The organism is Streptomyces sparsogenes (assembly GCF_001704635.1).
Lineage (GTDB): Bacteria > Actinomycetota > Actinomycetes > Streptomycetales > Streptomycetaceae > Streptomyces > Streptomyces sparsogenes.
In genome coordinates, this window is the sequence record NZ_MAXF01000056.1 from 1 (window position 1) to 48,293 (window position 48,293).

General features: G+C 72.3%; 40 protein-coding genes and 1 pseudogene. 22 read left to right on the plus strand and 19 right to left on the minus strand.

Going from position 1 to position 48,293, the window contains the following annotated elements; genetic code table 11:
* The 3 genes from BBH68_RS12215 to BBH68_RS12225 form a co-directional block, all read left to right on the plus strand.
* Positions 1–97: cold-shock protein (locus BBH68_RS12215; protein WP_141712988.1), on the plus strand; the 97-nt coding region annotated here is incomplete at its 5' end.
* Between the two features lie 229 nt (positions 98–326).
* A complete protein-coding gene (locus BBH68_RS12220) occupies positions 327–1,817 on the plus strand; it encodes a DEAD/DEAH box helicase (protein WP_174589015.1) in 1,491 nt (496 codons plus the stop codon).
* Positions 1,818–1,978: 161 nt separating this feature from the next.
* On the plus strand, positions 1,979–2,293 hold the full coding sequence (locus BBH68_RS12225; RefSeq protein WP_065961632.1) for an SCO5918 family protein: 315 nt from the start codon (positions 1,979–1,981) through the stop codon (positions 2,291–2,293).
* Between the two features lie 495 nt (positions 2,294–2,788).
* Here the strand turns inward: BBH68_RS12225 and BBH68_RS12230 are convergent, their stop codons facing one another.
* The 3 genes from BBH68_RS12230 to BBH68_RS41915 form a co-directional block, all read right to left on the minus strand.
* The gene (locus BBH68_RS12230; RefSeq protein ID WP_065961634.1) at positions 2,789–4,417 is read right to left on the minus strand and encodes an ABC transporter substrate-binding protein; all 1,629 of its coding nucleotides are present in this window, start codon (positions 4,415–4,417) and stop codon (positions 2,789–2,791) included.
* 5 nt (positions 4,418–4,422) lie between these two features.
* Entirely contained in the window at positions 4,423–6,597 is a 2,175-nt protein-coding gene (locus BBH68_RS12235; protein ID WP_065961694.1) for a hypothetical protein, read from the minus strand.
* A 154-nt stretch (positions 6,598–6,751) separates the two neighbouring features.
* On the minus strand, positions 6,752–6,904 hold the full coding sequence (locus BBH68_RS41915; RefSeq protein ID WP_158080312.1) for a hypothetical protein: 153 nt from the start codon (positions 6,902–6,904) through the stop codon (positions 6,752–6,754).
* 597 nt (positions 6,905–7,501) lie between these two features.
* Here BBH68_RS41915 and BBH68_RS44025 point away from each other — a divergent pair.
* Together BBH68_RS44025 and BBH68_RS12240 are read left to right on the plus strand one after the other, a co-directional pair.
* Positions 7,502–7,630, plus strand: a complete 129-nt coding sequence (locus BBH68_RS44025) for a hypothetical protein (protein ID WP_281182478.1) — start codon at positions 7,502–7,504, stop codon at positions 7,628–7,630.
* Between the two features lie 93 nt (positions 7,631–7,723).
* Entirely contained in the window at positions 7,724–8,689 is a 966-nt protein-coding gene (locus tag BBH68_RS12240) for a hypothetical protein (RefSeq protein ID WP_141712989.1), read from the plus strand.
* Between the two features lie 354 nt (positions 8,690–9,043).
* Here the strand turns inward: BBH68_RS12240 and BBH68_RS44240 are convergent, their stop codons facing one another.
* On the minus strand, positions 9,044–9,310 hold the full coding sequence (locus BBH68_RS44240) for a LysR substrate-binding domain-containing protein (RefSeq protein WP_342673129.1): 267 nt from the start codon (positions 9,308–9,310) through the stop codon (positions 9,044–9,046).
* Between the two features lie 161 nt (positions 9,311–9,471).
* Positions 9,472–10,389, minus strand: coding sequence for a LysR family transcriptional regulator (locus BBH68_RS12255; protein ID WP_065961643.1), 918 nt, complete (start codon positions 10,387–10,389; stop codon positions 9,472–9,474).
* A gap of 316 nt (positions 10,390–10,705) precedes the next feature.
* Here BBH68_RS12255 and BBH68_RS12260 point away from each other — a divergent pair, with 316 nt between their 5' ends.
* Complete coding sequence (locus BBH68_RS12260; protein ID WP_065961644.1) at positions 10,706–11,770, plus strand: LacI family DNA-binding transcriptional regulator; 1,065 nt, start codon at positions 10,706–10,708, stop codon at positions 11,768–11,770.
* Here the strand turns inward: BBH68_RS12260 and BBH68_RS12265 are convergent.
* The 4 genes from BBH68_RS12265 to BBH68_RS12280 all read right to left on the minus strand — a co-directional run bounded on the left by BBH68_RS12265 (position 11,733) and on the right by BBH68_RS12280 (position 16,586).
* Positions 11,733–13,145 carry a GH32 C-terminal domain-containing protein gene (locus BBH68_RS12265; protein WP_065961695.1) on the minus strand — a complete coding sequence of 471 codons (1,413 nt, stop codon included), beginning with the start codon at positions 13,143–13,145 and terminating at the stop codon, positions 11,733–11,735. The two genes, BBH68_RS12260 and BBH68_RS12265, sit on opposite strands and share 38 nt — an antisense overlap.
* Before the next feature lie 128 nt (positions 13,146–13,273).
* Positions 13,274–14,053 (minus strand): carbohydrate ABC transporter permease, encoded by a 780-nt coding sequence (locus BBH68_RS12270; RefSeq protein WP_245738029.1) that lies wholly within the window; start codon positions 14,051–14,053, stop codon positions 13,274–13,276.
* Between the two features lie 170 nt (positions 14,054–14,223).
* Positions 14,224–15,180, minus strand: coding sequence for a carbohydrate ABC transporter permease (locus BBH68_RS12275; RefSeq protein WP_065961648.1), 957 nt, complete (start codon positions 15,178–15,180; stop codon positions 14,224–14,226).
* Entirely contained in the window at positions 15,177–16,586 is a 1,410-nt protein-coding gene (locus tag BBH68_RS12280; protein WP_065961649.1) for an extracellular solute-binding protein, read from the minus strand. Before BBH68_RS12280 ends, BBH68_RS12275 begins: the two co-directional genes overlap by 4 nt.
* A 302-nt stretch (positions 16,587–16,888) precedes the next feature.
* Between BBH68_RS12280 and BBH68_RS12285 the strand changes: the two genes are divergently transcribed.
* The 7 genes from BBH68_RS12285 (at position 16,889) to BBH68_RS12315 (ending at position 24,055) form a co-directional block, all read left to right on the plus strand.
* Positions 16,889–18,343, plus strand: a complete 1,455-nt coding sequence (locus tag BBH68_RS12285) for a glycoside hydrolase family 32 protein (protein ID WP_245738025.1) — start codon at positions 16,889–16,891, stop codon at positions 18,341–18,343.
* A 217-nt stretch (positions 18,344–18,560) separates the two neighbouring features.
* Positions 18,561–20,132, plus strand: coding sequence for an FAD-binding oxidoreductase (locus BBH68_RS12290; RefSeq protein ID WP_245738026.1), 1,572 nt, complete (start codon positions 18,561–18,563; stop codon positions 20,130–20,132).
* A 183-nt stretch (positions 20,133–20,315) separates the two neighbouring features.
* Positions 20,316–20,579: a hypothetical protein gene (locus tag BBH68_RS12295; protein ID WP_065961653.1), complete on the plus strand. Its 264-nt coding sequence runs from the start codon at positions 20,316–20,318 to the stop codon at positions 20,577–20,579.
* On the plus strand, positions 20,557–21,078 hold the full coding sequence (locus tag BBH68_RS12300; protein ID WP_342673130.1) for a DUF6879 family protein: 522 nt from the start codon (positions 20,557–20,559) through the stop codon (positions 21,076–21,078). The genes BBH68_RS12295 and BBH68_RS12300 overlap by 23 nt, the downstream gene beginning before the upstream one ends.
* 13 nt (positions 21,079–21,091) lie before the next feature.
* Positions 21,092–21,940, plus strand: a complete 849-nt coding sequence (locus BBH68_RS12305) for a helix-turn-helix domain-containing protein (RefSeq protein WP_065961655.1) — start codon at positions 21,092–21,094, stop codon at positions 21,938–21,940.
* Positions 21,941–22,259: 319 nt separating this feature from the next.
* Positions 22,260–23,432 carry a protein-L-isoaspartate O-methyltransferase family protein gene (locus tag BBH68_RS12310; RefSeq protein ID WP_065961701.1) on the plus strand — a complete coding sequence of 391 codons (1,173 nt, stop codon included), beginning with the start codon at positions 22,260–22,262 and terminating at the stop codon, positions 23,430–23,432.
* Between the two features lie 107 nt (positions 23,433–23,539).
* Positions 23,540–24,055 carry a DUF6879 family protein gene (locus BBH68_RS12315; protein ID WP_065961657.1) on the plus strand — a complete coding sequence of 172 codons (516 nt, stop codon included), beginning with the start codon at positions 23,540–23,542 and terminating at the stop codon, positions 24,053–24,055.
* 117 nt (positions 24,056–24,172) lie between these two features.
* Here BBH68_RS12315 and BBH68_RS12320 read toward each other — a convergent pair whose 3' ends face one another.
* Both BBH68_RS12320 and BBH68_RS12325 read right to left on the minus strand, forming a co-directional pair.
* Positions 24,173–24,955, minus strand: coding sequence for a GntR family transcriptional regulator (locus tag BBH68_RS12320; protein WP_065961659.1), 783 nt, complete (start codon positions 24,953–24,955; stop codon positions 24,173–24,175).
* Positions 24,952–25,464 (minus strand): GntR family transcriptional regulator, encoded by a 513-nt coding sequence (locus BBH68_RS12325; protein ID WP_425428810.1) that lies wholly within the window; start codon positions 25,462–25,464, stop codon positions 24,952–24,954. Before BBH68_RS12325 ends, BBH68_RS12320 begins: the two co-directional genes overlap by 4 nt.
* Positions 25,465–25,714: 250 nt before the next feature.
* On the opposite strand from BBH68_RS12325, the gene BBH68_RS39250 reads away from it, so the two are divergent.
* The 4 genes from BBH68_RS39250 (at position 25,715) to BBH68_RS12340 (ending at position 26,905) form a co-directional block, all read left to right on the plus strand.
* Positions 25,715–26,005, plus strand: coding sequence for a hypothetical protein (locus tag BBH68_RS39250; RefSeq protein WP_076970939.1), 291 nt, complete (start codon positions 25,715–25,717; stop codon positions 26,003–26,005).
* Complete coding sequence (locus BBH68_RS41920) at positions 26,006–26,164, plus strand: hypothetical protein (protein WP_170066562.1); 159 nt, start codon at positions 26,006–26,008, stop codon at positions 26,162–26,164.
* A gap of 76 nt (positions 26,165–26,240) precedes the next feature.
* The gene (locus BBH68_RS12335; RefSeq protein ID WP_076970940.1) at positions 26,241–26,525 is read left to right on the plus strand and encodes a hypothetical protein; all 285 of its coding nucleotides are present in this window, start codon (positions 26,241–26,243) and stop codon (positions 26,523–26,525) included.
* Positions 26,526–26,614: 89 nt separating this feature from the next.
* The gene (locus tag BBH68_RS12340) at positions 26,615–26,905 is read left to right on the plus strand and encodes a hypothetical protein (RefSeq protein ID WP_065961666.1); all 291 of its coding nucleotides are present in this window, start codon (positions 26,615–26,617) and stop codon (positions 26,903–26,905) included.
* Between the two features lie 41 nt (positions 26,906–26,946).
* On the opposite strand, the gene BBH68_RS12345 is transcribed toward BBH68_RS12340, so the two are convergent.
* Genes BBH68_RS12345 through BBH68_RS12360 form a run of 4 tightly spaced genes read right to left on the minus strand, consistent with a single transcriptional unit; the run spans position 26,947 to position 31,556 of the window.
* A complete protein-coding gene (locus BBH68_RS12345) occupies positions 26,947–28,371 on the minus strand; it encodes a hypothetical protein (RefSeq protein WP_065961668.1) in 1,425 nt (474 codons plus the stop codon).
* A 44-nt stretch (positions 28,372–28,415) separates the two neighbouring features.
* On the minus strand, positions 28,416–30,014 hold the full coding sequence (locus tag BBH68_RS12350; protein WP_065961669.1) for a hypothetical protein: 1,599 nt from the start codon (positions 30,012–30,014) through the stop codon (positions 28,416–28,418).
* Entirely contained in the window at positions 29,992–30,867 is an 876-nt protein-coding gene (locus BBH68_RS12355) for a hypothetical protein (RefSeq protein ID WP_065961671.1), read from the minus strand. The genes BBH68_RS12350 and BBH68_RS12355 overlap by 23 nt, the downstream gene beginning before the upstream one ends.
* On the minus strand, positions 30,864–31,556 hold the full coding sequence (locus BBH68_RS12360; RefSeq protein WP_065961673.1) for a hypothetical protein: 693 nt from the start codon (positions 31,554–31,556) through the stop codon (positions 30,864–30,866). Before BBH68_RS12360 ends, BBH68_RS12355 begins: the two co-directional genes overlap by 4 nt.
* A 306-nt stretch (positions 31,557–31,862) precedes the next feature.
* Here BBH68_RS12360 and BBH68_RS12365 point away from each other — a divergent pair, with 306 nt between their 5' ends.
* Entirely contained in the window at positions 31,863–32,570 is a 708-nt protein-coding gene (locus tag BBH68_RS12365; RefSeq protein ID WP_065961675.1) for a 4Fe-4S single cluster domain-containing protein, read from the plus strand.
* A 655-nt stretch (positions 32,571–33,225) separates the two neighbouring features.
* Here the strand turns inward: BBH68_RS12365 and BBH68_RS12370 are convergent.
* Complete coding sequence (locus tag BBH68_RS12370) at positions 33,226–34,476, minus strand: macro domain-containing protein (RefSeq protein ID WP_245738027.1); 1,251 nt, start codon at positions 34,474–34,476, stop codon at positions 33,226–33,228.
* Positions 34,477–34,668: 192 nt separating this feature from the next.
* Between BBH68_RS12370 and BBH68_RS12375 the strand changes: the two genes are divergently transcribed.
* The 4 genes from BBH68_RS12375 (at position 34,669) to BBH68_RS12390 (ending at position 41,784) form a co-directional block, all read left to right on the plus strand.
* Positions 34,669–37,230, plus strand: coding sequence for a serine/threonine-protein kinase (locus tag BBH68_RS12375; RefSeq protein WP_245738028.1), 2,562 nt, complete (start codon positions 34,669–34,671; stop codon positions 37,228–37,230).
* Positions 37,227–38,927 (plus strand): hypothetical protein, encoded by a 1,701-nt coding sequence (locus tag BBH68_RS12380; RefSeq protein ID WP_065961681.1) that lies wholly within the window; start codon positions 37,227–37,229, stop codon positions 38,925–38,927. Before BBH68_RS12375 ends, BBH68_RS12380 begins: the two co-directional genes overlap by 4 nt.
* Complete coding sequence (locus BBH68_RS12385) at positions 38,924–41,044, plus strand: AAA family ATPase (protein ID WP_065961684.1); 2,121 nt, start codon at positions 38,924–38,926, stop codon at positions 41,042–41,044. Before BBH68_RS12380 ends, BBH68_RS12385 begins: the two co-directional genes overlap by 4 nt.
* Before the next feature lie 311 nt (positions 41,045–41,355).
* A complete protein-coding gene (locus BBH68_RS12390; RefSeq protein WP_065961686.1) occupies positions 41,356–41,784 on the plus strand; it encodes an FHA domain-containing protein in 429 nt (142 codons plus the stop codon).
* A gap of 103 nt (positions 41,785–41,887) precedes the next feature.
* On the opposite strand, the gene BBH68_RS12395 is transcribed toward BBH68_RS12390, so the two are convergent.
* The 3 genes and pseudogenes from BBH68_RS12395 to BBH68_RS12405 all read right to left on the minus strand — a co-directional run.
* Positions 41,888–42,520: an RES family NAD+ phosphorylase gene (locus BBH68_RS12395; RefSeq protein ID WP_076970936.1), complete on the minus strand. Its 633-nt coding sequence runs from the start codon at positions 42,518–42,520 to the stop codon at positions 41,888–41,890.
* A 26-nt stretch (positions 42,521–42,546) separates the two neighbouring features.
* Positions 42,547–43,233, minus strand: coding sequence for a hypothetical protein (locus BBH68_RS12400; protein WP_065961689.1), 687 nt, complete (start codon positions 43,231–43,233; stop codon positions 42,547–42,549).
* Positions 43,230–48,215 (minus strand): annotated as a pseudogene (locus BBH68_RS12405) (CHAT domain-containing protein); the annotation flags it as partial. The gene BBH68_RS12400 and the pseudogene BBH68_RS12405, both read right to left, overlap by 4 nt.
* Between the last annotated feature and the right edge of the window lie 78 nt (positions 48,216–48,293).

Consider the following 48,293-nt stretch of genomic DNA (forward strand, 5'->3'; position numbering starts at 1 on the left):
GCCGCCCAGGCGCGAACTGCTGGAAGGCCAGAAGGTGTCGTTCGACATCGCGCAGGGCCAGAAGGGCCTGACGGCCGAGAACATCGTGCCCGCCTGACACAGGCGCTGACGTACTTCGCAACTGGGGCCCGCACCTCTGGGGTGCGGGCCCCAGCTCGCTGCTTTCAGGGCGCGCGGTGGGAAGGCTCCACCGCATATCCGACCGGTGACACATTCCCCGTCGGTCCGACTCGCCCCACATCGACTTCGACTCGTCTCGAGATTCTCTGCGCCGCTCATCTGCTGCGGGAATTCCTTGATACGTGTCCCATCAAGGAAGGTTCCGCATGAAGCGTGCCCGCACATCCCGAACGTACGACCGCCTGGGAGGAGGCGGCGCCAACCGCTCCGGTGGTCCGCGCCGTTCCAAGGGCTACGGAAACCGACAGGCCGGACGGCCCGTACAGGGCGAGTTCGCACCGCCGAAGACGATCACACCCGCGCTGCCCGTCGCCGAGTCGTTCGCCGATCTCGCCATGCCCGCGCGGCTGTTGGCCACGCTCGGCCACGAAGGCGTGACCGTACCGTTCCCGATCCAGGCGGCGACCCTGCCGAACTCCCTGGCCGGTCGTGACGTACTCGGCCGTGGCCGCACCGGCTCGGGCAAGACCCTCGCCTTCGGCCTCGCCGTACTGGCCCGTACAGCGGGGCGGCGTGCCGAGCCACGGCAGCCGCTCGCCCTCGTCCTCGTCCCCACCCGCGAGCTCGCCCAGCAGGTCACCGACGCGCTCGCTCCGTACGCCCGCTCCGTGAGCCTGCGGCTGGCCACCGTCGTCGGCGGGATGTCCATCGGCAGGCAGGCCGGTGCGCTGCGCGCCGGGGCTGAGGTGGTCGTCGCGACACCCGGGCGGCTCAAGGACCTCATCGACCGGGGCGACTGCCGGCTGGACGATGTCGGCATCACGGTCCTCGACGAGGCCGACCAGATGACCGACATGGGCTTCATGCCCCAGGTCACCGCCCTGCTCGACCAGGTGCGTCCCGATGGGCAGCGGATGCTCTTCTCGGCCACCCTGGACCGCAACGTCGACCTGCTGGTCCGCCGCTACCTGACGGACCCGGTAGTCCACTCCGTCGACCCGTCGGCGGGCGCGGTCACCACGATGGAGCACCACGTACTCCATGTGCACGACGCGGACAAGCATCGGACGACCACCGAGATCGCGGCACGAGACGGTCGAGTGATCATGTTCCTCGACACCAAGCACGCGGTGGACCGGCTGACCAAGCACCTGCTGGGCAACGGTGTCCGCGCCGCGGCCCTGCACGGTGGCAAGTCCCAGCCGCAGCGCACGCGAACCCTGGCCCAGTTCAAGAGCGGGCATGTGACGGTACTGGTGGCGACCAACGTCGCGGCGCGCGGGATCCACGTCGACAACCTCGACCTGGTCGTCAATGTGGATCCGCCCAGTGACCACAAGGATTACCTGCACCGCGGCGGTCGTACGGCCCGCGCCGGCGAGTCCGGCAGCGTCGTCACCCTGGTGACCCCTGATCAGCGGCGCGGTATGAGTCGACTGATGGCTTCCGCAGGCATCACCCCCCGGGTCGCCCAGGTGCGTTCAGGCGAGGCGGAGCTGAGCCGCATCACAGGTGCCCAGGCCCCTTCCGGTGTCCCGGTCGTCATCACCGCGCCGGCCGTGGAACGTCCCCGCGGCGCGTCCTCTTCGTCCCAGGCACGTCGGGGCCGCCGGGGCCGCGCCGGCCAGGGCCGCCCCGTCGGTGAAGCGGCGCGCCGCAGGGCACAGCGGCGGCCCGGCTTCGGCTCGGCTGCCTAGAGCAGTTCTGATCCCAAGCCAATCCCCTTGCACGGGCCTGATCACCCTGGCCCGGATCCGTCTACGGGACGTCCTCGACGGACCGTTCACCTCACCCGGCTCTTGGCCCGACGCCGTCAGGGAGCATGGCCGGCCGTTCTCCTTCTTCTCTGTGAGGCATCATGCGCTGTGTCATCGCCCGGTACCCGTTCGAGCTGACCAAGAGGGGGGTGCTGGCGTCGATGAAGGGCGTCACGCCCGAGCTCGTCACGGGTGAGTCCGTGACCATCGGCCGCCGCCGTTACCCCGTCAAGCAAGTAGGCCAGGTCATCACCCGACAGGACCGCCGCGACTTCACCAGCGGCGAAGTCGTCCGGGCCATGACCCGCCTCGGCTTCACCTGCCACAACCACCCCGAGGCCGTGCCGATGGGTGTCCCCACCCCGCTCCAGACCGCGTCGGAGCTGCTCGGGGGGACCGCCTCCCCGGCGGTGTGAGGAGAGGCGGAAAACCGCCGCCAGAGACCCGGTGAGGGCCCTGCCGACGCGCGTCGGCAGGGCCCTCACCGACGTATCGCCGTCCCGGCGTCCCGCCGCCTCGCCGTCCCGGCGTCCCTGCGTCCCTGCGTCCCTGCGTCGGGCGGTTCCAGCCCCGGTTCGCGTTGATCACATGGGCGCGGGGGTCGGCTCAAGCACGTGGGACTCCGGGATGCGGATGAGTGAAGACGCACACGGTCGGCCCATCCGTCCCGTCGAGTGGGCGCTTGCTCGCCCAACTCCGCGCCTGCTCAGCTTCATTCGCCTCGAGAGCCCCAAGGAACCCATGGCGAGAAACACCAGCGACAGAATGTACCCGGCCACCGCTTCCCTCCTTGGCAGGCAAGTCGGCGGAGTCTAACCGAGAACCACCGTGGTCAGGGGGGTGGCCGGGGCATGTGCGGTGAGGAGGCCGGCCGCCCGGTCAGGTTGCGCGGCGGGTGATGTGCAGGCCTCTCAGGGGGAGCTGCTGGGGATCACGCAGTTCTTCGGCTGTGGCCGGCCGGTGGGCCAGCCGAGGCCGACGAACTTGAGCTTGCCGTCGCCCTCCCGGCCCGGGTCCAGCTCGACGATCGCGGTCGGTTTGTCGTACGCGTTTCCGCCGCTGGTCAGGCATATCAGGCCGCTGGTGCCCGGCACGCGGTGACGGGACTGGAGCAGGGACCACTGCCGGCCGACTTCCTCGCGGTCGGGCACCGCCTCGGCGCCGCCCTTCTGGGCCTGGTGGAGTGCCTTGCCGATGGTGACGAGGCCGTCGTGGACGAGCATGGTCCGGGAGTCCTCCAGGTCGGGGGCGGAGCCGAGCCGTATGCCCTCGCGGCGGGTGGTCTCGATGAGCTTCTTGAGGGTGTCCAGGGCCGCCTTGGGCTCGGTGAGGTACTGGGGGAGTTCCGCCTTGGTGGGTTCGCGGTCGTGGGTTTTGGCCCACTGCCTGGTCCAGGCGGCCAGCTCGGTGTTCCAGGCGTCGGGGTGGGCGGGGGCGGCGTACTGCACCGTCACCTTCGCCTTGCCGTCCTCGCCGCGCAGCTGGTCCCAGTCCTTCCGCGTCATGGACTGGCGCAGCGAGGCGGCGTCGGAGCCGCTGACGATGGTGTAGTGCCGGTCCTTGCAGCCCACCTGGGCGAGCTTGAGGGCGAAGATCCGCAGGTGCAGGGTGCGGCCGGCGAAGTAGACGGTGTCGGCCTCAGAGTCGCAGATGTTGTTGGCCGTCTGGGTGAACTGGTTGCCGGTCGAGCCCGGCTCGTCGATCGCGGGGGACTCGAAGGACATGGCGGCGGGGCCGGGCGGGCCCGTCTCCTCGATGCCGTTGAAGGCCCTGGCCAGCGACTGGTTGTAGCTGTCCGGGCGCCTGTCGTAGACCAGCACCGTCTTGAGGTTCTCCCGGCCCTGTTCGCGCCTGAAGTCGGCCAGCGCCTGGGCCGCGTCGTGGTTGGAGGGGATGATCCGGGCCAGGCCGGGGAAGCGTGGCTTCGCCATTCCGTCCGCCCCGTCCTCGTTGGCGATGTCGTCCCCGCTGGCCCGGGAGGCGAGCACCGGGATCCGGTGTTCGGTCAGCCGCCGGACGGCTTCCTCCGTGGTGTCGAGGGTGAGGTTGAAGCCGGTGACGGCGCGCAACCGGTGCTCAGAGGAGTCGGCCATCCGCAGCAGGGTGTCCACGACCTTGTCCTGGTGTTGGTAGTCCCGCCCGGGGTTGGCCAGCACCAGCCGGATCTTCGGCGGTTCCCCCTCGCCCTCGTTGGCCTGCCGCTGGCCCAGGTACGCGCCCTGGAGGTCGCTGCGCATCTGGCGCCGCAGGGCCGGCCTGGCGGACTGGAGCGGCAGCATCATCGCGACCGTGACGTGCGGCTGGTCGTCGATCCTCTTGTTCTCGTCGGCGATGGCCCGGGCGACGTCCCGGATCTCGGGTGTGCCGAAGTCGTAGCCCGCGCCGTCGACGCCGACGCACTCGCCGTCGATCCGCTCGACCGCCTCGATTCCCTGGGTGCAGGTGTCCGTCTTCCGGATCACCGAGCAGGCGTACATGCCGCCCGCGACGGCCGCCGCCACGGCCAGTAACGCGTAGAGGATCTTCTTCCATCTGGGCATCCCCGCTACCTCCTCCGCCCGAGCTGTCCGGTACAGGTGCAGCGCAGCAACGGCTGCTCGTTCTCCGCCAGGGCGCTCCACTCCGTGGCCGTCTTGCCGAGCTGTACCGCGCCGTCGAACTCCATGATCGAGAGCAGCCCGAGCAGCCTGGCCAGCGTGCGGGCCGTCTCCGTGCCGGTGGGCCTGGTCCGCTCCTCGCACAGCCACACCGCGTGCAGCAGCTGGTCGACGGTGCGGCGCAGCGCCGGTCCGTCCGCCGCCACCAGGCCCTGGGCGCGCTCCCGCCGGGCGTCCGCTCCGCCCGGATACGGCGCCTGGGCGATCTCCAGCAGCTCGGCGCACCACTCGCGGGGGCGGCCGGGGAGTGTGGCGGCCAGGTGGCTGACCACGTCGTCGGCGCCGCCGGACACCAGGTGGTGGTTCATCCGGTGCGCCGTGACCGAACGGAACGCCCCGCCGCTCGGCGCGCCCCTCGGGTCCGCCTCGGCGCGTCCCGCGTAGTGGTCCCGCAGCAGGTGGTGGTCGGCGTGCCAGGCGGCGCCGCCGGGGCGCAGCCCGTACAGCCGGTGGACCAGGAGCTGGCGCAGCCCGAAGTCCCCGATGAAGTGCCGCTCGCAGCCGGGCCATCCGGTGTCGGTGAGCAGCTGCGAGACCTGATGCGCGGTCAGGGCGTGGACACGTCCCGACTGGTGGTGGCGGAGCAGGACGTCCGCGCACTCCTCGTCGTGGGCCACCGACAGGTGGGTGAGCAGATCGAGCCACTGGTCGCGGTGTTCGGTGGGCAGGCGCACCGGGAGCTGGTCCAGCACCAGTTCGCGCAGCAGCACGTCCGCCACCGGGTGCTCCGAGGCGCCGTCGCCGGGGAGGCGTAAGGGGGCGTCCAGTAAGTCCCGGTCGTTGGCGTCCGCCGGCATCCGGAAGGCGGCGGCAGCGGCGGCCAGCCGGATCACGGTGTGCGGCCGTCCACCGCTCAGCCGTGCCACGGCGGCGTCGATGCGGCGGCGGTTCGCGGCGCCCTCCGGCTCCGCGCGCTGCTGCCTGCGCTCGGTCTCCCGGCGGAGCTGGTCGCCGGTGAGCAGGGGCATGCGCAGCAGGAGCACGCCGTCGGCCAGCGGTGCGCGGTCCGCTCCCGTGTCGGTGGGCCGGGTCCACGCGGGTGGGCCGCCGTCGGCGGGCCGGAACTCCGCGGGGGGTACCACCTCGTGGGGCGGCAGGCCGCCGTGCAGGAAGGCGCCGCCGTCGGCCCGGCGTGCCGTGCCCACGATCACCACGCGGTCGCGCTGCCCGCCCCGGCGGTCGCTGAGCACGGCGCGCAGCAGCCGCTCCCCCAGCGGTGACTCGGCCCGGTCCAGCAGCAGCCCCGGGCGGCCGACGCGGCGCAGCCAGCCGACCGCCGACGCGTACGCCGCCTCCAGGTCCTCGCGCAGCGCCCGGAAGAGGAAGCTCTCCGCCAGCTCCCGCGACTCGCCGCCGGCCTGGAAGTCGGCGGCGAGGTTGCGCAGCCCGTCGCCGGGCTGGCCGGCCGCGCCGGGATACACGCCGTAGATCCGCTCCAGCTCTTCCCTGCCCCGGGGTGCCAGCCGCTCGAAGAGCGCGTCCAGCAGCGCGTTGTGCAGCGCCGCCGAGTACGGGTCGATCGCCTGGCCGGACAGGGTCGTGAGCAGGTTCCGTACGGTTCCGCTGAGCACGCCCCGCCAGAAGTCGCCCGCCCCCAGGCCGCGCAGGCGCTGCTTCTGGGGCAGCTCCTCGTACCGTTCGACCTCCGTCGCGACCGCCGCCGGGGTGCCGTCCGCGACACCGGTCGCGATCACCGCGAGGCCGGTGAAGAGGCGCGGGAAGGCGAACGAGCCGCCCGTCCCCTGCCAGCCGCACAGCCGTCGGGCGGCCTCGACCAGGGCCTCGGTCGCGGCCGAGCGGGCGCCCGGCTCCGGCTCCGCCCGGTCCGCGTACACCGGTGAGCCGCAGTCCAGGTAGACCACCGGCACCCTGGTGGCGAAGCGGTCCCGCACCGCGCGCAGCAGCCGCCCCTTGCCCATGCCCGGACCGCCGGTGAGCAGCACGACGGGCAGGTCGGGCCCGTACAGCGGCTCCCGGCCGCCGCCCGACGGCGACCGCCCCAGCAGACACGCGAAGAAGCCCTCGTCGCTGAGCAGTTTCTCGAACCCCAGGTCCTCACACACGGACCCCCCCATGGAGTACTCGCCCGCTCCGGGAGCGGGTGACCGGTGACCGATGTGCTGCAAAGGAACCAGTGGAACACGGAATGTTCGGTTCGGACAACGATGACCGAAGTGGATCATTCAGGCACGGTGTGGCCTTCGTGTCCCGCGCGTGTCACCTGTGCCGGTGCCGGAACGTGACCACCACTGTCACGAACAGGATCGCGAGCACGATGGCGTACCAAGTGATCACTTCCGAAAAGCGGTCGACGGCCAGGCCCGCCGCTGCAGCCGCCACGCCGAGGACCTCTCCATGTGCGGTGTTCATCGAGATCGCCTTCTTCTGAACGGCGTTTCCGTTGAACGGCGTGATGCGTCGCTCTCCCTGATTTCATTGAACACCCGGACCCCGGGTCTCGTCAGGGACGACCGCCGTCTCGGCACCGCCCTCCCTTAGATATAGGGCTGGGTTTTACAAAAATGTACTTCTATAAGGCCACGAGGCGGTCGACACATTGCTCGCCCTCGGTGTCGAATGGCCCGTCCCCGTAGTGATCGACGAGTTTCCTTACCTCGCCAATGCCAACCCGGAGCCGCCCTCGATCATCCAAGAGGCGCTACGGCCCCTGCGTGATCAACGCACCGGGGGCGCCGAGTTCTGAGGCATCATCGATCCCCACCTGGCGACAAAGGTGAACGCGGTCGTCGGTGACACCCCGGCCTATCGGCATGAGTTCGCCCGTGGCACCACCCCCGAGGAGCCGGACGACTTCGACGACCGGGTCGTCCGCACCGTCCTCAACCCCGAAACGCCCCTCTTCCGCGAGGCCGCTATCTGCTCGCCGAAGAACCCCACCTCCGCGACACGGCCCTGTACCTGCCAGGGCTGGCCGCCGTCGCCGACTGCAACGCCACCCGTGGGGGCATGGCCAGCTATTCCGGACATGCCTGGCCGCCGCACTACGGCTTCCGCCAGGAGATGGTCGCGGTCGCTGTCCGGCAGACCGTCGCTGGCGCCCTCACCGTGGGGTCGGCGCTTCACTCGTACGGGTAGTCGTTCGGTTGTTCGCCTCCGGCCTGCGACCGGACGCACTACGGTCGGGGGCCACGAAAGTCTCTGGCCGCCGGCTCGCCCCAGGAAGGCACCGTGAGCAACCAGCCTCTGTCATCCAATTCACATGTTTTCGCGAAAGCGGCGACGGAAATGACCGCCGATGAGATCGACCGTTTTCTGTCGTCCATGGCCCGCGCATCGGACTTACTGCTTCGAGAGAGCAACGCGGAGGAGCACCGCAGGGACGAGCTAAATGATCTCAACGAGGCCTTGATCCAGCGAAGGGCCAATGGTCAGGGTTCCATGGCCGACCCGGATTCCGTACTGCTCTCGGTCCGTCTCAGGCTGGCCACCGACGCCGCGACGAGACAGCGGAACGCGGCCCGCGAATTCGTCTCGTGGTGGGCCGACGCGGCGACGGTAGCTTGGCGGGGCGCCGCCCTTGGTACCCCTGTCCAGTATGCCCGTTTGGCCGGAGCGGCCCCGGAAACCCTGCTGGCCGACGAGGAGTTTGCCGCTCTGCCAAAGATCGACGAGCATACGCGTCAGCTGGTGGAGCTGAGCGCCTCCCTCGCCTCGCCCCCGTATCCGCGGCCCGCGAAGGGGGATACCGAGGACCTTGTTGCTATGACCGAAGACTTGGCTTCACGCTCGGGACTGCGCATTCGTGTCAACAACGCGGGTGATGTCGAGGCCGTGGAGGGTGAGGATCCAGAAGCCCGACGCTGTCGCCTGTGGGGTGACTTCTGGGTCGAGCATCGAATCCCGGCCCTACCCGGGCCGGAAGATCTGGAGGAGCTGTTCACCCGGGCCCCTTCGGACATCGGGACGCGCTTGCGGGCTGCCACGAAAGCGGTAGTGGGAGCCGTGGTCGCCGCATCTCGCATGGACGAGATGGAGAGCAAGGAAGCGGCGTGGACGGCCGAAGAGATCGAGGATTACGACAGACTCATGGAGCAGTGGTGCGGGCTGACGGTTATGTTGGCCGACTATGCCCGCATCATCACGAAAAGTCTCCCCGCGCTACGATCTGTAGGCTCTGAAGGCGCCTCGGCCTAGGCACGGGCCTTCTCCTCGGTGCTGGTGAAGGCGGTGTTCCGGTAACTGGCGTACGCGTGGGTGCGCCGTCCCCCCTGAGCGCCGCCAGCAGCGGGGCGGGGCCGTGGCAGACCACGGACACTCGCAGGCTGCTCTCGACCACCGCGCGAGGATCCGGCCGGCGTCGGCCGCCAGGTCCTCCATGGGGCCGTGGGCGGCGACAGCCGGCACCACGGCGTACAGGTTCGGCATGGTGAGCTCGGCCCGGGCGGACAGCTCCTTGCCGAAGACGGTGCGCCAGTAGCGGCGGGTGCGATGGGCACGTCCTCCGCGTAGCTGGCCAGCGGCACGTCCCGCAGCGCGGCGCAGGGGTCGTCAGCCGCCGGGTGCTCCCCGACGAGCCGCGCCCAAGTGTGGGGCCGCGGCCAGGACGTACTCCTTGTCCGCCAGCGGGACCGAGGCCAGCACGCGGCCGCGGGGCCGCTTGGTCGTGATGACCAGATCGTGCCGGCCCGTGCGCATGTCCTCCAGCAGCGGATCGGTCAGCCTCTGCATGACGCGCAGATGGACGCCCTTTGCGACGAACGGGGCGAGCGTCGGCAGCACCTGGGCGCCTGCCCCCCGTCGCGCTGCGCGACGCACGCCTCGACGAGTAGACGCCGTCCACGTCCTCGGTGACGGGCACTGGCTACAGCGTGCTGCCCCGCTCGCTGGTCCCTCGCGATCCTCCACGACCCGGACGAGCCGCCGCTCAACACGCTCTGTCTCGTCCAGCGCCCGGGCGCTGGACGCCAACCCGAACATCATCCGGGTCCTCGAGCGGTTCCGGCGCGCGGCGCGCAGCTGGTGGAGACGGTGTCGGCGAAGGCCCGGGCGAGTGGGGGGAGGGCGGCCCAGCGGCGTACGGCCCAGCCCACCGGGAGCGGGGGCAGCGCGGGTACGGGGATGAGGCGGAGGGGGCCGTCGTCGCCGGGGGCGGGCAGGCCTGGGAGGGCGGGGACGACGGCGTGGCCCAGGCCGAGCTCGGCGAGCAGCAGGGCGGTGTCCCAGTCGGCGACGCTGGTGTCGGAGCCGGTCCGGATGCCGAGTTCGGCGAAGGCCGCGTCCAGGCGCCCGCCGGAGATGGAGTTCGGCGGCAGTCGTACGAGGCGGACGTCCGCGAGGTCGGACACGTCGATCCGCGCCCGGGTCGCGAGGGGATCGCCGACCCGTACGGCCAGCACCCAGGGCAGGTCGACGACGGGCCGTTGCTCGACGCCCCGGACGGGGGCGCCGAGGGTGACCCAGGCCAGGTCCAGGTGGCCGGCGGTCAGGGCATCGAAGCAGCGGCGGCTGGAGCTCTCGGTCTGGAACTCCAGGCTCACCTTGGGGTAGCGCCGGCGGAAGGAGACGACCGCCTCGGCCATGAAGTGCCGTACGGTCGTGCCGCCGGTCGCGATGCGCACCGAACCGCCCTCGCCGTGCACGAGGTCCCCCAGGCGCCGCAGCGCGAGGTCGAGCCCGGCGATCCCCTCGGCGGCGGCGTCGCACAGAACGTGACCCGCGGCGGTGGGCGCCACTCCGCGCGGCAGGCGCTCCAGCAGGCTCACACCGGTCTCCCGCTCCAGCCGCTTCACGTGCTGGCTCACCGCCGACTGGGTACAGGCCAGCTCACGGGCCACGGCGCTGAGGCTTCCGGCGCGGCACACCGCCACGAACACCCGCAGGTCGTCCAGAGTCACGACCCCAGTTATAGCTTGGGTCTTGAGAGAAATCCCCAGGATTGACTGGGGTGAGCCGCGCCCGCGAAGATCGGCGCAGGGCCCAAGGCGGCAACCCGTACGGCGCCTTCGCGAGGATCCGGACCGGACGAAGGGGCCGCACGGGTGCCGACCGCCGGACGGGCATCGGGCTCCGTGCGGTCGGGTTCTGTGGCTTGGGCTCTGTGCGATCAGGCTCCGTGCGCCCCCCGTGTGCGTCACGGGCCGCCGCCGCCCGTCGCGGTTCTCGCAGGCCGATAGGCTGGGGCGATTCCTGAACGGAGGGCGGCCGAGGGTCATGGGCAGAGGCGAGGAGGGGCGCGCGGACGGGCCCGGGCGGCCGACGTCGCGGGATGTCGCCCGGCTCGCCGGGGTGTCGCACACCGCCGTGTCCTTCGTGTTCAACGACCGCGCCGAAGGAAACCTCTCCCCCGCCACCCAGGAGCGCATCCGCCAGGCCGCCGCCCGGCTCGGCTACCGCCCCGACCCCGTCGCCCGCGGTCTGCGGCGTCGCCGCACCGCGGTGATCGGTCTGGTCACGGACGAGATCGCCTCGTCGCCGTTCGCGGGGCGGCTGCTGCGCGGGGCCATGGAGACCGCCTGGGAGAGCGGCCATCTCGTGCTCACCATCGACTCCGGCGGCGACCGGGCCAAGGAGGACGCCGCGGTCGCCGAACTCCTGGACCGGCGGGTGGACGGGATCATCTACGCGGCCATGTCGCTGCGCCGGGTCCGGGTGCCCGAGGGGCTGCACCGCACCCGCTCCGTCCTCGCCAACTGCCTGCCGGAGGACGACTCCCTGCCGGCCGTCATCCCCGCCGAGCGCGCGGGGGGCCGTACGGCGGCGCGGCTGCTGCTGGACGAGGGCCACACCAGGGTGGCCATGGTCGGCGGCCAGGACGACATCGCGTCGGTCGAGCGGCTGCGCGGCTTCCGGGACGCCCTGCGGGTCAAGGGGGTCCTCGTGCCCAAGGAGTGGGTGCAGCGGACCGGAGGCGAGATCTCCGGCGGGTACGAGGGCGCGCTGCGGCTGTTCGACGGGGTCCCCACGGAGCGGCGCCCCACCGGCGTCTTCTGCTACAACGACCGGGTCGCGGCGGGCGTGCTGCACGCCGCGGCCCGGCTGGGGATCGCCGTCCCCGGTGAGCTGTCCGTGGTCGGCTACGACGACCAGGAGCACATGGCCGCGTACCTCGATCCGCCGCTCACCACGGTGGCGCTGCCGCACCGGGCGATGGGCGAGGCCGCCGCCCGGCTGCTGCTGGACGCCATCGACACCGGGCGGACGCCGCCCGCCACCGTGCGGCGGCTCGCCGGCCCGGTGGTCAGCCGTGCGTCGGTGGGACCTGCTCCCACCCGGTGACGGCGGCGGGGGACCCGGTCACGACGAGTTCGGGTACGTCGTCCGGGCGCCGGTAGACCCGCTCGGTGACGGTGGCCCGGTCGTCGACGAACAGCTCGACCAGCGATCCGTCCACGAGCACGCGCACCCCCCGCCCCGGGGCCCGCACCACGATCGGCTCCGCCCCCTCGGCCCCGGACGGCCCCCAGCCCCCGGTCCGCGGCCAGCCGCCGCGGTCGAGGGTCACGGTGCCCGCGTCCGGGTCCAGCCGCACCGTCAGCTCCGCGCCCGACGCGGACCGCAGCAGACTCACGGTTGTCAGGCCCCGGGCGGTGACGGTCAGGTCGTACGATTTCGGGAGCGGGACCCGGTCCGGGAGCGGGCCCGGGAGCGGGTCCTGGCCGGGGAGCGGGTCCTGGCCCGGGACCGTGTCCCGGTCCGGTGCCGTGACGAACGGCTCGGCCGCGCGCAGCAGGTCGAGTTCCGGGGCCGGTACGACGCGCAGCGCGCCGTCCGCGTGGACGTCCACGACCCTCGGCGCGGTGAGGACCCCGGCCCACCCCGCGCGCTCGATCTCGCGCTGTGCGCGGGCCTCCCAGGACCAGCCCCACATCAGGGTCCGGTCGGCCTCCTGGAGCACGGCGGGGGCGTAGAAGTCCCGCCCGTGGTCGAGCCGGCCGCCGGTGCGGGGCTCGAAGCGGGGATCGCCCCCGTCGCCCGGCCGCAGCCGTCCGGTCAGATACGCGGTGGCGCGCGGGTCGCCGTCCCACAGCGACACCACCAGCACCCAGTCCCCGCCCGCCGTCGCGTACAGCTGCGGGCACTCCCAGCCGGTCACCTTGTCGCCGAGCGCCACAGTCGCCACGGGGTCCGCGCCGTCCACGAGCACTCCGGCGAACCGCCAGTCGGTCAGGTCCTCGCAGTCGTAGAGCAGCACCGACGGGGTCCCGTCGGCGTGGCCCGCGCCGACCAGCGCCCACCGCCGCCCGGCGCACCGGAACACGAACGGGTCGCGGAACATGACCACGTCCAGGCCGGGGGGCGGGCCGGTCACCACGGGGGTGGGCAGCGGTTTCCAGTCGGTGAGGGCGTCGTCGTCCGGGTCGGCCGCGCGCGCCAGGCAGATCGTGCCGAGCCCGGTGTGGTGGCGGTCGACGCCGGTGTACACGGCCGTGGGCACGCCGCCGTCGTCGACCACGCACCCGGACCAGCAGCCCGCCTCGTCGGGGCCGCCGGGCGTGGGGGTGAGCGCGATGGGGTGGTGCTCCCAGTGGACCAGGTCGGGGCTGGAGGCGTGGCCCCAGTGGACATTCGTGTGGCGGGGGGCTTCGGGGTTGTGCTGGTAGAAGAGGTGGTGGCGGCCCCGCCAGCGGAAGGGCCCGTTGGGGTCGTTGATCCAGTTGGCGGGCGGGCGGACCCGGAAGCGCGGGGCGGCCGGGTCCGGGGACGAAGCGGCGGGATCCGGGGGCGAAGCGGCGGGGTCCGGAGACGAAGCGGCCGGGTCCGGGGGCGAAGCGGCGGGGCTCAACGGTTGACTCCTGCGGAGGTGATGCCCTCGCGCAGAGGGCGCTGGCCGACGACGAACACGGCGACGGCGGGGATCATGGAGAGCACGACACCGGCGAGCACCACCGAGATGGAGCCGGTGCCGAGGTTGCCCTGGAGCGAGACCAGGCCCAGCGGCAGGGTGTAGTTCTGGCCGGAGGTCTCGAGGATGAGCGGTCGGAAGAACTCGTTCCAGTGGTAGTTGAAGGCCAGCACGCCGACGATCGCGAGGCCGGGCGCGGCCAGCGGGGCGTACACCGACCGGAAGATCCGCCAGGGGCCGCAGCCGTCGAGCATCGCGGCCTCGCCCAGGTCCTTGGGCATGCCCAGGAAGTACTGCCGCATCAGGAAGGTGCCGAAGGCGGTCGGGAAGGCCGGAATGATCAGGCCGAGCAGCGTGTCCGTCAGGCCCATGGACTTCAGCACCAGGAACACCGGCACGATGGTGACCTGGAGCGGCACCATCATGGTGGCGAGCACCAGGCCGAACAGCGGCTTCTTGAAGCGGAATTCGAGGCGCGCGAAGGCGTACCCCGCGAGCCCCGCGGTGATCATCTGGCCGACCGCGATCAGGGCGGTCACCAGCGTGGAGTTGAGGGCGACCAGCCACACATCGATCTGGTCGAAGACCCCGCGGTACGACTCCGTCGTCGGATGGGTGGGGATGATCTTCGGCGGCAGGTCGAAGGACTCGGCCGGGGTGCGCAGCGAGGTGGACACGGTCCAGATGACCGGGCCCAGGGTGAGCAGCGCGCACACCGCCAGCCCGGCGATCCGGGCCCAGGGCGCGAGCGAGTGCCGCGCACGGATCGGTTTGGGGGCCGCTCGGTTCCCCGCCCGTCCCGTGGTGGCCCGGTCGGTCGTTCGGCTGGTGGCGGCCCGGCTCGTGGCCCGGCTCGTGGTGGCTTGGCTCATGGGACTCACCCGGCTCACTGGTAGTGGACGAAGCGCCGGCTGAGCCGGAACTGGAGGGCGGTGACCGCCATGATCAGGACGAACAGCAGCACGCCCACCGCGGACGCCGGGCCGAAGCGCAGCTGCTCGAACGCGGTCTCGTAGATGACCATCACGACGGTGCGGGTGGAGTCGCCGGGCCCGCCGTTGGTGAGGACGTACGGCTGCTCGAAGACCTGGAGCGCGTTGATGATGCCGACCACGGACGCGACGAGCAGGGTGGGCGACAGCAGCGGCAGGGTGACGCTGAGGTGCTTGCGCAGGCCGGTGGCGCCGTCGAGCGAGGCAGCCTCGTGGATCTCCTTGGGGATGTTGTTCAGGCCGCCGACGAACAGCAGGAACGAGAACCCGAACTGCTGCCAGACGTAGACCAGGATCACCGCGGCCATCGCCCCGTTCTCCGAGGTCAGCCAGGGCACCGGGGCGACCCCGACCAGGCCGAGGAGCCAGTTCACGACTCCGAAGTCCTGGTTGAAGAGGTACTTCATCACCACGGAGATCGACGCGGCGGACAGCACCAGCGGGAAGAAGAACGCCGACCGGAACACCGAGCGCAGCCACAGGGGCATCCGGCCGTTCACCGCCAGGGCCAGGGCCAGCGCGATGAGCAGTTGCAGCGCGACCGCGAGCACCATGAACACGAGGGTGTTGCGGAAGGAGACCAGCACGGTGGAGTCGCTGAACACCTCGCGGTAGTTGGCGGCCCCGGCGAAGCTCGGGTCGTCGATCACGTTCCAGTGGAAGAGGCTGAGGACGACCGAGCCGATGATCGGGACGACCGTGAAGACGACGATGCCGACGATGGTGGGCGCCAGGAAGAGCGTGGCCAGCAGCCGGGTCCCGCGGTCGCGGGCGGCGGGGCGCGGGGCGGCGGCGGGCGGTGCGGCCGGGCGCGGCCGCCGGGCCGGGGCCTGCCGAGTGTTCGTCGTCATACGTCACGCTCCATGGCCTTCTCCAGGTCGCCCTGCATCCGGCGCAGCGCGGGGGCCACCGCGCGCCGGGAGGCCAGGGCGGTGCCTGTGTGCTTGAGCAGCACCTGCTCGACCTCGGCGACCTGCGGGGGCGCGGGGATCGGGCCGGTGTCGGGGAACTTGTCGAGGGTGTCGTAGAAGACCTGCCAGTGGCGCGGGCCGGTCTCCCGGTAGCGGGCGGCGTCGAGCATCGAGCGGCGGGCCGGGGTGGTCTGGTTGGTCGTGAACAGCCGGCTGAGGGTGTCCCGGCGGGCGGCGTACTTGATGAACTCCCAGGCCTCCTCCTGCCGCTTCGAGGTGCGCAGCAGCGCGTAGCCGGCGGCGCCGAACTGCATGCGCTGGGTGCGCCAACGCGGGAAGTACTGCACGTCGTAGTCGGGCGCCTTCATGCCCGCCAGGTGCAGGCCGCCCGCCCAGAAGCCGCCCGCGGGGGTGACGCCGACCCGGCCGGTGGAGAACACGCCGACCAGGTTCTGGCCGTTGCCGCCCTCGGGGCGGGTGCACAGGCCCTCCTGGATGAGGGAGGCGAGGTAGTCGTACGCCTCCTCCACGCGGGCGTCGGTGGCCCGCGGGGTGGTCCACCGGTAGCCGCCGCCGCGCCCGCGCCGGGCGGCGGGCGGGTAGAAGGAGTCCCACAGCCAGGCTCCGCCCGGCGCCTTGGACTCGGCGAGCAGATTGGTGTCGTTGGCGAACAGCCAGGGCACCACGCCGCCCCACAGCCGGTTGGTCCAGAAGTACGGCGTGAAGCGGGAGCCGCTGGACTTCTTCATGTCCCGCAGCAGCGCGGTGAAGTCGTCGCGGGTCCAGTCGGGCGCCGGGAAGGCCGCGCCCGCCCGCTTCAGCACCTCCTTGTTGAGGTACATGTCGGCCGCGTTGAACTCGACCGGAAGCTGGTAGAGGCTCCCCTCGTACATCATCGACTCGACCAGCGAGGGATGGACGTCGGCGAAGTACTCGCGCAGCTCTTCGGCGTCCCGCTTGACCCAGTGGTCCAGCGCGACCCCGAGGCGCCGCGCGAACAGCTGGACGCCCTCGGTGGCGACGTAGACGAGGTCGGGGGCGGTGCCCGCCGCGATCTGGGTGAGGATCTTCGCGAAGAAGTCGGACCAGTCGACGGCCTGGACGGCGTTGATCCGGAGCTTGATGTCGGGGTGCAGCTTCCGGAAGCCCTCGGTGAGCGTGCGCACGGCGGCCGGCCCGTAGGCGGGCCCGAGGGTGGCGACGACGAGGGAGCCGTCGTCGCGGCCGGGGATGTCGGCGCCGGTGAGGCGGTCCCAGTTGGCGGCGACACCGCCGAGGGCGGCGGCCGCAGCGCCGTACGCGCCGTAGCGCATGAGGCTGCGGCGTGAGGTGAGCGAGTCGGTCATCGGGGGGCCTAACTCGTGTTAGTCGCGGGTGACCTCCCGATGATGAGAACCCCTGCACGGGCTGTCAAGAGATGCCGCAGGGGTTGACCTTTAACGAGTTAGGTCTACAGTTCCGGTCCACCGAGCCGCAGTCCTGACGACGACGTCGGGGAAGGAGCCGCACCATGCATCACATATCGGGCAGGTCGGGCAGCAGTGGGATGTCCAGGAGGTCGCTCGTCGCCGCCACGGCGGCGGGCGCGGCCGGCGCGTTGCTGCCGGGGGTGGTGAGACCGGCGGCGGCCACGCCGAGGGGCGGGGCAGTGAGTGCCGCGTCGGCGAGTTATCGCGCCGAGTACCACTTCACGGTCCCCGACCAGTGGAAGAACGACCCGCAGCGGCCGGTCTGGATCGACGGCGAGTACCACTACTACTACCTGTACAACCCGGACTACACGACGGGCGGCACCACCGCGGGCACCGCCTGGCGCCTGGCCACCAGCACCGACCTGGTGTCCTTCACGGACCGCGGGATCGCCGTGCCCAAGGACACCACCCCCAACGGGGACGTGTGGTCCGGTTCGGCGGTGGTGGACACGGAGAACACGGCGGGCTTCGGCGCGGGCGCGGTGGTCGTCCTGGTCACCATGTCACCCGACGACAACGCCGACACCCAGGCCCAGTACCTGTACTACTCCACCGACGGCGGCCGCACCTTCACCCCGCACGGCACCGACCCGGTGCTGCCCAACCCCGGGGTGCGCGACTTCCGCGACCCCAAGGTGATCCGCGACGAGCAGCGGGGCCGCTGGGTGATGGCGCTCGCCGAGAACAACAAGGTGGGCTTCTACCACTCCCCCGACCTGAAGTCCTGGACCTACGCCGGCGGGTTCATCAAGGACGGCATCGGCGTCCTGGAGTGCCCCGACCTGTTCCGGATCACGGGCGAGGACGGGGTCCGGAGGTGGGTGCTGGGCGTGAGCGCCAACGGCAAGGCGTCCGGGCTGCCCAACACCTACGCGTACTGGACCGGCGCCTTCGACGGCGCCACCTTCACCCCCGACGCGCCCGACCCGCAGTGGCTCGACCACGGCTGGGACTGGTACGCGGCCGTCACCTTCGACAAGCGCGACAGGCACGGCACCCTCGACCCGCGCACGCGCTACGCGATCGGCTGGCTGAACAACTGGGACTACGCCAACACCACGCCCACCCTCGACCACGACGGCTTCAACGGCACCGACTCCGTCGTCCGCGAGATCACCCTCAAGCGCGCCCCCGACGGCACCCGCTACCTCGCCTCCCGGCCCGTCCGCGCCCTGGACGCCCATGTCTCCCGCACGGTGCGCCTGGGCGACCTGCGGGTCGACGGCCACCGGGTGCTGGGCTACACCGGCACCGCGTACGAGCTGACCACCGAGATCACCTGGGACCGGCTGGCCGGCGCGGGGCTTCAGCTGCGCCGCTCGCCCGACGGGGGACGCCACGTCGACGTCGGGATCTACGGCGACTACGCCTTCGTCAACCGCGGGCCCACGGCGAACCCGGACTCCTCGGGCCGCCGGCAGGAGAGCAGGAGCCCCTTCGACCCGGCCGCGCGGACGGTCCGGCTGCGGATCCTCGTCGACCGGACCTCCGTGGAGATGTTCGTCGACGACGGCCGGTACACCCACTCCATCGAGGTCTTCCCGGACCCCGCCGACACCGGGATCGCCCTGTTCACGCTCGACGGGAGCGCGGTGTTCAAGAACACCGTGATCCGCGAGTTCGCCCTCTGAGAGCCTGCCCGGCCCGCCCTCGGGCCCGGCCCGCCACCCGGCCGACTCGGCTATCGGGCGGTGCGGCAGCCACGCTTTCGAGTGGCGGGCCCGTGGGCGGTCTACGCCCGACCGGCCGTGGCGGTGAACGATCGGACGACCGGGCGACTCTCCGGTCGTAACCGAGTCTCCGACCGTTTCGCGAAGGCAGGCCACGTTGATCAACAGGCGGGACGTATTGCGGACAGGCACCCTGAGTGCCCTCGGCGCCGGGGCGGTGGCGATGAAGGCGTCGCCCGGCGCCGCCGCGGCGACCGGGACGGCGGAGCCGGTCAGCCCCCGGGACTGGAAGCGGCTGGCGGCGTCGCTCTCCCCCGGCGCCACCCTCTACCGGCCCGGGAACCCCGGCTACCCTCCGCTGGCACTCCCGTTCAACCACCGGTACGCCGGGATCCACCCCGCCGGCATCGTCGCCTGCGCCACCACGAGGGACGTACGCGAGGCGATCTGCTGGGCCCGCGCGGTGGGGCTGCCCGCCGTGCCCCGCTCCAGTCTCGGCCACAACTACGCCGGCTACTCCACCACCACGGGCCTGCTGCTCAACATGAGCCGGATGAAGAAGATCAGCACCGTGCCGGGGCGGGGCGCCGCCCGCTCCCGGGCATACGGGCCGATCAAGGTCGTCCACGGCGCGGGCACCGTCACCGTCGGGGCCGGGGTCACCAACGGCGACCTGCACCCGCTGCTCGAGGACCAGGGCATCTTCGTGCCGACCGGCCGCTGCCCCTCGGTCGGGGTGGCCGGGCTGGTGCTGGGCGGCGGTATCGGCTTCAGCGACAAGATGTTCGGCCTGACCTGCGACCGGCTGGTCGCCACGACCGTCGTGCTCGCCGACGGCCGCGTGGTCGAGGCCGCCGAGGACTCGGAGCCCGATCTGTTCTGGGCCTGCCGCGGTGGCGCGGGCAACAACTTCGGCGTGCACACCTCGTTCACGTTCCAGTACGAGCGGTTCCAGGGCGATGTGGGGTTCTACCGGCTCAGCTGGAACCTGGACTCCGTCCTGCCGGTGATGGCGACCGCGCAGCGGATCGCCCAGGAGACCGAGGACGACAAGCGGTTCCACCTCCGCCTCGGCATCGGCACCCATGGGCGAACCCGCGACCAGATCCGCGCCAACGCGGGCGTCAACGCGCTCGGCCAGTACTACGGCCCCCTCGACGAACTGCGGGCCGTCCTCGCCCCCCTGCTCGCCATCGGCACCCCGGAGGAGCGGGCCCGCAACTGCTCAGCCGTCCGCGAGGTCACCCCGGCCGAGGCGAGCACCCTGCTGAGCGCCACCACCCCGGTGGAGAAATTCGCCGCCAAGTCGGCGGTCCTGAACTCCCGGACCCTCCTCGACGACCGACAGGTCGCCGCCGCGGCCGAGCGGCTGCTCGACTGGCCGGGCAGCGGAAACCCGGAGGGCGCCGGGCTCGCGATGTTCGCGCTCGGCGGGGAGATCAACCGCGTACCGCGGCGGGCGACCGCGTTCGTGCACCGCGACGACCTGTTCATCCTCGCCGCCGAGACCTCCTGGGCGGACTACGACTCCCCCGAGGTCGCCGCCGCGAACGTGCACTGGCTCCACGACTTCTACGACGCCCTCTTCCCCGCGGCGCCTCCCGAGCACTCCTACCAGAATTTCCCCGACCCCAAGCTGAGGGACTGGCGGGAGGCCTACTACGGCGTCAACTACCCCCGGCTGGTCCGCGTGAAGCGGAAGTACGACCCGACCGACTTCTTCCGCTACCCCCAGGGGATCGGCTCCTGACCGCCCACACCATGCCGCCAGGCCCCTTCAGCCTTGCCGGTGAGGCTCGCGTTCATACGCGCCCGCGCGAATACCTCCTCGCCAGCCCCCGGCGAATGCCACGCAGGTAGGCGGCCTTGACACCGCGCTCCCGCAGGGTGATGGTCGTGCAACCGAGAGCAATCGGATCGCAGAGGAGAGGGCATGAAGTTACGTTTCCTGGGGATCATCCCGAACACGCCCGTTGACGACTCGCCGACCATCTGGCTGGACGAGGACACCGGGGATCTACTGATCCAGTCCTACAAGGCCACCGAGGAAGAGGTGAAGGCGTGCCAGGAGATCGGCTCAGTCCCGGGCCACTCCACGGAGGTTCCCGATCACGAGACGATCATCCGGCTTCCGGCCGTGATGCTGAGGTACATCCCTCGAGTGCAGGACGGCAATGGTGAAGTACCCCGTACGTGAAGGACTCGCCAAGGCGCAGCACTCCGCCGTGCACTTGGAGATGCGCGACATCTATACACCGGATGATCCGGAGTTCGCCCGATGGCGTGGTGGCCATCGGTACCACGATAACCCCGCCAGGCTGCCTGAATGGTGGGCGCCTTGGCGTGACTTGGTAGCCGAGGCGACAGCGCGTGGCGTCGTGATACGCAGGGCCCGGATCGTGTCCGAGCCAGTCACGGACTACATCCGGTTCGAGCACCACTTCACGTTCGCCAATGTCGCGGCGGGCGAGTTGGTGCGCTGGCTGCCGAGGCGCGACGCAGCCGACATCGCGCTACCCGGTACCGATCTGTGGATGTTCGACGAGTCCTCAGTGTTGTTCACCTTCTTCTCCGGGAGTGGTGAGGTGGTCGACCGGGAGTGGCGTACCGAGCCGGCCGTCACACAACTGGTGAGTTCAGCGTTCGAGGCGGTCTGGGAGCGGGCCACGCCGCACGAGGAGTACAAGCCGGTCTGACCCGGTCGGTGCCATGCCCATATCAGGATCGTCAAGCGTTCAAGCGGCCCGGAAGGTCCTCGCTGACCGCCTTCGGGAGATGTGCAAGGACGCCGGGCTGGACGGCAAGCGACTGGCTCAGGCGTGCGGGTGGCACCCGTCCAAGGTGTCGCGGATCTCCACCGCCAAGGCCTCACCGTCCCCTGACGACATCCGCGCGTGGTGCCGGGCGTGCGGCAGGGAAGACCGGACAAACGATCTGATCGCCTCTCTCCGGGCCGTCGAGGGCATGTGGATCGAGTGGCGCCGGATGGAACGGGCGGGTCTGCGCCGTGCGCAGGAAGCCGTTCTCCCTCTCTTCGAGCGCACCCGCTGGTTCCGGTCGTACTCGTCATGGCTGGTCCCCGGTCTGATCCAGACGTACGGGTACACCGAGGACGTGTTGCGCGCGGTCCAGCGAAGGCGGGTCCAGATCGATGACGTGGCCGACGCTGTGGCGGTACGCATGGAACGTCAGCGCGTGCTGTGCGAGGGGCACCGCCGCTTCGTGTTCCTCATCGAGGAGTCAGTTCTCCGGAACGGCCTGGGCGAGGCGGACACGCAGCTTGAGCAGCTTGAGCGCCTGCTCACGGTCGGCTCACTGCCCAACGTCAGCTTGGGCGTGGTGCCTACTCGTCTCGGCCGCCCCCGGATGCCGGTAGAGGGCTTCTGGATCTACGACACGGCTCAGGTCAACGTCGAGCTCGTGTCGGGCTATCTCACGCTGACGCAGCCCAGCGAGGTGCGGGCCTATGCCGACACGTTCACCATGCTGGCCGACATGGCCGTCTACGGGGCAAGGGCTCGTGCACTGATCAGGGCGGCTATGGATTCGCTCGGGTGATCCCCGTGCAATCACGCGCAATTCCCTGTGAGTCGCGGTCGCGCTCTTCGTAGCGTGGTCACCATGCGAAAGGCGTGAAGGCGTCGGAATGAGCGAGCCCAGCGTCGCTTCGCGATCGGGGTACGGAGCAACGACCACATCAAGGGGAGGAGCACGGCGTGATCAACGTGCAGATCGTCACGGCTGCCGATGGCGGACAACATGGTGGAGGCGGAGGAGACGGAGGCGACGGGCATCCCGGCCAGCCCTGGTCGCCGCCACAGGAGCCGCCGTCCCCCGACGGCGAAACCCCGCCCGGCGACGGTACGCACCGCAAATGATGCCCACCTCGGTGCGAGTAGACCGCCCCAGCCGAAAGGTGCTGGGGCGTGTCCTCCTTGAGAGCCGATCACTGTCCTCGGACTGGGCTCCGACCTTCGCGGCCGTCGATCGGGCCGCCTTCCTGCCTGACCTGATGTGGCCTTTCGACATGGACACGGCTACCAGCGTCAGCGTGAACCGGGCCGACGACCCCGATGCTTGGTATGCCGCAGTCGACAGCAATATCCCCATCGTGACGCAGTGGGACGATGGCCGGCATACCGGCAGTGAACCAGGGCACGTGTCCACGAGTTCCAGCTCCATGCCCTCCGTCGTGTACGCGATGCTCCAGGACCTGGCTGTGGACACAAGCATGCGGGTGCTCGACGTGGGCACCGGCACGGGCGAGACGGCGGGTGCGCTGACACACCGCTGCGGCGGTCGGAACGTCACCACGGTGGAGGTGGACGGCTCCGTCTCGCGGCGGGCCCGCGAGCGGCTGCGCGCAGCCGGGTTGTCCCCGGATGTGGTGGTGGGCGACGGGTTCGAGGGCTGCCCGGACGCCTCGCCCTTCGACCGCGTTTTGGCCACTGTCGGCCTGCGGGAGGTTCCCGGGGCGTGGATCCGACAGACCCGCCCTGGCGGCCTCATCCTGGCACCGTGGGGGACCCGCTACAGCAACGCGGACGCCGTGGCGCGGCTGGTGGTCAAGGGCGAGTCAGCATCGGGGCCCTTCACCCGGCCCGTGGAATTCATGAAGATGCGCGCGCAACGGCTACCCGCATGGGACCACGGCGATTACGTTCCAGCGGATGGATTCGACCTTGCCGATACGTCCACCACCGACCTGGCAGAAGCGGATTTCGTCACAGGCCAGTACACAGCGCTGCCCTTCGCGCTGGGCCTGCGGGTTCGGGATTGTGTCCAGGCCGTGGCCGACAAGCGCGACGGCGCACGGCCCGTGTGGTTCTACGGGTTGACCGACCGCTCCTGGGCCTGCGTGATGTTCCGCGACGGTGACACGGCGCGCGTCTGGCAGTCGGGCCCACGCCGGTTGTGGGACGAGGTGGAGGCGGCTTACCTGTGGTGGGAGAACCGGGGCAGACCGGAGCACACCCGGTTTGGCCTCACGGTCACGCCAAAGGGACAGCGGGTATGGCTGGATGATCCGGCCGACTCCTGGGCCGTATGAGCAGCTCCCGCCCATCCCGGTCCCCGGGGCCATGATGGCCGGTGCGGAAGGTTCAGGTGGCGAACCCGATTCCGGTCCGGTGATCACGATGGTCATGGAGGCGTGCGATGCCGTCGAGCGTGCCCGGCTTCGCTGAGCTGCTTGGCCGGACCCAGCGGTCGGCCGCCCATCTGGAGCTGCGGGACTCCTACGCTCCTACAGAACGGTTCGAGGCATGGCGGCGCGGTGAGCGCATCAACTGGGACGATCGCGAGTCTTGGTGGCATCCCTACGATCAGCTGATCGCGGACACCGTGGCTCGGGGTGTGGCGATCCGCCGGGCCCGAGTCGTCTCCGAGCCCGTATCGGAGTACATCCGGTGGGAGCACTACGTCACCCACGCCAACGTCACGGCGGGTGAGGAGGTGCGGTGGCTACCCCGGCGCCAGGCCACGAAGATCCCTCTGCCCGGGAACGACTTCTGGTTGTTCGATGGAGCGTTGCTCAGAGTGCACCACTTCTCGGGTGACGGTGAGGTGGTGGAGGACGAGATCACAGCGGACGCGGAGACCGTGATGCTGTGCCTGAACGCCTTCGACGCAGTTTGGAAGCGAGCCATTCCACACCACCTGTATGAGATCTGACGCAAGCCGACTCCATGCCCCCCACACCCGCAGCGACCCTGACGAGGGGGAGCTTCGGAGCGGTGTCGGCGTACCCGTCAGGTGCGGCCGTAGCGCCCGCGGACGCTACAGCACCACTCAGGACGGCGAGAACTCGTACTGCAGCTCATAAAGGTGCCCGGCCTTGGCCATCACCGTGGCTTCAATGGGCCGTTCACCATCGCTGTACACGACCCGCAACGTCCGCAGGACGGGCAGATTCCCCGGCAGGCCGAGCACGGTGTACTGCTCCTGCGTCGGAACGCGAGCAGACACCTTGTCCACGCTGAGCCGTGGCGGATACCCCAGCTCCGCCAGCAACGCCGGAGTACCGCCCTTGATCTTGCGGCGGTCCATCATCACCGTCCCGCGAGCGAGTTCCAGCGGATAGTAGGACTTCACCAATTCCACCGGCTCGTCATCCAGCGACAACACCTGAGCCCGCAGCAGCGCCGTCCCTCCCTCCGGAAGCCGCAGCGCCTCCGCCACATCGGCGGGCGGTCTCACCTCGGCGACCTCCAGAAGGCGGCTGCTCCCCCGCGCCTGATGTCCGGTGGCCGCCTCACTGATCCATCGATACGGCTCACCCGGCGCGGCCGGCGCCATGTACGCGGCGGGCCGCATGGTGCGCTGCCGGTGCTCCCGTACGGTGACGGCAGCCCCGGCGCGGCCGAGCGCGAGACCTTCGTCCTTCAGCAGTTGCAGTGCCTTCTGCACGGTCGCGTTCGACGCGCTGAACCGCTCCTTGAGCTGCGCGGTCGAGGGAAGCCTGGCGCCCGGCCGAAGCTCGCCCGACATGATCTCGTCCCGCAGATCCGCGGCGATTCGCTCATGCAGCGACCGCCGGTCGATCGCGTCCTCATCGGCCTTGGGCACGGTCATCCCATCCTGAGTTCGTATCGAAGTCGCTGGCGGTGGGCGGGCATGGTGATGAGATCGGCCTGAATCGGCCGATCATCCCCGTCGAAGACGACCCGCTCAAGGCACATCACCGGCTCCAGCTCGCCGGTCCGCAGCAGCTCGCGCTCCTGCCGGTCGGGCATCCGTGCCGTCACATCCTCCCGCACCCGCTCCCCCACGTACCCCAGTTGTGCGAGCAGAGCGACGGCTCCCCCACGGATCTTCGCCGTGTCCGCGAGCCCCGTACCAGCCGCGATGCGGGCCGGATAGTAGGAGTCGGTCAGCTCACAAGGCTGCTCGTCCAGATACATGATCCTCCGCCGCACGACTACTGAGGCCCCCGCCTCAACCCCCAACAGCCTCGCCACGACCGCCGGAGCGGACACCTCTCCGGCCTGGACGACGCGCTGAGTACCCCGCCGCCCGTGCGCCGCGGCTTCCTCACGCCACGTATCGCCGCGGCCTCCCCCGGTCGGCCGCAGGTAAGGCATCGACGTACTGATCCACCCTTCGCCGGCCAACGAACCCCTCCTGGTGTCTTGATCGACCTTCGCCAACCTTGCCGCTTTACACGGTAAGCGACCTCTTGGCCGACACTCGGCTCCTTGCCGCTTTTCGCGAATAGCAATTAGCTCAACCTCAAGCTTACAGCGAGCCCAGAGGTGGTGTCTCACCGTGCCCCTGACACATCCGCAGTTCTTCACACGCCACGAGCCGGCTGTCCCCGGGAGCCGGAAGTCGATGAGCATGATCCATGCCATCGCGTGGATCTTCGAAGCGCTGCTACGACTGGTGTTACCGCCGTCCGGCCGTCACCGCGCGACCCATTCGGCCGTCGGCCGCCCCGCCATGCGGCGCCAGCCGCCGGACGCTCAAGGGGCCGACATGGTCCGGTCGTGCGTCGTGGCCCACGAACAGCAGCGGGAGCAGCGCGCGGAGCGCCGGTTGCGGCGTCGGCGGACGTTGTGGCTGGCCGTGCACGGAATCGACATCGACCCGCGCGTCATCCACGGCGTGAGGGTGGTGGCGTAGATGAGCAACCCGACGACGCCCCCGCCGCACCAAGGAGAGGGGAGGCAGCAGCACGGGCAGCAGGGCGACGAGGGCCGCCCGACCCTTGAGGAACTGCGGCAGCGATCGGTAGCCCTGAGCGAACAGATCGCCCAGCACCTGGGGCGGAGGCCGAAGTGAACCACGCACCAGCCGCCAGCTTCGAGACGCCCAGCCCTCGGGCGGCGGACACGCGATGCCGCGCCAGGCGGAAGCGGTGAACGGGGCGGACTGGACCCGTATCCTGCCCCGTCTCGCGGTCGGCATGGTGGTCTACGACCGGCGCTACGAGATACCTGGGACTATTGCCGACTTCGACGGGCCGATGGTCTGCCTCACCCGCCCCACCGGCCTCGCATGGCGGTCGCACTGTGCCTCGGTGCGCCCCGCTACGCAGTACGAGCAGCGGCAGCTACGGGCCATCGCCCGGCTTCACGCCCAGCGCCAGCGAGGCATGGCCGCTGCCGGGTCGGCCACCCGCGCTGACCGCCGTTTGCGGTGAGTATGGGACAACGCCGACGCCACGGCGTGTCGTTGTCCCATACTCACCACAAAGTCACGACACAGAGCACTTCGCCGGAGTGATCCCCCATGACAGACGGCCCCTGGCACGCCGAATGGACGTTCATGAGCGCATCCGGCGTCACCACAGGAAGAGCCGACCGCACACGGTATTTCGACATCCGCACCGCCGTCTTGAAAGCAGCCGACAAGTCGCTACGTGACCCGGCGCGCGATGAAACCGCCAAGAGAGGCGAGCCCTGGAAACTCCTCGTGGGAGCCCTGTACTCCGAGGCCATGCTCTCAGCCGACGAAACCGGTACCTGGCACTACACAAGCCCGGACGGCTGGGCGAACGTCATTGTCCGTTTCGCCCCGTAAGCTACGGCTGCCGCGACTTCAGCCGACGGTTCGAGGTCGCGTCAGCCCAGGGGCTGTGGTCGGTTCCTCCGGCGCACCCGGGGCGGGCCCGCCGGGTCGGCGCGGGGGGTTACGCCGAGGCCCTTGAGGCGTTCGAAGTCGGCGGTGTCGATCTTTTCCAGGACCTCGAGCTGGCGCTCCAGCGCCTCGGACTGGCGGCCGATGTCGTCGTGGCGGCGCAGGGCGTTGGCGGTGGTGACGTGGTAGCGGGCGAGGGCGACCTTCAGGCTGCGGCTCTCCAGGACCATCCGGTAGATGGTCTCCTCGGCCAGGGCGTCCTGCACGGATCTGACCGGGCGGGTGAAGAAGAGGGTGACGATCTGGCCCGCGCCGAGGGCGCCGAGGACGGCGGGGCTCTGCCAGCCGACGCGGCCGGGGGCGAGGACGTCGAGGAGGGAGAGCAGGAGGGCGGTCAGCAGCAGGCAGGTGCCGAGGGCCAGCAGGAACTTGGCGGCGAAGCCGACGGTGCGCTGGGCCTGTCTGAGCCGTTCGGAGGACTGGATGCGGTAGTCGCGCAGCCGGGCGTCCTCGTAGGAGAGGATGCCCTGCTTGTCCTGGATGTACGAGGAGTAGCCGGCGAACTCCGCGTCCCCGCCCCGGGACAGCGGCCGGTCGTCGTCCGGGCGGGAGCCGAGGAAGCGGGTCAGCTCCGCGAGGCCGGTCATCACCTCGACGCGCAGCACCCGCTGGCAGAAGTCCAGGGCCGTCAGGTGGCGTTCGAGGGTGCGGCTGGCGGTGAGGGCGTCGGAGACGACGAGTTGCCGGACGTCGTAGCGGGAGCGGATGCCGGTCAGCATGAGTTGGATCTTGATGTCGGTGAGGACGCCGATCACGACCACATGGGTCGTCTCGTGCCTGCCGTCGGCCAGGAGGGCGTCCAGCAGCGTGGTGAGCCCGGACGGCACGCGGTCGCCGGGGCGGGGGCCGGGGGTGTCCTGGAAGTCGTAGAGGGTGTTGGACCGCACGTGGTGGACGCGCAGCCGGCCGCCCCAGTCGACCCCGCCGCCCCCGGGGGGCGGCGGGGCCGGGGCCAGCAGGTCGGTGAGGCCGTCGAGGTACGCCGCCCCCCAGGTGTCGGCCTCGCAGTGCGCGCCGTACTGCCGGCGTTCGAGGTCGTACGCCTCCCCGGGGACGTGCCAGTCGCGGACGTTGATCAGGTGGAGGACGCCGTCCCCGTGCCCGCGGGTGCGGGAGCCGACGGTGGCGTCGAGGAAGCGGGAGAGCGGTGAGCGGCGCAGCTCCGCCTCGGGCAGCACCCTGCGGTGGCCGTCCGTGCGGAGGGCCTCCCCGCCCTCGCAGTCCAGCAGCAGCTTGGAGACGGCGCTCTCCGGCAGCGACAACTGGCAGTCCAGATTGAGGAAGAAGTCGTTCTGCAGGCACTGCGTGATCAGGATGTACTGCTCCTCGCCCGCCGGCTCCATCGCCACCCCCGTCGTCGGTCCTGTGTGTGCTCACGGTCTGCCGGACGCCGTCAGTGCGGCAGCAGCGGCCACTTCTGGGACAGCCGCATGGCGGCCTCGGTCACCGCGGGGTCCGCGGACTGCGCCATCAGGCCGTCCAGGTACTTGTGGGCGGCTGCCTCGTACAGCTCGTCGACGGCGTAGAGGCGGGCCTCGAGGGCCGCGCGGCGGGCGGCGGCGCGGGTTTCCAGGGTGGCCTGGGCCTGCCTGGCGCGCTCGGCGCCCGCCACGTCCTCCTCGATCTCCCGCTCCAGCTCGCGCAGCCGCTCGGTGGTGGTCCGGTACGCCGCGAGGTACGGATGCTCCTCACCCAGGCCCAGCAGGAAGGCGATGCCGCCCGAGAGCAGCAGCAGCGCGACGAACATCAACGACACGCTGTGCGGGTCCAGGTTGAGCGACTCGAGGAGGCTCGGCTGGTGGCTGAGCCTGTCCCGCACCTCCTGGGGCACGTCGGCCGACAGCTCCAGCGGAGGCTCGTCCTGGAACGCCACCTTGGCCCGCAGATCGCCCAGCGCCCAGGCGCCGTACCCCCAGACGGCGATCAGCGCGAGCGCGGGCACGGCGGCGAGCCGGACCGCGCCGGTGCCGGAGCAGTGCCGCAGGATCCGGCCGCCGGTGTGCGGGGCGAGGATCATCGCCACGCCGACGGCCAGGGTGAGGCTGACGGAGAGCAGATTGGCGAAGGCGCCGACGCCGTGCAAATTCTCGAACACGGTGTAGTAGACGGGCAGTTCCACGAGCACCAGCAGCACCAGCACGCCGACCTTCAAGCGGTGCGATATGCCGGGCCGCGCCGCCGCGCCCTCCCAGGCCGCCCTGGTGGACAGGGCCCGGTCGGCCTCGGCGTCGGGCGCCGACAGGTCGTGGTCGGCCACGGACTGCCAGCCGGCGTGGTGCCTCGCGGTCTCCGGCTCGTCGTCGCGGTACGCCTGCGCCGGGCCGCGACGGGCGGCGGTCGCGCCGTTCACGCCTTGCGCGCCGGTCGAGCCCTGCGCGCCGGGCGGGTCGGCGGTGCCGCCGGTGCCATGGGTGCCGTCGGTCCAGTCCGGGGGCATCCGGTCGCGCAGCCACCGGCGCTCGAAGCCGCCCCGGATGGTGTCGCGGAAGTTCTGCCACCGGTCGGCCCGTCGCGCCAGCCGGTCCAGCTGCGCGACGGTGACCCGCTGCTGCTGCTCCAGGTCGGCGCGGCGCCGGCCCGCCCGCGTCAGCCGCTCCTCGGCGGTTGTGACGGCCGCCCGTACGCGGCCGGCCTCCAGGGCACCGGCCTCCTCGGCCCGCGCCGCCTCCTCGGTGAGCCGGTGCCTGACGCGGTTGCGCAGGCTGGCCAGTTCGGCGAAGTACGGGATCCGGTCGGGGCTGCCCAGCACCCAGGGGTCGAAGACCCGCCGGGTGCCGGCCACCTCGCCGCGCTTGCGGGCCCGGTCGGTGAGCCAGTCGCCGTCGCCGCCGCGGATGACGCCTGGCTCGACGGGCTCCGGCTGCGGCAGGGCCCCGTCGGGGAAGCGCCGCGCGGCGCGCCCGCGGTGCCCGCGGTCGGCGTCGGGCCCGCGGCGGCGCAGCCTCAGCCGCCGCGGGGCCTCGCCGTCGCTACCGGTAATCGGTGTGGACATGGGCCTTCATCCTCCCCTCCAGGACCTCCGTCCAGAACGCGTTGAACTGCTCGTACCGGGAGGTGTCGGTGTGGTACTTCATGCCGTAGCCCACCGGGTAGATGTCGGCGCCGGACAGCTCCGGCGTGCCGTGGGACTTCAGGAAGCCGTCGGCGGTCTTCTCGCGGCTCGCTTCGGTGGACAGGTCCTGCCGCCCCAGCCGGAAGTCGGGGTCGCCCTGGTCGAAGTCGCTCACCACGAGCACGTCGAACGAGGCGTCGCCGCCGGACGGCTTGGTCAGCGCGATCCGCGACAGGCCGCCGAGCACATCGGAGCCGGGCTCCTGCTTCTTGGCGCACTTCAGCAGCTTGATCGCGCTGGAGAGGGCGACCGTGCGCAGGGCCTTGCGGGTGTGGTCGCGGTCGGAGGTCTTCGAGCCGTCCGGGTCCAGGTCGAGGGGGCTGACCTGGCACTTGGAGGCCATGGAGACCTTGGTGATCGGGGCGAAGGACGTCTTGCGGCACTTACGGTCCTTCAGGAACGTGTCCAGCCTCGCCGTAAGCTTCGCCTCCGCGTCGAAGCCGGTCTTCGCGTCGACGGCCGAGCCCGACCCGTCGACCACGATGCCGCACGCCTGGGAGTAGCGCTCCGGTTCGTTGGACATCGCGTCGCAGGCCGTGCCGGCCGCGGCCAGGGCGAGCACCAGCGCGGCGGGCAGCGCGCGGCGGACGGTGACGCGGTGGGGAGCCGGGCGCGGGGCGGTCGCACGGCGTGGGGCCGGGCGACGGGCGGTTTCGCGACGGGGGGCCGGGCGCGGCCGGGCGGCGGGGCCTTGAGGGTCGGGGCCCTGGAGGGCGGGGTTGTCGGCGGTCATCGCGCACTCCTCCCGTCGGCGCGGTAGGTGTTCTGCCGCTCGAGTATCTGGAGCGCCCGGGACGTGGCCGTCCGGGCGTGTTCGTCGTCGGCCAGCAGCCATATGTCGGGCCGGTGCCAGGACGGGTCCAGCTCCACCCGGCCGGGCAGCCAGTCGCCGGGCGGGCGCCGGGCGAGGCGGCCGAAGTGGGGGTGGGCCGCGCGCACCCCGTCCCAGTAGCAGGCGAGCCGCTGGTTGGCCTGGTCGACGACGGCCTGCGCGTGCGACCGGCAGCGGTCCACGCTGGTGCGCCACTGGCCCACCCAGAGGCCGTACCGCGCCAGGGCGGCGGGCCTGGGGTCCTCGCGGACGTCGTACTGGGTGACCACGCGCACCGATTCGGCGCGCAGCCTGCTGATGAGGGCCTGCTCCCGGCCGATCAGCGAGGAGCGCAGCTGCTCGGTGGCCCGGCGGGCCGAGGTGCGCACCTCCATGACGTACGGGGTGATGAGCAGCTCCGGGGCAGGCGGCTCGATGGACGGCGGCGTGCCGTCCGGCCCGCCCCCGGGCGGTGCGGCGGCCACCGTGAAGGTGATGCGGGGCACGCCCCGGGCGGCGTCACGCCTGCCCCGATGGCGGGCCCTGAGGCGCGCGGTGGGGCCGAGCCCACCCCGGCGCGCCACGCCGTTGACACTGTCGGATGTGATCATGGATTTCCGTCCCCCGATTTCCTCGGCATGGAATTCGACTCCGGACCTCCCCTTTTACGGAAAGCAGCATTCCGCTTTGCTCCGCGCGGGGGCGCGGTGGCCGAGCCGAATACCTGTTCAGACCGTAGCGGTAACGTCATACCCGGGAATGCTCCCCGCACGGCCCACCCCCGAAAACGCCCGGAACTCAACCGGAGTTCGCCCGCGACCGCGTCTGGCCGCGCGTCATACTGGGCATGATTTCCGGGTCCCCTCTCATTGATCACGGAATTCGGTACCCGGCCGCGAGGGAAAGGAGACGGGCCGATGGAAAACGCCTCCCTGCGCCGGGATCCGGTGCTCCGGATCAGCGGGACGCACTTCCCGGTGGAGACCCTCGGGCCCGGCCGGCGGCTGGGCATCTGGCTGCAGGGGTGCGGGCTGGCCTGCGCCGGGTGCATGTCGCGGCACACCTGGGACCCGGGGGGTGGCGCCCCCCGCACGGTCTCGTCCCTGCTCGGACTGTGGCGCGCTGCGCTGGCGCGGGGGGCCGACGGGCTGACGGTCAGCGGCGGCGAGCCGCTCGACCAGCCGACCGGCCTGGCGGCCCTGCTGGCCGGGGCGGACCGCGCCCGCGCGCAGGCGCGGGCGCCGGGCGGCCCGGCGGCCGGGCGCGACATCGACTTCCTCCTGTACACGGGCTACGAGGAGGACGAAGTGGAGCGCGACGCGGCGCGCTCCGCCGCGGTCCACCACGCCGATGTCCTGGTGACCGGCCGCTTCCGGGCGGCCGAGCCCACGCGTCTGGTGTGGCGCGGCTCGGCCAACCAGCGCATGCGGCCGCGTACGGCACTGGGGCGGGCGCGCTACGAGGCGCATCTGACCCGGACGGCGAGTGGACCCCGTCTGCAAGTGGTCGAGGGAGAGGACGATGTGCGGCTCTACGGAGTGCCGTTGCGCGGCGAACTGTCGGCGCTGGAGCGCCGCCTGCGGCGAGCGGGGGTGCGCCTCACGGACCCGAGCTGGCGCCCGTGAGGGTGGCCGCGGGCGCGGGTGCGGGTGTCTGCCGGGGCGCGGGTGTCTGCGCGGGCGCGGGCTGGGCTGCGGGCGCGGGTGTCTGCGCGGGCGCGGGCTGGGCTGCGGGCGCGGGCCGGGGCGGATAGCGGGGCGGGGGGAGCGGGCGCGTGGTCCGCGGCCGGCGCGGTGGTCCCGGCTGCCGCAGGGGCCCGGTCCGTCGCAGGGGGCGCGGCCGTGGCAGGCGCCCGGGCCGCCGGCGGGCTCCGGGCCGGCGCAGGGGGCGCGGTCGCCGCACCGGGCGCGGTCGGTTCAGCGGGCGGAGTCGGCGCGGTGCGTGCAGGGACGCCGGTCGCCCCAGCGCGCGCCTTTGCCGCAAGGGCCGCCGTCGGCGTGGCCGGCGCGGTGGTCCCGGCTGCCGCAGGGGTCGTCCCCGCCTTCGCAGGGGTCCCGGCCGTCGCAGGGGGCGCGGTCGCCGCACCGGGCGCGGTCGGTTCAGCGGGCGGAGTCGGCGCGGTGGGTGCAGGGATGCCGGTCGCCCCAGCGCGCGCCTTTGCCGCAAGGGCCGCCGTCGGCATGGCCGCCGCAGGGGTCCCGGCTGCCGCAGGGGTCGCCGTCGCAGGGGTCCCGGCCGTCGCAGGGGGCGCAGGAGTCGCCGTCGCAGGGGGCGCGCGGGTCACAGTGCGCCTACGGCCTCGGCTATGTCGCGGGTGCGGACCACCAGGTGCACTCGCCAGCGGGCGTCCCGGGCGAGTTCGTCGCGGATCGCCCAGCGCAGCCAGGTCGCGCTGACCGCCGGGGCCAGCCCGCCCCGGCCCGCGCCGAGCAGGGGGAAGCAGATGGACGACAGCTCGGGGCGGTACCGGTCGCGCTCCGCGCGGGCGAGGGCGAAGCACGCGCTGACCGCGCGGGCGATGCTCTCCGGGCGCACCTCGTACGTGTCGTCCTGCGGTGTGGCCACCGCGGCGTGGTAGATCCGCCGGACGCCGCGCGCGGCGAGCGCCCCGGACGACGTGGGCACCACCGTGCCCGGCCGGACCGGCAGGCCCGGGCGCCCGTGGGCGCGCAGCCACGCGGCGAGTTCGCGCGTGAGCACGTCGTCGACGATCTCCCCGGCGGGGTCGCGCACGGCGGCGGCGAGGCGCAGCGCGCCGGAGACGGTCGGCCGGAAGGTCTTGGACATCTCCAGGTAGACGTTCTCCGAGGAGACCAAGACCTCGATGTCGCGGAGCAGTTCTATGGGCGAGACGTGCAGGGTGACGGTGCTACGCGCGTCCACCGGAACGCTGTCGACCCGCAGCGGGGGCTCCTGTCCGCCCTGGCCGCCGACGCCCCCCGCGCCCCCCGCGCCGCCTTGACGGCCTCGCCCGCCCGCGCCGCCCTGCGTGTCCTGGCCGCCTGCCCCGCCTGCGCCACCTGCGCCACCTGCGCCGACTGCGCCGACCGCGCCGACCGCGCCGACTGCGCCACCCGAGGGTGGCGGACCGCCCCGGCCCGTCTGCCGGGCGGGCGCGGAGGGCGGTTCCCGCAGGACGGTCAGGACGGCCTCGGCGAGCTGCTGGATCACCTGCGGTTCCTGATGTCTGCGGAACCGCTCGGGGGTGACCCCGTACACGCCGGCGGCCATCTTTCGGCGGTCGGCGGCGGGGGCGCCCCGGCGGTCGGGGAGCAGTCCGAAGGTGTGGGCCGCGGCCCGGCCGAGCAGGTCCTTCTCGCCGAGCCGCCGCACGGCCTCCTTGAGCAGGGCCTCGATGCCCGCCGGGGCGTCGTCGGGGCCGTCGCAGAAGCCGCCCGCCACGGCCACCGCGCGCAGCGCCGGCCGATCGGTTCCGCGCAGGCCGGCCAGCCCGGGCCTGCGGATGGTTTTCAGTTCGTCCAGGAGTTGATCGTATGTGGGCGGAGTTGACGGCAATGGCTCCTGACTCATGGTCACCAGGCTAGCGATGGGCGACGTAAGAGGAAATCGCGCCCGCGCCCGCCCGCCCGCTTTTGCCGTGCCTCGCCACAGCCGGGAATTCCGGGCCGTACGGGAACGCATTTCCGATTACCCGGGCCAGTTTTCTTGATCCACGGCCCGTCGATCTCCGCGACTCCCGCCATGACGCACGAGGTGACTGATGTGACCCAGCCGCAAGAACCGCCCGCCACGGAATACGAGGAATACGAGCCCGACGCACCACACGGGCCCGGCGCAGAGCACGGCAGGCCCGAGGAGAACCAGGCGTACGCCGCCGGACCGCCGCCCACCGAACACGAGGAGCCACCCCCACCGCCCCCGCCACCCGCCGCCGCGGCGGCCACCGCCGCGGCGCCCACCGAGGCCGAGTTCCCCACAGGGGTCGCGGAAACGCCCGCGCAGGTCGCGCACGGGGGACGCGACCTGCGCGGGGACACCTCGCTGCTGCCGCTCTCGCTGCGCGACCGGTTCCGGCTGCGGGCCGTGCTGCGCCGCCCCGAGCGCCCGTACCAGGCGGCGGTCTACCGCGTCGAGGACGACCACGGCACCCACATCATCAAGTGGTACCACCGCGGCCACGCCCCCGACCCCCGGGTGTGGGAGCTGCTGGGCGAGCGGCCGCGCCGCCACCTCACCCACCTCACCGAGGCCGACGACACCGGGGCGGACGGCCACCCGTACGACCTGGCCCCGTCCTACGGCGAGACCGACCTCGCGCGCTACCTGAAGGACAATCCCGGCCCCGTCGACCCCGCGTTCATCCTCCACGTCGTACGGCAGCTCCACGAGGCCCTCACCACCCTGCACGAGCTGAGCATCGTGCACCGGGACCTCAGCCCGGCCAACATCGTGCTCGGCAGCCTGGACCCGGCCGCCCCGGACCTCGTGCTCGTCGACTTCGCCGTCTCCGCCTACGAGCCCGACGAGCGCTACACCCGCGACGAGCGCTGGGTCGGCACCGCCCTCTACATGTCCCCGCAGGCCTCGCTGCGCAACCAGCTCATCCACCCGCCCGCCGACTGGTGGTCGCTCGGGATGATCGTCGCCGAGATGGCCGGCGGCCGGCACCCCGTCCCGTTCACCGACAACGACTTCGTCCGGGAGGAGATCAGCTCCCGCGCCCCGGACCTGTCGCTGGTCACCGACCACCGGCTGCGGCTGCTCTGCATGGGGCTGCTCACCCGGGACCCCGAACGCCGCTGGGGCACCGACGAGGTGGCGCAGTGGCTGGTGGGCGGCTCGCCGCCGATCGCCCCGTGGGAGGCGGGCGCCGCCCCCGGCGCCTCGGACCCGGCCGAGGACCCGGACATCGAGCCGTTCGCCTTCCTCGGCGAGGAGTTCACCAAGCCGAGACAGCTGGCCAGGGCCTTCAGCGAGAACTGGCGGCAGACCCGGCGCCTCCTCGGCCGCCGCCGCGACCGGACCGAATTCACCCGCTGGCTGCGCCAGTTCGAGGGCCGGCCGGGCCGCGACCCCGACGAGCTGGCGGCGCTGCTCGACCTGCTGGAGTCGCACGCGTACGCGACCCCGCTCCGGGAACCCGAGCCCACCACCCTGGTGCGGCTGATCTCCTGGCTCGGCCCCACCCTCGACGCCTCCTACCGCGGCGTGCCGCTCGACCGCGCGGGGCTGGGCGAACTGCTGGAGGGGGCCGGGCACGGCGACGAGTTGGCCCTCTCCGTGGTCGAGGACCTGCGGGACCACGCGATCCTGCCGCTGCTGGAGTCGCGGCCCGGCGGCGAGGGGCTGGCCGGGGTGCAGCAGCGGTGGCTGACGGCCCGCTCCCGCTGGCGGGGCCTCGTCGACGAGGTGATCCAGGAGTCGCCCCGGCTGCGCGGCATGCGCGCCGAGGTCCGCGCCGCCACCCGGCTCGACCGCTCCCGGCTCACCGCCCTGCTGTCGCTCGCCGCGGCCCCCGAGGTCTACCGGCAGCGGCTCGGGGAGCGCGCCACCGCCGCCCTGGCCCGGCTGCCGCAGCCGGTGGCCTGGTACGAGCGGCTGGTGCGCGACCCCGACGACCTGGTCCGGCTGCAGCTGGCCGTGTGGCTGGCCGGGCTCGCCGACGAGGAGGCCACTCAGGCGCAAAGCCGGCTCGACGGCGAGCGCGCGCTCCTGCGCCGGGCCCGCGACCTGGACGTCGCCGCCCGGTGGGTGAGCAGACAGGACCGACTGCCCACGCTCGGCTGGGCCCTGGGCGGGGCGTTCGCGGCCGTCTTCCCGTGGATCTTCCTCATCGGGCTGAGCGACGTCGGCGGGCGCCCGGCCCAGCAGACAGTGCTGACGGCCTGGATGCTGTCCGTCCCGGGGGCCGCCGCGGTCGTGGCCATGGAGCTGTGGACGGCGTACCGCATCGGAAGCCCCGGCTACCACCCTGACCGGTCGCTCGCCGGGCTGCTGACCGACCGCACGCTGCCCGTCGCCCGCTTCATACGGCGCCCCGGCGCGCGTTTCCCCGTCCGGGGCCTGCTCATCCTGCTGCCGATCGGCCTGCTGTGGCTCACCCTCCGCTACGCCGCCTGGGTGTGGCCGATGGCCACCGTGGCCGCCCTCGCCTTCTGGACCTGGCACCGGCTGCGCGGCTGGCGTCGCCATGTGGCGGAGCTGCGCGCCCGGGACGACCAGGCGCGCCGCGACCGCCACCCGAGAACCACGAGAACACGGCCGACGACGACACCGCCGACAACGACGGTGGCCGCCCCTTCGCGATCAGGAAGCGCCACATGAGTTCAGGACAGGCCGACTTCACCCTCGACGCCGTGCTGCCGGACGTGTCCTTCCCGCAGCCCCCGGCCGTCGCCGACCCCTTCCAGACCACGGTGCCCAGCGGCGTTCAGGACGGCGTGCGGGGCACCGGCGTCTCGGACCACGCCCGCGACACCATCAGCGACAACATCGGCGGGCACATCCCCGGGCACATCCCCGGAAACGTCGGCCGGCACCTCGGGGAGGCCGTCCACAACGCCACCGGCCACGCGCTGGACGCGGCCATGGACCAGCTCCACGACATGGTGGTGCCCGCCCTGATCGGCCTCGGCTCGCTGAGCGGGGCCGTGCTCGTCGGCCGCGCCGCCATGGCCGGGGCGCAGGTGCTCGCGGCCGCCGCCATCCGGGCCGCCGAGGCCCAGGCCGAGCTGCGGCAGCGGCAGTTGGAGGCGAGCCAGGCGGCGGCCTGCTGGCGGGACGTGGCCTTCGCCGCCGTCCGGGCCAACGCCCGCATCGAGGCGCTGGGCGCGCGGATCCGGCGGGCGGCCGCGGCCGCCGGGCCCGACGGGCCGCCGGACCCGCCCGACCTGCCGCCGCCGCTGACCCTCGTCGGCCTGGACCTGGAGGAGGCGTGGCGGCGGCTGGCCGACACCGACCGCCGGCTGCGCGGCGCCGAGGCCGCGTACGCGCGGGCCACGATGGCGGCGGTCGGCAGCTCGGCGCCCGGGACGTACCCGGAGGCCTCCGTCTGGAACATCAAGCTGCGCGCCCGGCGCCGCCGCGCGCTGGAGGAGTACGAGGCGGCCGCCACCGAGGCCGAGGCGCGGGCCTCGGCATCCCCGCCGCCGCGGGCCGCCGCCTCGGCCGCGGGGGCGGCCGCGCCCACCGAGGACGAGGTGCTGCGGCAGGGCGCCGACCTGCTGGCCATGCTGCCGCGGAACGTGTCGGTGGCGGACTACCGGCTGGTCGAGGAGAAGGTCACCGTCGCCGCGGAGGTCGCCACCCGGCGGCCCGCCGCCGCCAAACGGCACCTGCGCGAGGCCGCCCGCTTCGCCGAGCGGCTGACGCGCGAGGCCGAGCGGCGGCAGGAGACCGAGGAGTGGGCGGCCCAGCGGCTGGCCTTCCTCCGCGACGTCCCGCCCGGCGCCCCCGTCCCGCTGCCCGACGCCACCGCGGAGATCGCGATCCTGCGGCGCTGTCTGGACGACGGCCGGCCGCCGGAGGCCCCCGAGCGGGACCGGGTCGAGGCCCGGGTCGGCGAGCGCGTCGACGCCTACCAGCGGGCCTACGCCGCGGAGGTGATCCGCGCGGCCGTCCGGCACTCGGATCCCGGGACGGCCACCCGGGCGGCCCGCTCCTCCGCCTCCGCGACGGACCAGGTGATCGAGTGGACCCCGCCGGGGTGGGGCGACGACCACTGGCTCCGCATCACCGTGGACGCCCATGGCACCGCCCGGGTCGCCACCATGCACCGCGACCGCGACCCGGCCGAGGAGACCGACGCCGACCGCGAACTCGACTGGCGGCGGTGCGTCGAGGCCCCCGACCACCTGCGGGAGCTGCGGCGGCTGGCCGAACGGGCCGGCCTCGCCCTGCCGTTCACCTTCGACGAGCCGCCCGCCCGCCCGGCCCCGCGCACGGCGGCCCGGCCCGCCCACGACCACCGCCCCGCGCGCAAGGCCCGCCACCGCGACCGCGACCAGGAGCAGCATCGATGACCGAGGCAGGAACGACGCCGGTACCCCCGGCGGGCCGCGGGGACCGCAGGCTCCCGGCCTTCGTCGAGGAACTGGTCGGCACCCTCAGCGTCCACTCCCAGTACGTGCTGCACGGCAGCATCCGCGACCTCCACCTCGTACGCCACGACAGGGCCCCCGACGAGGACGGCCCGGACCGGCAGTACGACGCCCACCACACCCTCACCGAGGTGCTGTGGAACGCCCTCTGGCAGGAGGGCTACGAGGCCCTGATCCGCTTCGACATCGCGGACGGCTTCACCGTCGTCACCGGCCCCGCCGAGAACCAGGTGCGCGAGCTGCTGCACGGCCGCCACTCCCCCGCGCCGGACCGCGCCCGGCGCGCCGACACCGCCGTGCAACTGGCCGACGCGGAACGGACGCTGCGCTCGATCGTCACCGGCTGGAAGGAGCACGGGCAGCGGCGGCCCAACCCGCCCGACGGCCGGCCGCGCCCCGGCACGACACAGCGCCTGGACCCGTATCGCGTGGTCGTCCTCATCGACTACGCCGCCCGGATCCCCACCGATGTCACCCGGCTCAGCGACCCGGAACGGGACTTCTTCCTCAACTGCCTCAAGCTGGCCGAGGACGCCAAGCCGATTCCGTACCGGCGGACCGGGCGGGCGCTGTTCAACCCCGTGATCTGGCTCGCCGAAGGCGAACGCGACCTGCCCACCTGGCTGGTGGCCGGCAGCGAGCGGGTCCGCACCATCGGCATCCCGCTGCCCGACCTGGGCAGCAGGCGACGCATGGCGCAGCTGCTCGCGAAGGAGCACATCGCCAAGGAGGAGCGCGGGGGCGGGCGGGTACGGCTCGACAAGGACCGGCTCGGCAAAGACCGGCTTGGCAAAGACCTGCCCGGTGACGGCCTGTCCGGTGAAGGACCGCTCGGCGAGGACCGGCCCGGTGAAGGGCGGACGCCGGACGAACACGACATCGACACCTTCACCAGGGCCACCGCCGGGCTGACCCTGCGCGCCATGCGGGAGAGCGCCCACATGGCGCTCGACCGCGGGCTGTCGTTCGCCGAGATGCGGGACGCCGTGCGGATCTACCAGCTCGGTGTCAAGGACAACCCCTGGCAGGCGGACTACGTCCGCAAGCAGATCAGGAACGGCGAGGCGTACATCCGCTCCCGCGTGAAGGGCCAGGAGAAGGCGGTCGGCAAGACGCTGGACATCCTCAAGCGCGCGGCCCTCGGCCTGTCCGGCGCCCAGGCCTCCCATCCCGGCAGCCGGCCGCGCGGTGTGCTCTTCTTCGCCGGTCCGACCGGCACCGGCAAGACCGAGCTGGCCAAGTCGGTGGCCCATGTGCTGTTCGGCACCGAGGACGCCTGTCTGCGCTTCGACATGAGCGAGTTCTCCGCCCCGCACTCGGTGGACCGGCTGCTCGGCGCGCCCCCGGGGTACGTCGGCTACGAGGCCGGGGGCGAGCTGACGACGGCGGTGCGCAACGACCCCTTCCGGGTGGTGCTGTTCGACGAGATCGACAAGGCGGACAAGGGCGTGCTGGACAAGTTCCTCCAGGTGCTGGAGGACGGCCGGCTCACCGACGGGCAGGGGGTCACCACGTACTTCAGCGAGTGCGTGCTGATCTTCACCTCCAACCTCGGCGTCAGGAAGCGCACCGGCGAGGGCGGGCGCACCGGGCGGGTGGCCGAGCCCGGCATGCCGTACCACGAGCTGGAAGAGATCATCCTGAGCAATGTCAAGGAGCACTTCGTCGAGGAGATCGGCCGCCCGGAGCTGATGAACCGGCTCGGCGGCAACGTGGTGGTCTTCGACTACATCGACGCCAAGGTGGCCGCCGAGATCTTCGACTCCCAGGTGGGCAACATCCAGCGGGTGCTGCGGGAGGAGCAGGGGGTGCACCTGCGGCTCTCCGAGGAGGCCCACCGGGCGCTGTCCGACTACTGCACGTCCGATGTCCACAACGGCGGCCGGGGGATCGGCATGCTGCTGGAGACGCATCTGATCAACCCGCTGGCCCGGGCGCTGTTCGACCAGGAGGCGCTGGCGGGCACGGCGGTCACCGTCACCGGCGTACGGCCGGCCGGGGACGGGACGGTGGCCCTGGACCTGCGGGTCGTACGGTGAGCGGCGGGGCCGCGCCGGCGGGCTGGTGGCGCGAGGACGACGACGAGGAGGAAGGGCCGGAGGAAGGACCCCTTCCGGAGGAAGCACCGGCGGAACGGGAGCCCGGGCGCGAGCCGGAGTCCGGGCCGCCGCCGGGGCCGCGGTGGCAGTCGCTCGAGGAGCCGGGGCCGACGGTAGACCCTGGCCCGACGGTAGACCCTGAGCCGACGGTAGGGCCTGAGCCACCCGTCCGGCCCGGCCCCGAGCCGCCGCCGGGGACCGGCCGGGCCGGGTCCTCGGTGTCCGAGCCCTGCTGGAGCTGCGGCGCGGCGATGACTCCCCGCGACGCCCGCTGTCCGTCCTGCGACAGCACGCGCACCCATGTGCTGCTGATCTGCGGCGATCCCTGTCTGGAGCTGAGACACGGCCCCGGCCCGCCGCTCACCCTGGGCCGCCACCCGGACTGGGCACCGCGCACCGCCGCCTTGTTCGCCGACCGGCCGAAGATCTCCCGGCGCCACGCCTCGATCACGGTGGAGCCGGACGGGACCGCGTGGGTCGAGGAGCCCCCCGCGGGCAGCCACAACGGCACGTTCCTCAACAACGCCCGGCTCGCGCCCGGCATCCGCACCCCGTTGCGCGACGGCGACCAGCTCCGGCTCGGCCTGCGGGTCAGCATCGCCGTACGGCTGTACGGGCCGGGCACCGCCACCGGCCCCGCGACCGGCACCGCCGCCAGCCCCGACATTGGCATCGGCTGAGCCGAAGCCGGAGTCGAAGCCGAGCCGAAGCCGAGCCGGGGCCGGACCCTGGGCCGGTCCGGCCGGGCCGCGGGGCGGCAACCCCCGTGCCGCCCCGCGCGCCTCACATCCGCATGCCCGGCGGCACGATGACCGCCCGCAGCGGAACCAACAGCCGGTTGGCCTCGCCCGCCCCCTCGAACGTGCCGAGGTTGTGCGCTTGCCCCGGCACCGCCTTCAGCGGCTCCGCCCCGCAGCGGTCGCCGAACAGCACCACGGCGTGGTGCGGCCGGTGGCGCCGCGACTGCCACCGCAGCCCTTGGGCGCGCGGCACCTGCCGCCGTATCTCCCGGGCCCAGGCGCGGGTCTGCGCATAGCCCGGCCCGTCGGTCTCCAGCAGCCACGCGTCCTGGAACACCGCGGCCAGGTCCTCCTCCGTGACCAGATCCACGAGGAGCAGGTCCTCGGTGAGCCGCAGCTTGGACAGCGAGCGGATCGCCGCCTTCGCCCACGGCACCTGACGCGTCCCGGCCGGCCAGGTGAACTCCATGTCCCGCAGCAGCACCTCGGCCAGCGCGGTGGTCGGCTCCAGGGCCGCGTACAGATACGGATACGGGTCGTCGGCCGTGCCGTCGAAGCGGCTGCCGCCGAAGTGGGGGTGCGCGGCGACCGGGTTGAACGCGGTGCAGGGGAACGCCGTCTCATGACACCGCCACAGCTCGGTGCCCGCGTCCAGGACCGACAGGTTCGGACTCATGCGCGCGTCCTCGCACGGGGCCTGCTCTACCATGCGCCGTCTCCGATCAGCGCGGCGGCGGCCTCGGTCAGCAGCGCGTCCGGCACCTGGCCGACCAGGGCGGCGGGTGTGTCGCGCAGCCAGGCGTTGCCGGCGAGCCACCAGTCGGCCGCCCCCCAGGGGTCCTGGTCGGACAGCAGCAGTCTGTTGATCCGCTGCACCACCGGACGTGGCTCCCCGGTATCCGGATCGAACTGGAAGTCCGGGTAGCGGTCCCCCAGTTCCGGATCCGTCAGACGGATGAGCCCGGCCCGGTCCGGATCCTGCGCGGCGGCGCCCGTCAGCCGCTCCGGGCCGCGCGCGGGCGCGGTCAGCAGCCGCTGCCTGACTCCCCGGGCGATCTCGGCGCTCGCCGGGTCGAGCACCGGCCAGTCCACCGACTCCAGCAGCCTTATCACTTCGTCGAGTTCCCCGGCGTCCGGCAGGACCGCCGACGGCGCCGCGCCCCCGGACCGGAACTGGTCCATCCGCCTGCGCAGTTCGTTCTCGCGCGGCAGGGCCAGCAGGCACCGCCGCACCTCGAGCACCGCGAGGCGTACGGCCCTCGTGTCGTCCCCCACCTCCCCGAGCCGTCGCACGCTGTCCTGGAAGCGGGCGTACTGCGCGGCGGTGAGCGACGCGCGGATCTCCGGCAGATGCCGGCGCAGCAGTCCCAGCAGATCGTTCGTGGTCATGGCCGTCCTCCCGCCACAGTGGCCTGGGCAGCCGGGTTGCCCTGGTGGATGAATCCGCCCCAGGACACGACCCGGGCCAACCCCCGCACATTGCCCTCGGTCTCCGCCAGCAACTCATCCGTCAGCCCGGGCACGGGTTCGCGCTCCGGGTCGAGCATCCACAGCTGCGCGGCCCGCAGCGCGTCCGGCGGGGCCAGCCCGGACACCGTCAGATGGTGGTGGAAGACCACCATCAACGCGGCGGACGCACTGTCCGACACCTTCCACCGCGAACCCACCACATCCGTGGCCCCGCGCGCCAGCAACGCCGTCGTCGGCGTCAGCGCCTCGTCGTGATCCCGACTGCTGAGGTCCGTCTCACAAGCGCTGAGCACGATCAACGGCCCCGCGATCCCCTCCCCGACCGGCCCGGCCGGTACGTCGAGAATGCGCGTGACGGTCAACCGGCCGGTCCCGTCGGCGCCTTCGGCGAGGTGGAGCGCCGAGTCAGTGGGCCGCAGCCCCGCCAGGCCGTGCACCACCAAGTGCAGCAACGAGGCCGCGGGCCCAACAGGACCGTCCGGCAGGTGGGTCAGCACATCCTCAGGCGTGCCCAGAGCACCTTCCGGCGCGTCCTCATGCCAGCCGTAAACCCGCGCCCCCGGGTAGTACGCCTCACGCAAGGCCGCCACCTCATCCCGCGCCCACATCAAGTCACCACTCGGATCCGCCACCAGCACCACCCGCTCCCCCACCGCCATCCGCCCACGCCGCGCAGCCCGCAGAAACTCCCCACCCGACGCCGCGTACGACACCACCGCCACCTCGCACACATACGTGTACGGCCGACCCACATCCGCCTGCGGCACAGGCAGTCGAGCGGCATGCCAGGGCACCGCACCGAGATTGCCGCACGGCACGAGGACCAGCCGCGCAGGGCGGTCCCGTTCGTCCGGCCAGTCCGCGGCACGCGACCTCAGGCCCTTCAGCACCGGCCCGAGCACAGCCGGACCCGCCCAGTCGCACAACGCCTCCAGCGCGGCTTCCCACTGCCGGTGAGCCTCGTCGTACGCGTCCACATCGCCCTCGGGCACGGCCGAACGCCGCGCGCCCGCCTCGAAGTAGCTGTCCAACGGCTCCCGGCCCAGCGGGCCGAGCCCCGGCACGCCCATCGCCGCCGGCTCGCCCGTACACGGCACCAGGACGGCCGCTCCCCCGGCGACACCCTGGCCGGGCAGCAGGTACACCAACGCGTCCGTGCCAGTGGCCCGCAGTCCTTCCCGCAGCTCCGCGAGCCGGGGGGCGTCGAGCAGCCCGCGCAACCCCTCCGAGCCGTCGTCCGGCCGCCGCAGCACGTCCAGCGCGCGACGGCGCAACGTGCTGGGGATGGTGAAGCCGGGGGTGGTGAAGCTGGGCGTGGTGAAGCCGGGGATGGTGAAGCCGGAGGCGGCGTGCGGCGGGAGGCCTCCCACGGCAGTCCGCCACTGCTCGGCCAACTCCGTCTCGCCCCGGGCGGCCAACTGCTCGGGCACCCCGGCGGCCGCGGCCGCCGCGCGCAGCACCAGCCCCCGCCCCGCCTCCAGCGACTCCACCGCCTCGCCGACCGACCCGAGTTCGGCGGCCCAGCGCGCGGCGTACAGCCCGCGGCTGGCCCCCGCCCTGGCCACCTCGAGGCCGTGCTCGGCGCCGAGTTGCAACAGCACGTCCTCGGCCAGCACCCGCAGCGACTCCCGCGCGGCGCCCACCGCCGCGCCCCGGTCGTCGTGCTCCCGGTCGTCGCGCAGCCGGTACGCCTCGGCCAGCTCCCACAGCACCTTCTGCGTGAGGTCCGGGTTGGGGCGCTCGGTGAGACACTGCCGGGCCTGCTCCAGCTCGCCGACCGCCTCCTCCAGGACGGAGCGGTCACCGGTGGACGCGTGGACGGCCCGCAGCGCGAGCGCTATGGCCTGCCGTGCGACCACCTTCTGGTGGGGCATCGCAACAGGGCTGTCCAAGGCCCGCCGGGCATGTGCCACGGCCTCCAGGACACGTTCGGGATCCGGCTCGATCCAGGAGCAGAGACCCAGCCCGGCTGCCCGTAGCGAGTCCAAAAAGGGCCGCATGGAGTCGGGCAGGCTGGGATGCCCCGCCGCCTCCTCGACATAGGCCACGCCGGTACGCAGAGCGGTGACCCCGCCGTCCAGCATGGCCAGCGCCAAATGGACCTGGCTGAGCAGCATGAGGACCAGGTATTGCCACTCGCCGCTATCGCCGGTCTCCTCCAGCAGGTCGAGCAGCTCGTCGAGCAGGTCCTCCAGCTTCTCGGTGTCCCGCTCGTCCACGGCCTCGGTGATGCGCGACAGGACGCGCATGCACTGGTACAAGATGCGGAAGCTCGCGCCGTACCCCATGGCGTGGGCCGAGTCGAAGGTCGTGGGACCGGAGTCGAAAAGCCCGTCGACGTGGGCCAGCGCCTGGTCGCGGTCCGTGAGATTGCCGCCCATGATGGAGGACAGGCCCAGCAACCCGGGTGAGAGGAGCCCGGCCAGCCAGTTCACCCGCTCCGCGCCGGCCGCGGCCCCGCTCATCGAATCCGCCGCGTCGGCCAGCAGGTCCGGGTCACCGGTGCGCATGCCGTGCACCAAGCGGGCCAGCGCGGCTCGCATCGCGGTCTCCGCCGCTCCGCCTTCCGATCCCTGGCCCACCGCTTCGACCAGGGCGCCCAGGTCCTCCACACGGATGCTCCCGGGGAACTTGTTCTCCAGCAGCACGGCCAGGTCCGCAGGCGTCATGACGTCAACTTCATCGGTGGGCTCGGTCGCCGACCCGGCCTCACCGTCCTCACCGCCGCCCGCAGACCTGATGAAATCGTCGATCGTGTCGGTTACGGCCAGCATCAGATCGGCCCTGGGGTCAGGAGACCGCTCCGCCAACTGGGCCGCCAGCTCGGTCATCTGCGCCCAACCCCCGGATCGCAACGCGGGAAGCCGCTGAAGTGTCCGGGCCGTCCACAGCAGGGGCTCGCCCACCCTCGCGGGCAGTGTCGGCGCCCACTCCGTCAGCAGCTCGCACAGCTCCGTCACCTCCGGAGCGAGCTCGGAGTCGCTCGCCCAGATCCGGCTGCCCGATTCGAAGACCTCCACGAAGCGGGACAGCGTGCCGTCCCACTCCCCCATGGCGGGCATCTGAAGCAGCGCGGCGTGGTAGGCGGTGGCGGTCCACTCGTCCCGAGGGTCGAGGCCCCCGACGGCACGGGCCGCGCGCAGCAAGTCCAGCCCACGGGCTCGATCACTGTCCGTGGAGTCCCGCTTGTAGCGGTAGGCGTAGAGGCAGCCGAGCCTGGCCCGTACGGTGCAGAGCAGCGGATCGGCGTCCGGCGCGCTTCCGGCCAGGGCGTCTTCGGCTGCGTCGAGTTCGGCCGTCACACGGTCGACGATCACCGGATCGCGCGCTGCACCTGGGCGAGTGGAGTCCCGCCGGGAAGCGTCGGCGCCCGGAGGGGTCAAGCGGATCAGTGGGATCCAGGGCAGGGCCCTCTCCGCTGCCCGTTCTGCTCGGGCACGTATCTCCCCGTTGTCCTCCCTCAGCGTGAACCCGCAGGGCGCGGGGTTGCCCTGGTGGATGAATCCGGCCCACGACACCACACGGGCCAGGCCGACCACATTGCCCTCGGTCTCAGCCAGCAGATCACCGCTCAGCCCCGGCACGGAACACCGGCCGGGATCCAGCATCCACAGCTGCGCGGCCCGCAACGCGTCCGGCGGGGCCAGCCCGGACACGGTCAGGTGGTGGTGGAAGACCACCATCAACGCGGCGGACGCGCTGTCCGACACCTTCCACCGCGAGCCGACCACATCCGTGGCCCCGCGCGCCAGCAGTGCCGTCGTCGGGGTCAGCGCCTCGTCGTGGTCCCGGCTGCTGAGGTCCGTCTCACAGGCGCTGAGCACGATCAACGGCCCCGCGATCCCCTCCCCGACCGGCCCGGCCGGTACGTCGAGAATGCGCGTGACCGTCAACCGGCCAGTCCCGTCGTCGCCTTCGGCGAGGTGGAGCGCCGAGTCGGTGGGCCGCAGCCCCGCCAGACCGTGCACCACCAAGTGCAGCAACGAGGCGGCGGGCGCGGCCGGGCCATCAGGGAGGTGCGTCAGCACATCCTCAGGGGTGCCCAGAGCACCTTCGGGCGCATCCTCATGCCAGCCGTAGACCCGCGCCCCGGGGTAGTACGCCTCACGCAAGGCCGCCACCTCATCCCGCGCCCACAGCAAGTCACCACTCGGATCCGCCACCAGCACCACCCGCTCCCCCACCGCCATCCGCCCACGCCGCGCAGCCCGCAGAAACTCCCCACCCGACGCCGCGTACGACACCACCGCCACCTCGCACACGTACGTGTACGGGCGCCGCCCCCCGGGCTCCGTCGCCGGCAACCGGGCGGCATGCCAGGGCACCGCACCGAGATTGCCGCACGGCACCAGCACCAGCCGGACAGGCGCACCATCCGGACGGACCCCCAACGCGCCCAGCACCGGCCCGACCACGGCCGGACCAGCCCAGTCGCACAACGCCTCCAACGCGGCTTCCCACTGCCGATGGGCATCGTCATACGCGTCCACGTCGCCCTCGGGCACGGCCGAACGCCGCGCGCCCGCGTCCAGATAGCGCTCCAGCGGCTCCCGGCCCAGCGCGCCCAGTCCTGGCAGCTCCAGCGTGGAGGGCTCATCGCCACGCGGCACCAGGACGGCCGCGCCGTCGGCGTTGGTCTGGCCGGGCACCAGGTACACCAGGGCGTCGGCGCCGACGGTCCGCAGGCCCTCCCGCAGGGCCGGGACTCCGGGCGCGGCGAGCAGTCCGCGCAGCGCCGCCGAGCCGCCGCCGTCGGGGCGCCGCAGCGCGTCCAGCGCGCGGCGGCGGAGGGTGCTGGGGATGGCGAGACCGGGGGTGGGCTGGGCCGTCATGACCTGGGAGAGCACGGTGCGGATCTCCTCCGGGGTGCCCGCGCCGAGGCCGATGTCACCGCTGCCCAAGCCACCACTGCCGGAACCACCACTGCCGGAACCACCGCTGCCCAAGCCACCCCTGCCCGAACCACCACTGCCCGAACC

Excerpts from the sequence above, each read along its gene's own strand:
- BBH68_RS12220 (WP_174589015.1), top strand. The coding sequence starts at position 327 with ATGAAGCGTGCCCGCACATCCCGAACGTACGACCGCCTGGGAGGAGGC.
- BBH68_RS12225 (WP_065961632.1), top strand. The coding sequence starts at position 1,979 with ATGCGCTGTGTCATCGCCCGGTACCCGTTCGAGCTGACCAAGAGGGGG.
- BBH68_RS12230 (WP_065961634.1), bottom strand. The coding sequence starts at position 4,417 with ATGCCCAGATGGAAGAAGATCCTCTACGCGTTACTGGCCGTGGCGGCG.
- BBH68_RS41915 (WP_158080312.1), bottom strand. The coding sequence starts at position 6,904 with ATGAACACCGCACATGGAGAGGTCCTCGGCGTGGCGGCTGCAGCGGCG.
- BBH68_RS44025 (WP_281182478.1), top strand. The coding sequence starts at position 7,502 with ATGGCCAGCTATTCCGGACATGCCTGGCCGCCGCACTACGGCTTCCGC.
- BBH68_RS12260 (WP_065961644.1), top strand. The coding sequence starts at position 10,706 with ATGGGCAGAGGCGAGGAGGGGCGCGCGGACGGGCCCGGGCGGCCGACG.
- BBH68_RS12275 (WP_065961648.1), bottom strand. The coding sequence starts at position 15,180 with ATGACGACGAACACTCGGCAGGCCCCGGCCCGGCGGCCGCGCCCGGCC.
- BBH68_RS12280 (WP_065961649.1), bottom strand. The coding sequence starts at position 16,586 with ATGACCGACTCGCTCACCTCACGCCGCAGCCTCATGCGCTACGGCGCG.
- BBH68_RS12295 (WP_065961653.1), top strand. The coding sequence starts at position 20,316 with ATGAAGTTACGTTTCCTGGGGATCATCCCGAACACGCCCGTTGACGAC.
- BBH68_RS12300 (WP_342673130.1), top strand. The coding sequence starts at position 20,557 with ATGGTGAAGTACCCCGTACGTGAAGGACTCGCCAAGGCGCAGCACTCC.
- BBH68_RS12305 (WP_065961655.1), top strand. The coding sequence starts at position 21,092 with ATGCCCATATCAGGATCGTCAAGCGTTCAAGCGGCCCGGAAGGTCCTC.
- BBH68_RS12310 (WP_065961701.1), top strand. The coding sequence starts at position 22,260 with ATGCCCACCTCGGTGCGAGTAGACCGCCCCAGCCGAAAGGTGCTGGGG.
- BBH68_RS12315 (WP_065961657.1), top strand. The coding sequence starts at position 23,540 with ATGCCGTCGAGCGTGCCCGGCTTCGCTGAGCTGCTTGGCCGGACCCAG.
- BBH68_RS12320 (WP_065961659.1), bottom strand. The coding sequence starts at position 24,955 with ATGACCGTGCCCAAGGCCGATGAGGACGCGATCGACCGGCGGTCGCTG.
- BBH68_RS12325 (WP_425428810.1), bottom strand. The coding sequence starts at position 25,464 with ATGCCTTACCTGCGGCCGACCGGGGGAGGCCGCGGCGATACGTGGCGT.
- BBH68_RS39250 (WP_076970939.1), top strand. The coding sequence starts at position 25,715 with ATGAGCATGATCCATGCCATCGCGTGGATCTTCGAAGCGCTGCTACGA.
- BBH68_RS41920 (WP_170066562.1), top strand. The coding sequence starts at position 26,006 with ATGAGCAACCCGACGACGCCCCCGCCGCACCAAGGAGAGGGGAGGCAG.
- BBH68_RS12340 (WP_065961666.1), top strand. The coding sequence starts at position 26,615 with ATGACAGACGGCCCCTGGCACGCCGAATGGACGTTCATGAGCGCATCC.
- BBH68_RS12350 (WP_065961669.1), bottom strand. The coding sequence starts at position 30,014 with ATGTCCACACCGATTACCGGTAGCGACGGCGAGGCCCCGCGGCGGCTG.
- BBH68_RS12355 (WP_065961671.1), bottom strand. The coding sequence starts at position 30,867 with ATGACCGCCGACAACCCCGCCCTCCAGGGCCCCGACCCTCAAGGCCCC.
- BBH68_RS12360 (WP_065961673.1), bottom strand. The coding sequence starts at position 31,556 with ATGATCACATCCGACAGTGTCAACGGCGTGGCGCGCCGGGGTGGGCTC.
- BBH68_RS12365 (WP_065961675.1), top strand. The coding sequence starts at position 31,863 with ATGGAAAACGCCTCCCTGCGCCGGGATCCGGTGCTCCGGATCAGCGGG.
- BBH68_RS12370 (WP_245738027.1), bottom strand. The coding sequence starts at position 34,476 with ATGAGTCAGGAGCCATTGCCGTCAACTCCGCCCACATACGATCAACTC.
- BBH68_RS12380 (WP_065961681.1), top strand. The coding sequence starts at position 37,227 with ATGAGTTCAGGACAGGCCGACTTCACCCTCGACGCCGTGCTGCCGGAC.
- BBH68_RS12385 (WP_065961684.1), top strand. The coding sequence starts at position 38,924 with ATGACCGAGGCAGGAACGACGCCGGTACCCCCGGCGGGCCGCGGGGAC.
- BBH68_RS12390 (WP_065961686.1), top strand. The coding sequence starts at position 41,356 with ATGACTCCCCGCGACGCCCGCTGTCCGTCCTGCGACAGCACGCGCACC.
- BBH68_RS12395 (WP_076970936.1), bottom strand. The coding sequence starts at position 42,520 with ATGAGTCCGAACCTGTCGGTCCTGGACGCGGGCACCGAGCTGTGGCGG.
- BBH68_RS12400 (WP_065961689.1), bottom strand. The coding sequence starts at position 43,233 with ATGACCACGAACGATCTGCTGGGACTGCTGCGCCGGCATCTGCCGGAG.